Origin of the sequence: Ferrimicrobium sp., assembly GCF_027319265.1 — a bacterium.
GTDB lineage: Bacteria > Actinomycetota > Acidimicrobiia > Acidimicrobiales > Acidimicrobiaceae > Ferrimicrobium.
This window is the reverse complement of sequence record NZ_DAHVNP010000082.1, coordinates 1-50,650: the sequence shown is the minus strand read 5'-3', so window position 1 is coordinate 50,650 and position 50,650 is coordinate 1. Positions and strand designations below refer to the sequence as shown.

Annotated in this window: 42 protein-coding genes, 4 tRNA genes and 2 pseudogenes; 18 read left to right on the top strand and 30 right to left on the bottom strand. The window is 56.5% G+C overall.

The window, feature by feature from the left end; translation table 11 throughout:
• Window positions 1–300 precede the first annotated feature (300 nt).
• Window positions 301–374: transfer RNA gene (locus M7439_RS12890), tRNA-Gly, on the bottom strand.
• 75 nt (window positions 375–449) lie between these two features.
• On the opposite strand from M7439_RS12890, the gene dcd reads away from it, so the two are divergent.
• Together dcd and M7439_RS12880 are read left to right on the top strand one after the other, a co-directional pair.
• A complete protein-coding gene (gene dcd / locus M7439_RS12885; protein ID WP_298344013.1) occupies window positions 450–1,010 on the top strand; it encodes a dCTP deaminase in 561 nt (186 codons plus the stop codon).
• An 84-nt stretch (window positions 1,011–1,094) separates the two neighbouring features.
• Window positions 1,095–3,095 carry a (Fe-S)-binding protein gene (locus tag M7439_RS12880; RefSeq protein ID WP_298344016.1) on the top strand — a complete coding sequence of 667 codons (2,001 nt, stop codon included), beginning with the start codon at window positions 1,095–1,097 and terminating at the stop codon, window positions 3,093–3,095.
• Here the strand turns inward: M7439_RS12880 and M7439_RS12875 are convergent.
• Window positions 3,092–3,769: a hypothetical protein gene (locus M7439_RS12875; RefSeq protein ID WP_298344017.1), complete on the bottom strand. Its 678-nt coding sequence runs from the start codon at window positions 3,767–3,769 to the stop codon at window positions 3,092–3,094. The two genes, M7439_RS12880 and M7439_RS12875, sit on opposite strands and share 4 nt — an antisense overlap.
• Before the next feature lie 101 nt (window positions 3,770–3,870).
• Between M7439_RS12875 and M7439_RS12870 the strand changes: the two genes are divergently transcribed.
• Window positions 3,871–4,944: a cation:proton antiporter gene (locus tag M7439_RS12870; protein ID WP_298344020.1), complete on the top strand. Its 1,074-nt coding sequence runs from the start codon at window positions 3,871–3,873 to the stop codon at window positions 4,942–4,944.
• Here the strand turns inward: M7439_RS12870 and M7439_RS12865 are convergent.
• Window positions 4,933–5,640, bottom strand: a complete 708-nt coding sequence (locus tag M7439_RS12865) for a hypothetical protein (protein ID WP_298344022.1) — start codon at window positions 5,638–5,640, stop codon at window positions 4,933–4,935. The genes M7439_RS12870 and M7439_RS12865 overlap by 12 nt on opposite strands.
• Entirely contained in the window at window positions 5,637–6,047 is a 411-nt protein-coding gene (locus M7439_RS12860) for a hypothetical protein (RefSeq protein ID WP_308464518.1), read from the bottom strand. The genes M7439_RS12865 and M7439_RS12860 overlap by 4 nt, the downstream gene beginning before the upstream one ends.
• 234 nt (window positions 6,048–6,281) lie before the next feature.
• On the opposite strand from M7439_RS12860, the gene M7439_RS12855 reads away from it, so the two are divergent.
• Window positions 6,282–6,944, top strand: coding sequence for a hypothetical protein (locus tag M7439_RS12855; RefSeq protein ID WP_298344030.1), 663 nt, complete (start codon window positions 6,282–6,284; stop codon window positions 6,942–6,944).
• 56 nt (window positions 6,945–7,000) lie between these two features.
• Here the strand turns inward: M7439_RS12855 and dnaB are convergent, their stop codons facing one another.
• From dnaB to M7439_RS12825, 6 genes and pseudogenes are all read right to left on the bottom strand, one after another.
• Entirely contained in the window at window positions 7,001–8,764 is a 1,764-nt protein-coding gene (dnaB, locus tag M7439_RS12850) for a replicative DNA helicase (RefSeq protein WP_298344032.1), read from the bottom strand.
• A 12-nt stretch (window positions 8,765–8,776) separates the two neighbouring features.
• Window positions 8,777–9,226 carry a 50S ribosomal protein L9 gene (gene rplI, locus M7439_RS12845; protein WP_298344036.1) on the bottom strand — a complete coding sequence of 150 codons (450 nt, stop codon included), beginning with the start codon at window positions 9,224–9,226 and terminating at the stop codon, window positions 8,777–8,779.
• Between the two features lie 149 nt (window positions 9,227–9,375).
• A pseudogene (rpsR, locus tag M7439_RS12840) lies at window positions 9,376–9,639 on the bottom strand (30S ribosomal protein S18); the annotation flags it as partial.
• A gap of 2 nt (window positions 9,640–9,641) precedes the next feature.
• Window positions 9,642–10,106 carry a single-stranded DNA-binding protein gene (gene ssb, locus M7439_RS12835; RefSeq protein WP_298344039.1) on the bottom strand — a complete coding sequence of 155 codons (465 nt, stop codon included), beginning with the start codon at window positions 10,104–10,106 and terminating at the stop codon, window positions 9,642–9,644.
• A gap of 21 nt (window positions 10,107–10,127) precedes the next feature.
• A complete protein-coding gene (gene rpsF, locus M7439_RS12830) occupies window positions 10,128–10,463 on the bottom strand; it encodes a 30S ribosomal protein S6 (protein WP_298338899.1) in 336 nt (111 codons plus the stop codon).
• Between the two features lie 190 nt (window positions 10,464–10,653).
• The gene (locus tag M7439_RS12825; RefSeq protein WP_298344041.1) at window positions 10,654–11,046 is read right to left on the bottom strand and encodes a DUF5318 family protein; all 393 of its coding nucleotides are present in this window, start codon (window positions 11,044–11,046) and stop codon (window positions 10,654–10,656) included.
• Window positions 11,047–11,205: 159 nt separating this feature from the next.
• On the opposite strand from M7439_RS12825, the gene M7439_RS12820 reads away from it, so the two are divergent.
• Entirely contained in the window at window positions 11,206–12,459 is a 1,254-nt protein-coding gene (locus tag M7439_RS12820; protein WP_298344043.1) for a D-alanyl-D-alanine carboxypeptidase family protein, read from the top strand.
• Window positions 12,460–12,746: 287 nt separating this feature from the next.
• On the opposite strand, the gene M7439_RS12815 is transcribed toward M7439_RS12820, so the two are convergent.
• Window positions 12,747–13,463, bottom strand: coding sequence for a fatty acid desaturase (locus tag M7439_RS12815; protein WP_298344046.1), 717 nt, complete (start codon window positions 13,461–13,463; stop codon window positions 12,747–12,749).
• Between the two features lie 317 nt (window positions 13,464–13,780).
• On the opposite strand from M7439_RS12815, the gene M7439_RS12810 reads away from it, so the two are divergent.
• Window positions 13,781–15,037, top strand: coding sequence for an MFS transporter (locus tag M7439_RS12810; RefSeq protein ID WP_298344049.1), 1,257 nt, complete (start codon window positions 13,781–13,783; stop codon window positions 15,035–15,037).
• Between the two features lie 164 nt (window positions 15,038–15,201).
• Here the strand turns inward: M7439_RS12810 and M7439_RS12805 are convergent, their stop codons facing one another.
• On the bottom strand, window positions 15,202–19,251 hold the full coding sequence (locus M7439_RS12805; protein WP_298344052.1) for a DEAD/DEAH box helicase: 4,050 nt from the start codon (window positions 19,249–19,251) through the stop codon (window positions 15,202–15,204).
• A 249-nt stretch (window positions 19,252–19,500) separates the two neighbouring features.
• Here M7439_RS12805 and M7439_RS12800 point away from each other — a divergent pair, with 249 nt between their 5' ends.
• The gene (locus tag M7439_RS12800) at window positions 19,501–19,899 is read left to right on the top strand and encodes a GntR family transcriptional regulator (protein ID WP_298344055.1); all 399 of its coding nucleotides are present in this window, start codon (window positions 19,501–19,503) and stop codon (window positions 19,897–19,899) included.
• A gap of 101 nt (window positions 19,900–20,000) precedes the next feature.
• Here M7439_RS12800 and M7439_RS12795 read toward each other — a convergent pair whose 3' ends face one another.
• Entirely contained in the window at window positions 20,001–20,306 is a 306-nt protein-coding gene (locus M7439_RS12795; RefSeq protein WP_298344058.1) for a hypothetical protein, read from the bottom strand.
• Window positions 20,307–21,977: 1,671 nt separating this feature from the next.
• Here M7439_RS12795 and M7439_RS12790 point away from each other — a divergent pair.
• The 3 genes from M7439_RS12790 (at window position 21,978) to M7439_RS12780 (ending at window position 26,385) form a co-directional block, all read left to right on the top strand.
• Window positions 21,978–22,775 carry an SDR family NAD(P)-dependent oxidoreductase gene (locus tag M7439_RS12790; protein ID WP_298344061.1) on the top strand — a complete coding sequence of 266 codons (798 nt, stop codon included), beginning with the start codon at window positions 21,978–21,980 and terminating at the stop codon, window positions 22,773–22,775.
• Between the two features lie 1,246 nt (window positions 22,776–24,021).
• Window positions 24,022–25,089, top strand: a complete 1,068-nt coding sequence (locus tag M7439_RS12785) for a lysylphosphatidylglycerol synthase transmembrane domain-containing protein (RefSeq protein ID WP_298344067.1) — start codon at window positions 24,022–24,024, stop codon at window positions 25,087–25,089.
• Between the two features lie 273 nt (window positions 25,090–25,362).
• Window positions 25,363–26,385, top strand: a complete 1,023-nt coding sequence (locus tag M7439_RS12780; protein WP_298344070.1) for a kelch repeat-containing protein — start codon at window positions 25,363–25,365, stop codon at window positions 26,383–26,385.
• Between the two features lie 1,268 nt (window positions 26,386–27,653).
• Here M7439_RS12780 and M7439_RS12775 read toward each other — a convergent pair.
• The 5 genes from M7439_RS12775 to M7439_RS12760 all read right to left on the bottom strand — a co-directional run bounded on the left by M7439_RS12775 (window position 27,654) and on the right by M7439_RS12760 (window position 29,686).
• Window positions 27,654–27,881 (bottom strand): hypothetical protein, encoded by a 228-nt coding sequence (locus M7439_RS12775; RefSeq protein ID WP_298344072.1) that lies wholly within the window; start codon window positions 27,879–27,881, stop codon window positions 27,654–27,656.
• A gap of 314 nt (window positions 27,882–28,195) precedes the next feature.
• The gene (locus M7439_RS12770) at window positions 28,196–28,339 is read right to left on the bottom strand and encodes a hypothetical protein (protein WP_298344075.1); all 144 of its coding nucleotides are present in this window, start codon (window positions 28,337–28,339) and stop codon (window positions 28,196–28,198) included.
• A 268-nt stretch (window positions 28,340–28,607) separates the two neighbouring features.
• Window positions 28,608–28,772: a ribbon-helix-helix protein, CopG family gene (locus tag M7439_RS13190; RefSeq protein ID WP_366525201.1), complete on the bottom strand. Its 165-nt coding sequence runs from the start codon at window positions 28,770–28,772 to the stop codon at window positions 28,608–28,610.
• 240 nt (window positions 28,773–29,012) lie between these two features.
• Window positions 29,013–29,432 (bottom strand): type II toxin-antitoxin system VapC family toxin, encoded by a 420-nt coding sequence (locus M7439_RS12765; protein WP_298344077.1) that lies wholly within the window; start codon window positions 29,430–29,432, stop codon window positions 29,013–29,015.
• The gene (locus M7439_RS12760) at window positions 29,429–29,686 is read right to left on the bottom strand and encodes a type II toxin-antitoxin system Phd/YefM family antitoxin (RefSeq protein WP_298344080.1); all 258 of its coding nucleotides are present in this window, start codon (window positions 29,684–29,686) and stop codon (window positions 29,429–29,431) included. Before M7439_RS12760 ends, M7439_RS12765 begins: the two co-directional genes overlap by 4 nt.
• Before the next feature lie 701 nt (window positions 29,687–30,387).
• Between M7439_RS12760 and M7439_RS12755 the strand changes: the two genes are divergently transcribed.
• The gene (locus M7439_RS12755) at window positions 30,388–30,672 is read left to right on the top strand and encodes a DUF1778 domain-containing protein (protein ID WP_298344083.1); all 285 of its coding nucleotides are present in this window, start codon (window positions 30,388–30,390) and stop codon (window positions 30,670–30,672) included.
• On the top strand, window positions 30,669–31,169 hold the full coding sequence (locus M7439_RS12750) for a GNAT family N-acetyltransferase (RefSeq protein WP_298344086.1): 501 nt from the start codon (window positions 30,669–30,671) through the stop codon (window positions 31,167–31,169). Before M7439_RS12755 ends, M7439_RS12750 begins: the two co-directional genes overlap by 4 nt.
• Before the next feature lie 1,069 nt (window positions 31,170–32,238).
• On the opposite strand, the gene M7439_RS12745 is transcribed toward M7439_RS12750, so the two are convergent.
• The 8 genes and pseudogenes from M7439_RS12745 to gltB all read right to left on the bottom strand — a co-directional run bounded on the left by M7439_RS12745 (window position 32,239) and on the right by gltB (window position 44,278).
• Window positions 32,239–33,315 (bottom strand): hypothetical protein, encoded by a 1,077-nt coding sequence (locus M7439_RS12745; protein WP_298344089.1) that lies wholly within the window; start codon window positions 33,313–33,315, stop codon window positions 32,239–32,241.
• A gap of 140 nt (window positions 33,316–33,455) precedes the next feature.
• Window positions 33,456–33,905 (bottom strand): hypothetical protein, encoded by a 450-nt coding sequence (locus tag M7439_RS12740; RefSeq protein ID WP_298384132.1) that lies wholly within the window; start codon window positions 33,903–33,905, stop codon window positions 33,456–33,458.
• Between the two features lie 137 nt (window positions 33,906–34,042).
• Window positions 34,043–35,647 (bottom strand): hypothetical protein, encoded by a 1,605-nt coding sequence (locus M7439_RS12735; RefSeq protein ID WP_298344094.1) that lies wholly within the window; start codon window positions 35,645–35,647, stop codon window positions 34,043–34,045.
• A 138-nt stretch (window positions 35,648–35,785) separates the two neighbouring features.
• Window positions 35,786–36,535 (bottom strand): annotated as a pseudogene (locus M7439_RS12730) (ArdC family protein); the annotation flags it as partial.
• Window positions 36,536–37,003: 468 nt separating this feature from the next.
• Window positions 37,004–38,155, bottom strand: coding sequence for a site-specific integrase (locus tag M7439_RS12725; RefSeq protein ID WP_298344097.1), 1,152 nt, complete (start codon window positions 38,153–38,155; stop codon window positions 37,004–37,006).
• A 97-nt stretch (window positions 38,156–38,252) separates the two neighbouring features.
• Window positions 38,253–38,325, bottom strand: a tRNA-Arg gene (locus M7439_RS12720).
• Window positions 38,326–38,330: 5 nt separating this feature from the next.
• Window positions 38,331–39,794 (bottom strand): glutamate synthase subunit beta, encoded by a 1,464-nt coding sequence (locus M7439_RS12715; RefSeq protein WP_298344100.1) that lies wholly within the window; start codon window positions 39,792–39,794, stop codon window positions 38,331–38,333.
• Window positions 39,794–44,278: a glutamate synthase large subunit gene (gene gltB / locus M7439_RS12710; RefSeq protein WP_366525204.1), complete on the bottom strand. Its 4,485-nt coding sequence runs from the start codon at window positions 44,276–44,278 to the stop codon at window positions 39,794–39,796. The genes M7439_RS12715 and gltB overlap by 1 nt, the downstream gene beginning before the upstream one ends.
• Before the next feature lie 295 nt (window positions 44,279–44,573).
• On the opposite strand from gltB, the gene M7439_RS12705 reads away from it, so the two are divergent.
• Both M7439_RS12705 and M7439_RS12700 read left to right on the top strand, forming a co-directional pair.
• The gene (locus tag M7439_RS12705) at window positions 44,574–45,779 is read left to right on the top strand and encodes a MarP family serine protease (protein ID WP_298344106.1); all 1,206 of its coding nucleotides are present in this window, start codon (window positions 44,574–44,576) and stop codon (window positions 45,777–45,779) included.
• A 34-nt stretch (window positions 45,780–45,813) separates the two neighbouring features.
• The gene (locus tag M7439_RS12700; RefSeq protein ID WP_298344109.1) at window positions 45,814–46,782 is read left to right on the top strand and encodes an MBL fold metallo-hydrolase; all 969 of its coding nucleotides are present in this window, start codon (window positions 45,814–45,816) and stop codon (window positions 46,780–46,782) included.
• On the opposite strand, the gene M7439_RS12695 is transcribed toward M7439_RS12700, so the two are convergent.
• The 3 genes from M7439_RS12695 to cutA all read right to left on the bottom strand — a co-directional run bounded on the left by M7439_RS12695 (window position 46,761) and on the right by cutA (window position 47,749).
• Window positions 46,761–46,850: transfer RNA gene (locus M7439_RS12695), tRNA-Ser, on the bottom strand. The two genes, M7439_RS12700 and M7439_RS12695, sit on opposite strands and share 22 nt — an antisense overlap.
• Window positions 46,851–46,874: 24 nt before the next feature.
• Window positions 46,875–47,333: a tRNA adenosine(34) deaminase TadA gene (gene tadA, locus M7439_RS12690; RefSeq protein ID WP_298344112.1), complete on the bottom strand. Its 459-nt coding sequence runs from the start codon at window positions 47,331–47,333 to the stop codon at window positions 46,875–46,877.
• Window positions 47,330–47,749, bottom strand: a complete 420-nt coding sequence (gene cutA, locus M7439_RS12685; protein WP_298344115.1) for a divalent cation tolerance protein CutA — start codon at window positions 47,747–47,749, stop codon at window positions 47,330–47,332. The genes tadA and cutA overlap by 4 nt, the downstream gene beginning before the upstream one ends.
• Window positions 47,750–47,875: 126 nt before the next feature.
• On the opposite strand from cutA, the gene M7439_RS12680 reads away from it, so the two are divergent.
• Window positions 47,876–47,951 (top strand) — tRNA-Arg (locus M7439_RS12680).
• 62 nt (window positions 47,952–48,013) lie between these two features.
• Here M7439_RS12680 and M7439_RS12675 read toward each other — a convergent pair.
• The gene (locus M7439_RS12675; protein WP_298344118.1) at window positions 48,014–49,000 is read right to left on the bottom strand and encodes a heme A synthase; all 987 of its coding nucleotides are present in this window, start codon (window positions 48,998–49,000) and stop codon (window positions 48,014–48,016) included.
• A gap of 273 nt (window positions 49,001–49,273) precedes the next feature.
• Here M7439_RS12675 and M7439_RS12670 point away from each other — a divergent pair, with 273 nt between their 5' ends.
• Genes M7439_RS12670 through M7439_RS13185 form a run of 3 tightly spaced genes read left to right on the top strand, consistent with a single transcriptional unit; the run spans window position 49,274 to window position 50,593 of the window.
• Entirely contained in the window at window positions 49,274–49,453 is a 180-nt protein-coding gene (locus M7439_RS12670; RefSeq protein WP_308464517.1) for a hypothetical protein, read from the top strand.
• Entirely contained in the window at window positions 49,453–50,148 is a 696-nt protein-coding gene (locus M7439_RS12665) for an IS4 family transposase (RefSeq protein WP_308464516.1), read from the top strand. Before M7439_RS12670 ends, M7439_RS12665 begins: the two co-directional genes overlap by 1 nt.
• On the top strand, window positions 50,135–50,593 hold the full coding sequence (locus M7439_RS13185) for a transposase (RefSeq protein WP_366525203.1): 459 nt from the start codon (window positions 50,135–50,137) through the stop codon (window positions 50,591–50,593). The genes M7439_RS12665 and M7439_RS13185 overlap by 14 nt, the downstream gene beginning before the upstream one ends.
• Window positions 50,594–50,650: the final 57 nt, after the last annotated feature.

Genomic DNA, 50,650 nt, shown 5'->3' with positions numbered 1-50,650 from the left:
GTACTCGATCGTCTCTTGTGCAACGCGCACATCCTCTCGATGACCGTTAACATCCATGAGAGCCAAGAAGTCCAAGGTGGCTAAGTCCGCGGACGAGACTCCATGACACCATCAAAACTACCGAGAAGGAGGCGACACTTGACCGATTAGCGATACACTACAACCAGTCCCTCTCGCACCCTCCTAGGGGGTGGCAAGTTTCAGCGATAACAGGTGGCAAGTTTCAGCGAGAATGGGTGGCAAAGTTAGCGAGAATACACAGCTTGGCGTCTAAAACAACCACTGAACAGCTCTGGTGTCTGGAGCGGGCGACGGGAATCGAACCCGCGTTCTCAGCTTGGGAAGCTGATGTTCTGCCGCTGAACTACGCCCGCAATTTTGCGAATTCCCCAACTACCCCCAAATGGACGTCGGTAGGGTCAATCGCTAAGGGTTAGTGTAATTGGAGTATGATTTTGTCCGATCGATCCATCATCGCAGCTCTTGAGACCAAGCGGGTTCTTATTGACCCTCTGGCAGAGAACGCCATCCAACCTTCCTCCGTCGATCTACGAATTGGAAACAAATTCCGGGTCTTTCGAAACTATTCGAAAGGCCTCATCGATGTCCGTGAACCCCTCGACGATCTGACAGAGCTGCTCGAGGTCGAACAGGATGGAGCCTTGATGCTCCATCCAAATGAATTCGTCTTGGGCGCGACGGTTGAGCGAGTCTCCATTGGGCCCGACCTCGTCGGTCGTCTGGAGGGCAAGTCATCACTCGGACGACTTGGGCTCCTCATCCACTCGACCGCTGGTTTTATCGACCCCGGCTTCTCGGGCACCATCACGCTAGAGCTCTCGAATGTAGCCAACCTTCCTATCAAAATCTACCCAGGCATGAAGATCGGACAGATCTCGTTCCTCGAGATGACGACCCCGGCCGACAATCCTTATGGATCGGATGCTTTGGCGAGTAAATACCAAGGTCAGGATGGCCCCACGCCAAGCCGATATCAGCTCGACCTATAGTGCAGGTTTGTGATAGATGTTACCGATAGGTAATATAGTGATCAGCTTGGTAAAGGTGCCGTTACGGCAACCAGAGGAGGAAGAATGGACGACCGTCTTATCGTCGGCCTAGTGATCATCGTGGTCTCACTTGCGCTGGTCGCACGGCGTGGACTGTACCTCTTTGGAGTAGTCCGTGCCGGCAAAAAGGTCGAACGCGGGCGTACAACCGCCGAGCAAGGCGTCAAGGCCGAGGCCGTTGAGGTGCTCGGCCAGCGCAAGCTATTGACCAAGACCGTGCCCGGTATCGCTCACTTCTTCACCTTTTGGGGTTTTACCATTCTGCTCGCCACCATCATCGAAGCGATTGGGCTTCTCTTTAACCGCCGTTTTGCGATCCCCCTCATTGGACACGATAGCTGGTTGGGATTCCTTGAGGACTTCTTTGCGCTCGCTGTCTTAGTGGCGGTGTGTGTCTTTAGCGTCATTCGCATTCGTGAGGCCCCAGAACAGCGGCACCGCGACTCACGATTCTACGGTTCTCACACCAAGACCGCCTGGATCACCCTGGGCTGGATCGCCGCGGTCATCATCACGCTGCTGGCCTATCGGGCTTTCCAGGTCAACACCGGCGACTTTCCCTACTCGGACTTTGCCTTCATGTCGCACGTACTCTCGATTCCCTTCCGCCACATGGGCGCACACACCAACTACATCCTTGAGTCCATCTTCCTCGTGCTCAACATCGCCGTGATCTTCAGCTTCTTAATCTTCGTCGTTCACTCGAAGCATCTCCACATCTTCACTGCACCGTTAAACGTCGCTTTTGCACGACGGCCCATCGCCCTCGGTGCGCTGGCGACCACCCCTAACATGGATCCAGAGACGCTCTCGGAGGAGGATGTCTTCGGAGTTGGCACGATCGAGCAGACCACATGGAAGCAACGACTCGACCTGCTGGCCTGCACCGAGTGTGGCCGATGCCAAGAACAGTGTCCTGCCTGGGGAACCGGCAAACCCCTCTCTCCGAAACTACTCATCATGAGCCTGCGAGAAAAGATGCTCTCAGGTTCCTCCTTAGACGACAACCTCGTTCCAGACGTGATCGATCCTGATGTGCTTTGGTCCTGCACGACCTGTGGCGCCTGCGTGCAGGCATGTCCAGTCGATATCGAACACGTTGACACGATCGTCGACATCCGCCGATACCAGGTCCTGATGGAGTCAAGCTTCCCCTCAGAAGCGAACTCGATGCTCAGAAACATCGAGAACCAGGGCGATCCGTGGGGATTGGGAGCCAGCCATCGATCCGATTGGATGCAGGGTCTCGATTTCGAGGTCCCTGTCGTCACTGACACCATCGGTGCCGACACCGAGTATCTCTTCTGGGTTGGTTGTGCGGGCGCGCTGGACGAGCGGGCACAGCGTGTCACCCGCTCCATTGCCACCCTGCTCCACAACGCAGGCGTGAACTTCGCCGTCCTTGGCCCGCGCGAAAGCTGCACCGGGGATCCCGCCAGACGGATCGGCAACGAGTATCTCTATCAGACCCAAGCACAGACCAACATCGAGACGCTCAACAGTGTCGGCGTTCGCAAGGTCATCGTCTCCTGTCCGCATTGCTTCAACTCGATCGCCAATGAATACCCGGCACTTGGTGGGAACTACGAGGTCGTTCACCATTCCCAACTGTTGAGCCGCCTCATCGCCGACCAGCGAATCACGCCTACAAAGTCAGTCGACAAGAGCGTTACCTACCATGATCCCTGCTACCTTGGTCGTCACAACCACGTCTACGATGAGCCTCGCTCGGTGCTTGAGGCGATCCCTGGCGTTCAATCCAAGGAGATGCATCGTTGTCGCGAGAAGGGCTTCTGCTGCGGTGCAGGAGGCGCTCGTATGTGGCTCGAGGAGAATATCGGGAAGCGAATCAACCTCGAGCGCACCGATCAGGCCCTTGAGACCGGTGCAGATGTGGTCTCAACCGCCTGCCCATTTTGTATGATCATGCTCGACGATGCCATGAAGGCACGCCAAGCCGAGGGCACCGCTGACCCGGGCAAGCAGGTTTTAGATGTCGCGCAGATTCTTACGAAGTCACTCTAGCTCTTGGTCGCACTGGTTCGGGAAAGAGGTTTCGTGATCGGGAGTCCGTTAACACCCACGACGTACCAGATGCCTCCCTTTCCCTCAGCATTGATCTCGCCTGGTTTGGTATCGAGACGATATCGATAAAGAGGTCGTCCTCCATAGGAGACCTGTTCCCACGAGTTGTTCGCGGTCAAGACGCCGAGGTCAGCGGCCAAGATACCTGGGGCCGCCTGTGGAGCGCCGTTGGTGAGCTCCGGAGGGAAAGCGTCGAGGCAGATCTTAAAACATTTGCTCGCCCGAAACTCATCACCCAACCTGATGTAGAGGGTATATCCACTCTGCGTCGTGAGGATCTGACCGTAGGCTGAGTTCCTCACCCCGATCGTCGCGGGATACCTTGGATCGCCATTGACGTAGCCGTGATAGCTCACCGGCCCATAGTCCGGGATCGGGAATCCCGCTCCGTCATAGGTCGACGCCGTCTTCGGTACGCTAAGGCCACCACCGAGAAGCTTGGCCGTCGCGCTATTTCCCGAGCCTGAGGCACCAGCCGGTCCATTCGTCGGCGCCAGTGCCGCCCCGGCAGAGGCCGGCCCGTACTGTCCATTCGAAAAGTGACACGCCGAAAGAACGACCCCGAACACACCCACCACTGCGACACCGCGCAACAACTTTCCCACAACCAGCATGCCTATTAGGCTAAACCGGAGTAGTGGGGAATAAGCCCTCCGCAGTCACGACGGCGGAGTTCACCACTCAGTAGACACCAAGGGAAGGCGGTCCGGGGCGGGTGAGCGAGACGGTAATGATCGTGTTGGTGGGTCTCGCCATTGGCACGATCCCACAACGCTGGCTTCGCATCCCTGAGCCCATGGTGCTCCTCGCAGTCGGAGCACTCCTGCGCGTCACGCTTGGCGCCAACGCGAATACGACGAGCCTCAGCATTGTCGCCTACGTCGGTCTCTTCGCACTCCTCTTTGGTGTTGGAGTGGAGCTCTCCGACCTTGGCCACCGCCCACTCACCCCTCGTGGGCTGGGCTTGGCCTCGATTGGCGCAACCGTGCTGGGCATTCTTGGCTTCGGCTTATTGGCTTGGCAACGATCAGCTGGATTAACCGAACTTGCCCTCATCCTGAGCGCGATTCCCACGTCGGCAGGTATTGCGGCGCGGCTTCTGCGACCCCATGGAACCGGTGAGGGCAGTGGTTATCCGATCATCATCTCCGCCGCCGTCGCCGACGACTTCTTTGGCATCGCTCTCCTGGTACTTGCGCCACTGTTTGCAGCCGGGGCTACCTTTGGTCTGACCAGTAGCCCAACCATCGCCTTGGCGGCCTCGCTTGCGATTGTGGGTGCCATGCTCCTGATACGGCCAAAGACGACTGCCTTACTCTTCACGAAAGTGATGGTGCTCACGATCGGTGGGGTCATCTGTGGCGTCTCCGCTGCCCTGCTTGGCGTCTTCGATGGTCACGAAACCGCAGCTCGCCTGGGGGCACCCGCCAGACGTTGGTTACCCCTCCTTGAGCGACTACTGCCAACCATGTTCTTCATGGTCGCGGGCTACGACATCCGATTACCGCTGCTCGTTCATGCCAACGTTCTCCTATCCGCAGGTCTGATCCTGATCGCGCTGCTCATCTCTCGTCTTGCCATTAGCGTTGCCACCCCAGGAGACCTCCACGTGCGCATCGCCGTAGGGGCAGGCATGCTCGCCAGAGGAGAGGTCACCATCGCTATGGCCCTCGTCTTCTTGCAGTCGGCTGTCTTGTCCAACACCGACTACGCCATTCTCATGGCCGTCGTCCTCGGCTCGACACTGGTCTCAGGACTTGCGCTACGACTCAATCGTTTAGCTCGGTGAACCCTTTGAGATCTCGTTCGCAGGCGGCTTTTTGATCGCTACCTTCTCTCCAAAGTGGGAGAACTGAACGGTGGAGGTAACTGTTACCTTCGTGCTCGACGAGGTCACCAACTCCGTCTGGTTCACCTGAACAACCTGGCCCTTGGTGTTCACATACGCGGTGAAGGTGTCACTCTTGAGACCAGTCAATGAGGTCGCCATCGACGAAGTAAGCGCCTTCTTATGCGCCTTGAAGTCAGCGGCGGTAAAGACTCCCTGGTAACCGGTGGTCGACTGCCCCAGGACTTTGATGCCTGCAACCTTCTTCACACTCGGCGTAGCGCGCAGCAGCGAGGAGATCGAGCCCGGTGATGATGCTGGGAATGGCTCCTTCTGGGCGTACCACTTCTTCTTGAAATAGACCCACTCGGTCTTGCCGATGCGCTCCACCCCAACCTTCTCGCTCTGGCTCTGTCCAGAGAGACTGACCGAACTCGTCAAGTTTGCCGAGGCGAGGTGGGCGTCGTAGTTCTGGTCGCCACAACCCTGAAGCTGCGTACTATCAGCGCCACTCGTGGCCTGGGTGACGAAACAGAAGTGCACCTCCTGACTCGTCAACGTCGCCGCACCAGCACTCACCGGATTGCTCGTACTGGTCGAGCCGCAGGCAGCGAGCAAAAGTCCCCCTAAGGGGATCACTAGAAGCAACTTCTTCAAGATATCGATTTCCTTCCCTGGCGAAACGTCAACAACAACGCCGCCAACCCTATTAAGAACGCCAAGTAGACACCGTAGGATGGTCCATATGCCACCGGAACCTCGGTGGAGTGATAGGAGCCAGGCCCGATCGTCAAGTACAGCGCAGCCCCACCGAACATCAGCGCCGCCCCGATCACCCTCCATGAAGCAAGCGATATCCGAGGAGTGTGCCGAGCAACGAACTCGCCATCTGATGTGAGCACAAATGCGAGCAACAGCACACCGAGCGCCGTCAGCAATCCCCAACTATGAAAGCCATCGGTCGTGCCAGTCATGCTCAAAATCGCGTACGTATGCCACGGAAGAAAAAGGGTGATCGCGATAGCTACCACGCAGACCGAGAGGACTCGATCCTCAGTTCTCAACCTCTCCCAAATGACTCTCAAGTAGCATCCTCCGGAGGGTCAGTCTAGCGGGCGACGTCATGGGGCCAAGTTATAGCCTCATGACGGTTCTCAGGGTCTCCAAGGTGCCCCAGTCGACCCCGTTCACTACGCATAGATGACGCCAGCCGCTTGCTTATGGTATAATGGTTGTATATTACAATTAGATGCGAGGGCCGAGGACATGGGGCTGTAGACCCAAGGACAGGAGGTACGATGCGAGAACACGCGATCAAAGTTCTGATGGCCGCCTACCTCGCTCTCTTTGGTGCCCTTCTGGTCGACGGCATCATCTTGCCAACCTACGAAGTCAACGTCTACGGCATCAGTTACTACCTTGTTCATCTTGCAACCTTCTTCCCGTTGGCGGTCGGCTTCTTGATCTGCATTTGGTTGATCGTACACCTGGGCAACCTCTTGCCTCGCGGGGTACAGCCGTTGACTACCGTACGAGCAGCTTTTTTTGCGATCGGGATCCTGATGGCCGGCGTCATGCTCACCCCCTACACCTGGAATACCTTTTTCAATTGGGCCCACATGACTCTTGGGGCTGTCCTCTTCTTGGTCCAGCTCGGCCTTTCGATCTGGATCACGCTGCGTTTCGTCCACAGTGGGCTGAACTGGGCCATGATCATCATCCAGTTTGTCGGTGGCCTCTTGGCGATGTTCTCTCTGCCCGACAACGGCATCAACGTCTTGATGCCTGGAGAGGTGCTCTTTCAGTTTGGCTTCGCCATTCTGCTCATCTACTCACTCTCCGAGCTCTTGAGCACTATTCCCTACAGAGACGAGGCCCCGAGCACCACGCCGCACCCCGCCATGGAGCGTGCCACACATGATCACCAGCACCGTATCGGCCAGCATCAGGCCTGCAACTGATCAACCGACGCACGTCGCACACTACGGTATCGTAGTCCATGGCGATACTAGGTCGTCTACCCTTGGGCGATGTCGGCGAAGAGCGCCCAGTTCTCCATAAAGGCGAGATGTACCGTCCCCACAGGGCCGCTGCGGTGTTTTGCGATGATGATCTCAGCGACACCACGGTCAGGGCTGTCCGGTCGATACGCCTCGTCCCGATAGATGAACATGACGATATCTGCGTCCTGTTCCAGCGAGTTATGCACAAGGGCGCCGTTCGCGTAGAAACAGTGACTCTCGAGCACCTCGATGTCGAAGACCAACTCTGGCGGTAACGGTGCAAGAGCGATGATCACCTTCGTCACCGTGGCCGTTCTCTCGTCGAGAGCGATCACTCGATCACCGACTTTCAGCGCCATGACCCGTACAAATCCTTGCGGGGTCGCGAGCGGATGATTTGCGGTGGCATCGAGGTGGGTGCCGTCATCGAACTCAATCCGGATCAGCGGTTTAACCCCAGTGGCAACCACTCGCTTGGCAACCGAGCGCAACGGTGCAGCCCCTGGCGTCGCTGACAACAATCCAAACTGTTGGGTGCCTTTAGCCCACAACATCCCAATCGTCTCGGTGGTGCCATCGTCTAACTGGACTTGCGTATCCCACGCCAGACAACCTGACTCCCGCAGATCGGCCAACAACGGCCGCTTATCCGAGCGACTCTCCAAGTTGCGAGAGAGCTGAGAGAGCGCAATCACCGGCACATCAAGCTCACGAGCGAGGAGCTTAAGCCCTCGTGAGATCTCTGAGACCTCAACCTGACGCGACTCCACGTTCTTTCTGGACGACATGAGCTGGAGGTAGTCGATCATCACCAATGAGAGCCCCTCATTAGCCTTCAGCCGCCGCGATCGCGCTCGGATATCCAACACGGTGATATTGGGGTCATCATCGATAAAGATCTTGCGCTCCGCCAACCGCCCAGCGGCGTGCGAGATACGGTCCCACTCCCGCTCGACGAGACGCCCGCTACGAATCTTCATCGAGTCGACTCTCGCCTCGCCCGCCAGCAGACGTTGGCCGATCTCGATGCGACTCATCTCGAGCGAGAAGATCAACACCGGATCCTCCGAGTTCTCCGCCACCTTCGACGCCATCGACAGCGCAAAGGAGGTCTTCCCCATGCCAGGACGAGCACCTACGATGATCAGGTTGGACCGGTGGAGCCCGGAGAGCTTCTCATCGAGATCCCGAAACCCTGTTGATGCCGTCTTGGTCTGGTTCCCACCTTGGGCGTAGAGCTCCTCGAGCTCTTCGAGTGCCTCCCACAGGACATCACGGATGACAACCGCATTGTCGGTATTATTCCCTTTAGCAACATCAAAAATACGTGCCTCAGCGTAGTCCACGATCTCCTGGACATCGTTAGGCGATGCGTAGGCCTGTTCGGCGATCTCGGTGGCCGCAGCGATTAGCCGGCGGAGAAGTGAGTAGTCACGCACAATCTGGGCGTAGCGCGCCGCGCTCGCGATAGCCGGCGTCGACGCCTGCAGGAGTAACAGCTTCTCGGTCCCACCCACCTGGTCGAGCACCCCAGAACGCTTAAGCTGATCGGAGACAGAGACGACATCGGTTGGATCCCCAGCGGTGTACAACTGCCAGAGAGCGCCAAAAATATGCCGCAACGATGGCTGAAAGAAATCATCATCTTTGACCAGTTCAACCGCTTCACTAATCGCATCACGCGAGAGCAGCATCGCGCCAACGAGCGAGTCCTCAGCCTCTACGCTATGTGGCGGTACCCGAGTCTCACTGATCGCTCTCGACTCACGCGCCGCCATGGAATGCTTCGTCTATGATTCGGCGATGACTTCGACGTTGATCGCCACTTCGACCTCCGGATGCAGCCGGATCGGAACGGAGAAGGTCCCAGTCGTCTTGATTGGCTCCGACATATTGACCTGATGCCGATCGATGGTGACACCCGAAAGTTCTGTCACCTTTTCAGCGATCTCGCCGGTCGTGACGGACCCAAAAAGCTTACCATCTCGTGAGGATCGTTTCGCAACACTGATCTCGAGGGCCACCAACTGTGAAGCCAGCTCTGATGCAGCTTCAAGTTCGCGCTGATGCTTCTCGGCGGAGGCTTTGCGCATCGACTCTGCCTGCTGGGCTACCTTTGGCGTAGCCACCAAGGCCAACCCCTTAGGGAGCAGATAGTTGCGGGCGTACCCATCAGCAACCTTGACATGATCACCTCGTCGGCCAAGACCGGTGATTGGTTGACGGAGAATGAGCTCCATGCCTACTCCTCTTCCTCTTGTGACTCGTCCTCTTGGGTGTCATCATCAACATCGACGACGTCTTCGACATCCTCGTTACGGACACGACGGTCAGTATTGCGGCCGCGGCCACCGCCACCAGGACCGCGCTCCCGGTCGTTGGTCGGCCGGGCAAGATATGGCAGTAAGGCCAGTTCGCGCGCCACCTTGATGGCGTTTGCCACCTCGGCCTGGTGTTGTGTGCAGTTGCCAGTGACTCGGCGTGCGCGGATCTTGGCACGATCGCTGATGTAACGACGGAGCAACTCGACGTCTTTATAGTCGATCCACTCAGTCTTGCTCAGGCAAAAACTACATGGCTTTTTCTTAAATTTCTTGAGCGCATCAGCGGACTCCTTGCGGACCGGCCGCTTCTTCGTCGCGTTCTTACCCATTTTTAAAACGGCTCCTCATCGTAGTTAAAACTTCCAATCGACGGCTCAGGCACACTCGCTTGGGCCGCGTTACGGCCACCGCCATCGCCAGCGCCTCCGGTGCGCCGATCTGCCTTGGTCACCTGGGCGGTCGCCCACCGCAGCGAAGGACCAACCTCATCGGCTATAACCTGTATCTTGGATCGTTTATCACCATCGGGTGTCTCCCATGTCCGCTGTTCAAGGCGACCAGTGACCACAGCACGAGATCCCTTTTCGAGGCTCTCGGCCACATTCTCAGCGAGTTCACGCCAGCAAACTACCTCAAAAAAGGAGGTGGACTCCTCCCAATCCTGTGTCTGCTGATTCATCCGACGCCGGTTGACGGCGATAGAAAATGTGGTCTGGGCCAAACCTTGCGAGGTGAAACGGAGTTCTGGCTCCTTGGTGAGATTGCCAATCAAGGTAACGGTATTTCCGGCGGACATATTTTCTCCTGTCCTCGTGTCTTAGCGCGCTGCTCCCTTGAGGAGCGGCGCCTTTCCTGACTCTATCGCACGCTCGGGAAGGCGGACGATCTTGAAGCGGAGGACCTCATCAGCGATCGACAGAACTCGATCGAGTTCCGTAACCGTCGCCGGTTCAGCTTGAAACCGGTGGAATGAATAGAATCCCTCAAGATGGTGAGCGATGGGATAGATGAGGGTCCGACGTCCCCACGTCGCCTTCTCGCCAATCGACCCACCAGCGGTCGTGATAATCGACTCGACTCGTTCAGTCACACCATCACGAACCGCCTCCTCAAGCGAGGAGTCAGTAATCAGGGCTAGCTCATATGTTCTCAAAGGTACCTCCTATGGACCAGGCTCTTCACCAGGACTCCTCTGTCAGATGACAACACTGCCAAGTGACCACACCACCAAAGGATGGTGCAAGGAGCAGGAAAGCAATACAACGACCCCTACAACAGGAATCGATCGAAGACAGACTAGTGGTTCAGGTTCGGCTGCACTGCACCCTTGGCGCGCCGCTTCCCTATTTGGTTCGCTTGAACCTTCGTTCGATCAGGAAGTTCCACCGGCAGGCCATACAGACCTCTACGATGCATACATTGAGATCGCTCACCCCGAGCATCGACGAATCACTGAGCAGGCCGCCAACCACCTGGCCACTGGCCGGCAGCCCTTTACCAAAGCCGTACGCAACGTGACGCAGTGTCTCCTGATCACAGACCGGACACGCATCGCGTAAGACAACACCAAAGCTAGCGGCAGCGTCAAGGAGTTGCCTATCCGCATCACACACATCAACAAGGCCAAGGCTCCCTCGTCGCAGATCGCTCAGGACACGTGCGCGCAGGAGGCGCAGATCCAGTGACGGACCATCGAAGCTTGACCGATGAGACCTCTGTGGGTCGGCTTCTCCCATGGATCCACCATACCCCGATAGGGCCAACTCCAGTCATAAGAACGAGGACAAGCTTTAAGCTCTCTGCCCATCAGACGACAATCGCCTTAACACTGGCCCATTGACCCGGCCATCGCCGATACCAATCATGTCGTTGGGCATGCTAGCCTTGGCACCCAAATGCACTCGTCTTTCCTGCAACGACACCGGACGGTTCTGCTCACAACGCTCGCCTTGGGCGCTCTTGCCCTCACGATCGGCATCGTCTTCGAGTTTCGCTCACAGGCAACACTCCCGCCGATAAAGATCTCACTCAACCCACCAACCACGCTGGTTGCAACGGGTGCTCCGCCCAAGCTCCACTGGCCCACCCAAGGACAGGCCGCCGTGGCCATCCCTTCGCTAGCCGTGAATGCCCTCGCATCAACCCCCGACCAACGTCCGGTGCCCATTGCAAGCCTGGCGAAGCTGATGACCGCCTATCTCGTCCTGGAGCGTCATCCACTGGCCGTCGGATCGCAAGGACCGACTCTGACCATGACCTCCACCGATGAGCAACAGTACTACGACGACGTCGCCCAGGATCAATCTTCGGTTGAGGTCACCGCCGGGGAGCAGCTGACCGAATATCAGCTGCTTCAGGCGCTCCTGACACGTTCAGCTAACAACGTCGCCCAACTGCTCGCCTCCTGGGTCGCTGGCTCTCAGGACTCCTTTGTAGCGCAGATGAACCAAACCGCGACTCGCTTGGGCCTCACCAACACCCATTTTGCTGACGCTAGTGGCTTCAACCCGGCAACCAAAGCCACCGCGCAAGCCGTCGCTTCCATCGCAGCGATGGACATGCGCAACGCCGTCTTTGATCAGATCGTCGATGAGCATACGGTCACGCTGCCACTGATTGGCACCCTGCCCAATATTGTCGCCCGAATTGGAACGGCTAACGTGATTGGCATCAAATCGGGCTACACCATTTGGTCTGGCGGGTGTGCCGCTATCGCCACCGAGGAGCGGAGCCCATCCGGCTCCTTCCCGGCGGTTGCCGTCGTCCTCGACCAACAGGGGCCCGCCTCACTCCATCATGCAGCGAGCATTGCCGAGCAACTCGCAGATGAGGTTGGGTCTGGCGTTGTTCGCATTGACGGTGTCAGGGCGCACCAACGGATTGGTTCCCTTCGGATTCCTTGGCTCGGGCGCATGAGATCGCCGGTCGAACTGATGCTCACCCGGCCACTCAAGGTAGCCCTGTGGCCTGGGCAAGCGATCACCTATCAGGTCCGGCTCACCAGTGCACCTCACTTGATCGGCCGTCCTGCAGGGGCGGTCGCGGGCTACCTGGTGCTCAGCTGGCCGATGCATACCGAACGCATTGCCATCGTCACCACTGGTGCGATACCCCCACCGAGCCGTTGGTGGCGCGTCCTACATGCATAGGCCAGCATGGGTAGAGACGACGACTTCCCCAGTGCCCGAACGAGCTACTGACGATGCCCCTTCCTGAGGAGTACGTTACTCTAGGAGTACGCTTCGCCAGCGCTGAATTGAGGGCTACGCTTCGCCAGCGCTGAATTAGCGAGCACCTGCAGGGCCCGTGTCGCCTGGGGCACATGGAATGTCATGAGGGGCCTAGTCACGCATCCGTCCATCCACACGCTGTCACCGACCTGGTCGAGACAGCACCAACGCCGCCTCACGCTCCCAGTAGCGCGACGCCGTCAGGGTCAGACAAGACCGCGTTTGAGCGTCCTAACTTTTGCCAGATGAAGCCGCTCAAGCGATCTGATCACATACCAGCCAAGGTCTACCTGGGGTGCGTGAAAGGACAGTTTGGCCGCAGTGGGAAGCTCATGATGATTATTATGCAGCCCTTCGCCGAAGGTCAGGAACGCAAGCCACTGATTATTTGTGGCCAAATTCTGGAAAGGCCTCTTGCCAAATCGATGGCCTATTGCATTCACCGCAGCACTCAAGGTGAGGTAGAGCACCAGATGGACAACAGAAATAATGACGGCTAACTCAACCCCAAAAAGCGCGACCAAGATCCCAACCCCAAGACCGAGACCGAGGTACGAGTGCGAAAATACATACCGATCCCAGCGATCAGGTTGGAGATCCTTGGTAACCCGCTCGATGGCTTCCCTGTTTTTGGCGGCCCGTCGATAGTAGAAGAGGTTAAGGAGCTGGATCTTCCAGTAGCTCTCAACGATCGGTGAGTGTGGGTCTCCCGCGACGTCGGTGTGCGCGTGATGGATCCGATGGACTCCAACCCACTCGCGACGCTGAATCCCGGTCGTGAGCCACAGCAGCAGTCGGACTACGAACTCAGCCGCAGGAGCTAGCTTTAGCGCCTTGTGCGATAGTGTGCGGTGCAAATAGACCGTTGTCAAAAGAATCGAGAGCTGGGTGATAAAGAAGGCGAAAATGAGGGCAAATAGCACCCTGCTAAGCATACTTCTCTCGGCACGCTCATTCCGTCCTTAGAACGCGAATCCTTAGGAAATGCGTAGGTAGCGGTTGCTATTTCCTTGGTAACTGCAATCATTTTCCCACTCACTTTCTCCTTCCCACCGAACAGGCAATGCGCTTTTAGCGACCGGACGAAGGCATTGATCAACCTCGACCGCCACGCCAGCAGACACAACTGACAACGATCGTACGATCAAGACACCTCCTAGGTGCCTACACAACCTCCGGTGTCGTTGGCTAGGTTGTACTGGAAAGAAAGAGGGCACTCCCGGACAAGAAAGTACACAACATGACCAAGAACAACGAGGAGCCGACGCCAAGGGACCGAGCAGCCTGGTTTCTGCTGATCGCTCGGGCCCTGCGCGAAGTGGGCTTTGGTGTGATTGCCATCATCCTGCCGCTCTACTGGCACGAACAACATATCTCGGCTCTTGAGATTGGAGCTTTGTTCACCGTCGCGCTACTCGGGTCGTCACTGATCTCCCTCTTCATTGGTCGTTACGTCGACCACTTCGGCCGGCGTCGGCTGCTCATGCTCAGTTCGTTTCTCTGGTTCGTCGCCGCTCCCTTCCTCCTGGTGACCAAGGAGCCACTCCTCCTCGGCGTCATCATCATCCTGGGCAGCATCTCTCCAACCGGCAAGGAGGTCGGACTCTTCCTCGGTATCGAACAGGCGATGCTCTCGAAACTTGTCAAGGGACACGCACGCACGAAGACCTATGCCTGGTTCACCTTGGTCGGCTACACGGCCACCGCGGTTGGTGCATTGATCGCCGCCCTGCTCGGCTTCGGGCTAGGGCATGCCTCAGAGATCTCAACTGGCCTGTTTCGCGTCGTTGTCCTCGCCTATAGCGCAATCGCCCTGATCCAACTCATTCTCTATGCGGTGGTTCCGAACTCGGTGGAACAGATCATCAACGACCCTGAGGCCGTGCAGTCGCAACCCCGCCATCGCCCGACACCCCAGGTCCGCAAGGTGGTCCGCACGCTCACCGCTCTGTTCACCGTGGATGCCTTTGGAGGAGGTTTGATTGTGCAAGGGCTCCTCGTCTACTGGTTTCGTGTCAAGTTTGGCTTTGACCTCACCCAGATCGGGCTGCTCTTTTTTGGTACCAACCTTTTCTCCGCACTGTCATCCTTGGTAGCCGCCTCAATCTCCAAACGCTTTGGGCTCTTGAACACCATGGTTTTCACTCACTTACCCTCCAACATTCTCCTCGCACTTGTACCCTTTGCCCCCACAGGCCTCCTCGCTGCAGTGGTCCTACTTGCACGTCACATGCTGTCGCAGATGGACGTCCCCACCCGCCAGGCCTATACGATGGCGATCGTCGATGCCGAGGATCGCGGGTACCTCGCCGCGACAACCAATGGCGCACGGAGTCTCGGAACGGGAGCGTCACCACTCATCGCAGGAGTCTTTCTCTCGAGTACCTCGCTCTTTGCGTATCCCTTCGTCATAGCGGGCGGACTCAAAGCAGCCTACGATATCGTCATTTACAGTATCTTTCGTCGAGTTCCTACTCCCTATACCGAGACGCAATAGATCGCCGCATCTCACTCGTCTCGTGCGTCATCCAGAGGGGTTTCTGAGAGGCAAACTATGGGCAGGACCAGAGAGCCAAGATACGCGTCGACGACGCGAACCACACCTCTCATGGAGCATCCCTCCTGCGCGGCCAACCGAAGCCAACGCGAGGAGTACTGGACTTACCGTTCGTACATCAACTCGATGAGATCGCGGGCTGACGGAAGCGACCCCATCGATTCGTCCTCACCAAGGACTCCCTCGGCCAAGGCGAGCTTGGATGCATGCAGTTCGGTGATGGTCTCCTCGATCGTCCCCCGCGCAATCAGCCGATACGAGGTCACTGGTCGGCTCTGGCCAATACGATGCGCCCTACCCATCGCCTGCTCCTCGACCGCAGGGTTCCACCACGGATCAGCGATAATCACGTAATCAGCCGCTGTGAGATTCAGACCGACCCCGCCCGCCTTGATGCTGATGAGGAAGAAGTTCGCGTCTCCTGACTGGAAGCTTTCCACCTCACGCGCTCGTTGACTTGCCGGTGTCGACCCATCGAGGTATTGGTAACGAAGTCCCGCCGCATCAAAGGCCTGACGCAGGAGCGAGAGAAAGTCAACAAACTGTGAAAACACAAGTGCCTGATGTCCGTTGTCTTGGATTTCACTCGCGAGCTCCAAGAGCGCCTCCACCTTGGAACCTACGACACCAAAGGTGGGTTCAGCCAACCGGATATCGCAGGCGGCCCGACGGAGTCGCGTGAGCTCTGCGAGGATATGGAAGCTAGCTTGGGCCTCATTGTGTTCAAGAGCCACCTCGGCGGCCTCGATCGCGCGCAGGCGCATCGCCTCATAGAAGTGTGCCTCATCTTCTCGTGGCTCCACCGTCAGTGTGAGTTCGGTTCTTGGTGGCAAGTCGGTGAGCACATCGGTCTTCAAGCGTCGCAGCACAAAGGGGCCGACTATTTTTCGAAGACGCCGCCGCGCACTTTGATCCTTATCACGCTCCACTGGCGTCACGAATCGTCTCCCGAACTGTGTGGGGGTCCCTAACAGCCCTGGATTGAGGAAATTCACGATCGAATAGAGTTCGGTCAAGTGATTTTCGATCGGTGTACCCGATAGCGCCATCTTGAAGTCCGCATCGAGACCACTCAGCGCTTGCGTACGCTTTGCAGCGATGTTTTTGATCGCCTGGGCCTCATCGACGATGAGCGTCCTCCAGTGACGCGAGGAGAGTAGATCCTCGTCTTGGATCACAACGCTGTAGGAGACGACAAGGACATCGTGGCCGCTTGCATCGGCAACCACCCTCGATCGATCTGCCCGAGCGAAGTTGATCGGGTTGAGTGTGGGGGCAAAACGCAACGTCTCGTTGATCCAGTTGTCCACCACCGAGGTCGGACAGACTACCAGCGTCGGGTCACCGTCGCTTCGCACCCGTGCAAGCGCCACCGCCAGCGCCTGGAGTGTCTTGCCCAATCCCATGTCATCGGCGAGACACGCACCAAACCCTGCCTCAGCCAGACGAATCGCCCAGGCAAAACCCTCACGTTGGTAGGGTCGTAGCTCCGCTTCGAGGGTTGAAGGGACAAGAGGAACCAACTTCTGGGCCTGGTGCAACCGCTCGATGAGCTGCGCCGCGCTCGTATCAAACGTCGCAGTGGCCCCATCGGTAAGCTCCTCAAGGGCCCCGACCGCCAACTTGGAGGCTTTGATCTCCTTACCAGAGTTATCGGTAATTGCCGCGAGTTCAAGGACCCTCTCCTTCAACGATCCGGTTAAAGCGAGGTACTGACCCTCCTTGAGCGTCACAAACTTCGCACCACTGGTGGCAGCAGTCATCAGCTCTTTGAGCGCGAACACCTTCTCGTCGTCGAGCGCTATCCCGCCTCTGACCGCCAACCAGTCCTTCTGACTCGACACCGAGACCCGTAGTGCACCTAAACCGGGCGAGAGCACCTGAATCGCCTTGCCCTTGGGCCAGTCAAGATCTAGTTCATCAAGAAAGGCGTTGAGCGTCTCGAGTGCATCTAGTGCCTCGTCTGCCGTGGGGAAGTCGATCTCATTCGCGATATCGCCGTGAGCGACCCCCAGTGCCTCAATGACTCTGTTGGCGAGCTCTGCCTCCCAATCGAGATCACGAGTCGTCGCCACCGTCTCTGCGTCGATCCTTGCCACCACTTTGGCACGCCCGACACCAGGAACCAATCGTGGACCCTGCGGTCCGAGTGGGGCTGCCACAATGCGCATGGTGATCCCCTCTCCCTGCGGTTTGAGTTCACAGCGGAGTTTCGAGACTGCGTCGACCAATCGCCCCGTGACGACTTCGTCAGACTGGATCTCGAAGTGAGCGCTCAGAGCCGCTAACGTTGAGTCCATATCTCGAACAGCCTCACGAGGGACTTGGAAGCGCTTGCCCATCAGCTGAATCGCCTGCCGTTGGGCCTTCGAGAGCCGGATCACCACGAGCCGAGAGGGGGGCTCCACCATCACGCGTAAGATCTCTGCATCTGGAGCCCGACCCCAACTTGTCGCGTTGGCTTGATCGACGAGATCGGCAAGCGACGGCGGTTCGACCCTCACCTCGAGTCCATCATCGGTACGTGCCACCACTATTTCAGGACGACCCTCCACGACCTCGATAAACCGATCCGGGTCGGTATTCAAGACAACCCGAGGGTGTCCAATCAGGCTCATCATGGCCGCACCGAGATCCAGTTCATAACGACCACCGCCACCGCCGGAGAGTTTGCGGATTGAGCGCAGCACCCGGGCATCTTCGCCAGGAAGCTCACTGTCAGATACCAAACGTGCCAAGCTCACAGTCTTGGGCTTACCCCATCCACGGACTCCCTTGGTCTGAAGACACGGTTCGACGGAACGGAGATGTCCATTGCCTGTTTGGTTGATCATCCACACATAGCGACTTATACGCTCGGGTGCCTCCTCTCCAAGAGCACGGAGGGAGTCGAGCACCAGTTGCCAGTGGGGTTGGGGCGCACCGACAAAGAAGGGAGCAGCATCCTCTCCCCCGGTGGCATGCACAAAGGCCGTTGTAGTCAATTCGACTAATCGAACAAAGCCACAGGGCGCGAAGACCGCCTGCGCTCGATCGTGCGCACGCTGGAGATGTTCACCCGTTTTGGATCGTACCGACTCCAGTTCAGGTGCTAACCAGTTGATCAACAAGAGATCGGACAGTGCATCGAGACCACGGGCGTACGGCTGGACAAAGACGTCGGGGTCAAGTCCCTCTCGTCCGAGCCGCACTCGGATCGCATGTGCCCACTTACCAAAGAGAGAGAACCGAGGAGGGTTCTTCGAGTGGGAACTGGCGATACAGTACTTCAGCGCTCGTTCCAGATCGGCAGCAGTGCCGGAGGCTAGCAACGCCATTGGATACCAGAATTCCGTCACGGGATATAGGGGCGCAGAGCGGGTGCGGGTCACCTTGGTGTAGCCAGCCATGGCGCTGGCGTAGGTCTGGGCCCCCAACGCGTACTCCCCAGACCGGATCAGCTCCAAGGCATCAAAGAATGGCGCATACAATCCCAGTTCATCGCCGATGTAGGATTGCACCTGATCAATCTGTCCTCGAAGGAAGAGAACTTGGGCCAGCGCCAAATGGAGCTGAGGGTCGACAAACTCTTGATCTAATAGGACTTGAACCATATCCATCACGGAGGCATCGAAGTCCCAGAGGTGGCTTGCCAACGCCTGAGCGGCGACGAGTTCGCTCCACTCTGGTGCCAGGTTCTCAAAGAGGCGAGGATCGAAACGATCAAAGAATGCCTCTCGCAGCTCGTCGGCCTCTAGGCCATGCATTGCGTATCGCGCGTGCTCATTGGCTGATCCGGGCCGTCGCATTGCGTTCAGACGGAGTCGACCGATGTCGAGATACCGATCCATGGCATAGGCACGATAACCGGCACTCCGCAGCACCCCAACGAGCTCCGAGTGATGAACCGTCTCGATCAGCTCAAAGTACAGATCATTGCCGAGTTCGCCCGCAATTTTTGCATAGCCCGCCACGCGATCCGATAGCAGATAGCCAGCCACATCGAGCTCTATCCATGCGGCATCCGATTTGGTCTTGGTGATCGGGCCATCCACGATGCCAGCGCGGACCATCGAGTCCAGCACCTCGTAGCTCAGTTTTTTCGTCGTCAAACCCCACTGGAGTGCCATGGCCTTGGCCAGACAGGTTGCGGTATGCGATAACAGTCGAGACACCTCCTCGTTGGTGCGGCAGCTAGCCAGTTGGCCTTGTCTCCATGCTACCAAGCGCTATCGCGATAGCACCGTGGATGCCAGCGCGCCATCGCCGATACTCAAGGTTCAGACCCGCAACCACGTCCATGCGCGAGAACCCTCGATCAATCCGTGACCCGTCAGAGCGTCGTCTATGGGCCTTCGCTCGGCTCGGGCTCGATGAGTAGCCCGCACCCAGACTGCTACAATGAAGCTAACATAGTTAGCGTTATGACTTCCACTCCTGACGTTGACCAGACACATGCAGTCCCTGGAGCGGCCCTCAGCCTTCCTCCCGTCTCACGGGCAAAGCCAACTGCACTCCACGAACAGGTTGCCGCAGAGATACGACGCGCCATCGCAGAGGGCGAGGCCAAACCTGGCCAGCGCATTCCACAGGCACGAGACTTAGCGGCCGAACTTGGCGTCAATCCGAATACCGTTCTGCGAGCGCTGAGAATGCTACGCGATGAAGGACTCATTGAGATGGGTCGCGGACGTTCCATTAAAGTCGCAGGCACCCAAGAACGCTCCCTCGTGCTTACCCGCACAGCCGAACTCCTGGCGTTTGCCCGCAAACAGGGTTACGAGCGTGACGAGCTGATCGCGATGCTGAGCTCACTTGCCTAGTCACTGTGGTGCCAATCGGTACTCCATCATGGAACGCCACGCAGGTTTACACGCGGGCGACACCCAAAGGGCCGACAGCCAAGGCTCCTCCGGCCTGCGTTTTACCTCCGGAAAGCTGGGTCACCGTTCCAACTCATCGAGAACTTCGATAGCTTCCCATCAGCACGATAGCGGACCACCAACTCCGAAAACAAAACCCCGTGTTGCGTCTTCATCGGACGCGACAGCACTACCGTGCCTTGCGGGAACAACGACATCTTCGAGGCGAAGCAGCTCGGGTTGCAGAGATTGATTGCAAAGTCCGTCGTCCCCATGGCATCACCTCGATTCCACCGAATCCATCGGGTTTTGGTGAGCATGGTATTGCCGTCGGCACAGGAGATCACGAAGTTCTTCGGTTCCACCACCGCGACATCCTTGCAGTTCAAAACTGCAACGGACCGATCTGCGACTGGAGTCGCTACCAGGTGCTTTGCTGTCGGGTTGCGATGAAGGGCTTGTTCTTGTCCATAGACCCCATAGCCGACCATCGCCAACACGAGGACGAAGAAGCCCGCCCAGCAGATCAGGCGCCTGCGCCGTTAGCGCCGTCGGGCTTCACGAAACAGGAGCTCCTCACGACTGCGATCGTCCACTGCCACATCATGACTGCCTGGTGTTGAATCCGTCGAGACTGTCATGAAGCTAGTATAGCTGTCTTCACTATCGCCAGCTGACGACCGTCGCCGTCACGCAACGCTGATCATTTGCACGAGCGATCTGAACCAGCCACGCGGTACGAGGGCGGACGTTGTCCTTAGCCAGCAACCACCCCGAGGGATTGGCCGTGGAGGAATACCACAATGTCTGCCACGATCGAACGCGTGCTGCCTCCCCGGCCCTCAAGAATGCTTTCCTACCCAGAGGACTTTGGGATCATGCAAATCACGCCAGGGCCTCTTGTGTGTGGAGTGACCCAACAAGACCCGCGAGGCAAAGCATCGGTCACCTGGACCCAACCGAGAGCTGCGGCCCCATCACTCCACGCAAGGAGGCCCCTGAACGGTAAAACCCCTGTTTGCACCTCGTACTGGCTTGGAGAAAGCACCGAGCCACCACCAACGCGAGACAGGTCCTGACTCATGCCGCCTTCGAATCGCGCGATGATGTAGTGTTGTCCTATCATCAAAGGAGGATTCAGATGGGATTTTTATCACGAGCTTTGGTCCCAAGGAGCGTGCGGCGTGCAGCGCACCCAGTGCGCACCAGCAAGAATGCGCTCACCCCGCGAGCAATCAAGCGTGCCCGCCGAACACTGCATCCGATCGACAACGCTACCTACGCCGTTACTCGCTCCCTCAACACAAAGAAGCGCCGTGTTCCAGCGACGATCTACCACCACGGCAATTGCAGCATCAACCATCGTTCCCGCGAAGCGGCGCAGAGGTGCCACCGGAGTTATTGACCGCCAGTAGCATAGCTTTCGCCACCTTCGGGTGGCTTCGGTCGGACAGAGATGTGCGCACCATTCGCCTCTCCATCATGAACGGCCCTGGCGTGCAAGATCTGTGTCTCCGGCTGGGACTCCTTCCAATAAGCACTGCGCCCTAGGGATGACCATGCCCTCGAGATGACAGAGCAAGCAGCAGGAGTTGTTGGTCTACGCCAATCCCTAATTGAGATCTGTTCACCTTCATGCAAACTCCAGAGGGCAGTGATCTAAGTGGCAGGAACCACTGGCGCGCTTGTATCACAACTTCTGATCTGTTCGTGCACCTCGAAACCCCTTGCCCATCCGAATAGCGCACACCCCCCAATTGGCAAACAGTGTGCTATCGCATCACGCACGGCAAGAGCCTTGGTGAACTGGCTCTGGTAATTCAAGCTTTGCTCCTAACGACTTTGCGCCCCGGGCAAAACCTCTGAACAGCAAGTGGTTCGTTGTCGTCAATGAAGAGGCGTGATCGGGCCATCATTGCCAGAGGCGATAGCGTCGTGCTGTGCCGACCTGATGGACGATTTGGAGCGTCATGCCGGGCCTCACCGGTCAACTACGGTCATGATAAGACCGAAAAATCTGATTCGATAGGAGAGGTGCAATGGAGACACAACAAACTATGAATGGACGAGTGGCACTAGTGACTGGTGGCGGCCGGGGAATTGGCGAGGCGATCGCTCATTCACTCGCGGCCCTCGGAGTTGGAGTAGCGATCTGTGATATCCATGACGGTGCCGAACGGGTTGCCGCTGCGATCGGTGCACAGGGCCATCGGGCGACCCCGTATCATTACGACATCTCTCGCCCTGAACAGACCGCCAAGTTGGTCAGCATGGTCATGAACGACTACGGACGGCTGGACATTCTCGTCAACAACGCGGGTATCGGTGGCGCACACGGTCTGCTGCATGAGATTAGTGTTGAGGATTGGGATACGACCATCGGCGTGAACCTGCGCGGCACCTTCCTTGCGAGCAAGTACGCAATACCGCACCTGTTGGGACAGACGCACTCCTCGATTATCAACATTGCCTCCACCTATGGCATCATTGGCGCACCACTTGCACCCGCCTATTGCGCTACAAAGGGTGCCATCGTCAACCTAACGAGACAGCTTGCCGTCGACTACGGACCGCTTGGCATTCGGGTCAACGCCGTACTGCCGGGCTATATCGACACCGATCTCGGTGGACGACGCGCCAGTTTGCCCAGTGACCAAGCGGACGAGATGTTGCGGAGACGCGAGGCGAGCGCCGCGCTACAGCCGTTAGGGCGACAGGCCACCACCACCGAGGTGGCAAGGGTTGTCGCATTCTTAGCCTCCGATGACGCATCCTTTATGACAGGGTCAATCGTAGCCGTCGACGGCGGGTGCACATCGACCTTCTATCATGGCTGATCACCTCTTCGTCACATCAATTGACCGGCGAGTACAGCCTGTGGCTGACAGGGGTCACCCTTCCCAAGCAACTCCCAACCCAACCTCGGCTCCTCTGTCCCAAAAGATGGATAGGGCCCTCTATTGCTCGTTGAGCCAACAGCCAATTCCGCGATGTGCAACGGTGGTTCAACGGCACCTGGGTGCGCTGCGCAAACAGCAACATCGAACGCCATCACAGCCTGTCATGGCAGGGGATACCTCACGAGTCGGTCCATCCATTCAACGACCAACAAGCCCTTTGGCGTGGTTAACCACTGCGAGGGAAGTCTTTTGAACCCTACCTCTCGGCGTATCGATCTGACCCAACATCGCGAATTTGCTGATGCGATGTCTGACCATCTTCCGTGCTAGCCGGGCAAGAGAATCTCCCACGATCTTTTTCGGCGCTGGCAACCGCCACCCGACACAGGCTTCCTACAGATCGACAGACTAGTACTAGAGGAGTGGGTATTGTCGATCGAGCGAGTCTCTCGCGCTCCAGACGGTTCTGGGCCAGAGCAGACCGGCCCCCAGTGCGGATTGGACAAGGTGGGCCAACAGGATCGATGACCGTGTGCACTCCGAGCGGAGATAGTGGCTTACCGCCGACAACGATCGCGTTCACCGACGCTATGAACCTCTACAGTAAGCTTCTTATCTCTCACGTCTACCCCAAGCAGACTTCCATCGGACCGCACATCCGTCGCGCTCCACCCCAATATGGCAATGCCCTATCGTCCCTGGCCGTGCGTAGACAACGTAGACAATCCGGCTCTTGTGACAAAGGCTGTTTTCCTGCGCAAATGTCCGCTTGCGACCCCCTCCAGCGCAGAAAGCTACCTCTCCCGATACCCATAGGAGTGAGACAAACGCACCTGGCGGCAACGTCAGGCGAACGGCTTTTCAGTCAATCTCGGTTGCCTTTGGCTGACATGGACCTCCACGGAACAACCGTGTTCGACAAGATTGACCCAGCAGGGGCGTTGCTCCTCAACCATCGACCCTCCGTCCCGCCAACCGGGTTCGCGCGTACCGGTGCAATCGCTGATGTCATCTCCACCTTGTCCACCAAAGGATCGGGCCAGAACCATCAGCTACGCTCGGTAACGGGCCATGCGCGATTGCTGCATCGACCCACCCTCCGACCAATACTGCAACCCCACAACACTCACCAGCGGCGCCACTGCTTCACCGCGGTCAAAACACACGTGTTGCCCATCGAGCCATGAAACATACCTCTCCAAAACGTATCCGTCGAATATTTGGGGTTCTCGGCCTCGTTGGCCTTGCCCTCGTCCTCTGGGAGAATCGTAGCTCGCTCAGCAACTTTATACCTTTACTCACAACGCTTCGCTGGTATGTGCTTGTTTCCGTCGTCATCATCCAACTGGGGAGCTACTGGCTGAACGGTCTCTACTATCGCTCTATATTACGGATTTTTGCGTACGACCTGAAGACATCGCGTCTCTTCGAAGGGGCCTTGGCTACCAACTTTGTCAACTATCTCCTGCCTTCCGCCGGTCTCGCGGGTGCCGGTTACCTCTCCCAGGTACTCGCACCCGAAGTGCCAAGAGGCGTCAGCGTACTCGTGCAGCTGATGCGTTATGCCTTCAGTGCTCTTGCGGTGCTCCTCATGATGCCCGTTGGCTTCCTGCTCATCTACGCCGAGAGCAACAGGAGTGGACGATCGCTACTCGACGTCACCGTGATCTCCGCCCTTGGGATCACCGCGCTGGCGGTGGTGCTGGTCGTCCTGGTCCAGCATGAAGTCCTGTTGCGAAGAGCTCTACATGCCACCATGCATTTCTTACAGCGATTCTTCAAATCCCTCAAAGAAGATAAGGTAACCAACTTCGTCGATCAGTTCTACGTCGGTTATCGTGCGATGACCAACAACAAGCGTCGGATGCTACAGCCATTCGGATGGTCAATTCTCTATATTGTCGTTGAAATATTGACCTTTTACATGGCATTCCTCGCCTTTGGGAAAACCGTGAACCCTGGCACCGCAGTCATGGCCTATCTTTTCGCTAATATTGTCAGCATCTTTGGCGGTGTCATCATCAGCACTGGCGTTTTCGAGCTAGGTATGGCAGGCACCTTGATTGCCTTAGGGGTCCCCTTTGCGCTCGCGGTAGCGGTGACCACGGTCTATCGGATTATGAACCTCCTCATCGGCTTACCACCTGGCTATATTTTCTATCGAAAGTTTCTCCCGATTACGAAAGAGATGTCTGCTGCGCCCAGTCAAACCAAGACGGAGCATCCCACTCGTAGACCACCACAGCAATAGCAACACACTATCGTAGAACAGACAACGTGGCAGGTATGGGCTCAAGCTCACATCACTCGGTCCACCCAAACGGACATCGATCTCGGGAATCAATTACCATCAAGGCAATTATTGAGATCAAACAAAGTACAGATAAAGAGTCTCTTGCTCTCCCTATGCTTTGGGAGCATAGATCTACAACACAACGTCGGATCGCTTTATCGCGACAATTACTTTGGTTCAAGTCGCATAGGATGACTGCTCAACAAAGGGAGCGATCAAGGAGATACTATCATGAGAGCAAGCTGGATCAACATCAATACTGCCACGGCTCCACCGCCACGTTCTGGGGCTTCGTTCGCCTATGACCACAACAGTCAGAGCGTCATCCTCTTCGGCGGTCTCGCTGGTGGGCATGGGCTCAATGACACCTGGAGCTTTGACGGAACGAACTGGAGAGAACTCAATCCGAGGAGGCGACCCTCTCCTCGTCACTCGTCTCCCATGGCCTGTTCGCCTCGGGGATCTCACTTGGTGTTGTTGAACGGTATTCGATCACAACCTACAGGTGGTGATGCTCCCCATAAGGGCATCAGCATGAGCAATCTCCACGACACCTGGGTCTTTGATGGGAAGGAATGGGAGGAGGTGCGACCCTCACAGTATCCCAGTTACGCTCAGCAAGCGTTAACGACCGACCCTGGGTCTGATTTGGTGGTGGCCTTTGGCGGATTGAGGGCTGGGCCAAAGACGCTGATCGGAGTAATTTGGCCCAAGGAACCGGGGTTAAAACCCCTCGTCGATGAGACCTGGGTTTTTGATGGCAGCGTGTGGGAAAAGCGGGTTCCACAGTTGCGACCACCTGCTCGCAACTTTGCAACGATGGCACCACATCCCAGGAGTAGCGGGGTCGTGCTCTTTGGTGGACAAGGTGATCAGCAGCTAGGCGTAGATGATCGCCGCCTCAACGACACCTGGGTCTTTGATGGGAAGGAATGGGAGGAGGTGCGGACTCCGACAGCCCCTTCACCACGGACGCAGCCGACCTTGGCCTATGATTCAATCGTTGGGCACTGCGTACTCTTCGGTGGAACTGGCCGTCACGACAATGGCAGTTTGGTGAGTTTGAACGACACCTGGGTCTTTGATGGAAAAGCTTGGGTGAGGGTACAGACTGCGTCCGCCCCCTCGCCAAGATGTGCAGCAGCGATGACCTTTGACGAGATGAATGGCCAGGTTGTACTTTTTGGTGGCAGCGAACACCGCTGGTCATCGACTCCCCTCAATGATACCTGGATCCTTGAGATCGAGGAGTAATCCAACCCAACGCCGCAACCTCACCGACTGCCTTAGCCATGACTCCTCTCCAAGTACCCAGGGCAACCTACCCACTACTAGCTCTAGATCGAATCAAAGATCGCCATGGGTAGGAAACGCGACTGTCGCACTACCAGGTATCCGCTTCTCACGCGCTGTCCGGAATCATCAAGGTTCGTCATACTGCCGCCGCACCAACTGCGACATGGATCTCGCTGGTGTAAGCCACAAGTCGTGGTGCTTACCGAGCCTCTAGCTGAAGACCTAACCTCGATTTAGCGGGCACCCGATAGCTGGCCGATCTTTAGACACACTGTCTAGCCACCAGCTGATAGCGACCTTCCGACATGCCAGTTCATCGAGAGGTACCCCTCCGAACCGGATCCGAAAGACCGTACTACCCAATGCTCTTCACTCGTCGCCAAACATTAGCAGTGATCTACCACATGACGAGAACGGATCACCCAATACGGCCGCTTGCATCCATCGCCCCTCCCAACGTCGATTACCCATTTAGGGTACCTGGTTGGCACCCACAATTGACAGCAGCAACGACTACCTCGGTATCGCCACGAGCGGTGCTACAAGTAGCCCGGTTCACTCATCGCCGAGGGTGATCGGGTGTGGACCGAAGCCGAGACCCCGCAAAACCGAGCGACACTAGTGCAGCAAGGATGAGCACTGCCACCGCTACATCGCTTGCCGCTGTGCCCATTTGTGCCAGTGAAACAACTAGCAAACCGCACGCCACTGCAATGAACGCAAACACCACCGAATGCGGCATAGATAATTCCGATCGCCTCTTCATCTCGACAACAGCTCCCCCTTCTGCCTATGGCGTAGCCGCTTCCTGTCAGTTGTTCGAAGATTTCACCACCAACAGGAAGGAACGGAAACAATACTACCACCCTCCGACAAAACATCATAACCTCCAACGCGAACGACCATCGCAGTACAGAGACAGGGCATCACTGGACCAACACCGACCAGAACTTCAAAATAAGTCGCCCCTCTCTACAGCGAAGCAAACTCTTCCACGCTAGGGGCACGGTCGTCGCCTCCCGAGGAGCGTTCACTTTCACCCCCAAATCACTCGTTCCTAACTCGGAAAGGCCGCCAATGCTAACTCCTGAAACTGGTTTGGGCCATCTCTTGAAACCCAGCCCTTCTCGCTCCTGAGACTCTTTAGGGATCGGTGCTTCTCCGCGGTCATTTTTCCTCCCCTTGGTTCACTTCAAGCTTTCGCATCGATGCACCAGTGAGCTCAATCACTCGAGGACCATGACCGATCCGGTCCATGATGGCATCGACTCAAGGCCGCGTCCTCCATGAACACCTAGAGCTTGGCCATCGGGAATTGCAAGAAAGATCGTCGAGCACGGGCCTGCTCTGGCATCGATGATCTCTACGCGTTCCCGAGAGGAAGACTGTCCATGCTTTTGCACGACCGCGATTCCTGTAGTAAATCCGTTTGGTATCGCTCTATGTACTGCCATGACAATTCTTGTGCTCAACTGCCTAGGCGTAGGTGGACGCCACGAAGTCCCGCTGCTCGCTACGCCGCTGAGAAACCTCCAAGGTTGGCAACAAGGAAATTGGGCGTGAGGTAGGCAATCTGGTCGGCCTGCTCTTCGAGGGCAAAATGACGACTGTCAAGCAGATAGTACGCATCGGCGCAGCCACCTCCTTGGTAGCCGGCTTCCTATTCCTTGCGATCAACCACCCCACACCTCGCTGCATCGTATCTTTGGACCAGTGCACGACTTACTACCGGACCCACTTCGATAATCTGTTCATCGTCGGTCACGAGTCAGAGACCCCGGTCCTCAGCCAGCGCCACGTAGGCCGCGTCGTAAGCGGTCAATCCCAAGGACACCCAGCGAGCCACCGATTGTACCGTTGGCTCGGCCACCTCGAAGGCAAGGTCACCGAGAGCCTCGGCGAGCTGGAACACCGCCTCATTGCCAGCGTCTTCCGGCGACGTTCAGCACCCCCAAGAAAAATAGCGAAGCAACAACCACCGAAAATTGGCCCGCATGAAAGTCGTTATGCTGTTCACGAGCCTTCCAATCCGGGCTGCTCGTAGGCGAACCACCTGATCACAACTGAAGTATCAAGGACGAGATCTCTCAATGCGTGTCGCGGTCACTTCGAATCGTCGCGATGGTGCTCTCCCTACAAGACTGAGTGTTGAACAGCTCCTGAAGCTCAGCGATTGCACGTTAGACATGCCGGTTGACCTCAGGACCGAACACATCACCCAGATCACGTTCGGCCAAGCGAGACAGATGGGCGCTTCTAGTTAGACCAGCAGACCTTGCGGCATTGTCGATTCTCGCGAGTAACTCTTCGTCAACAGATACAAGACTTTTGCTTATAAAAGACATACATCGGGATATCCATTGTGTCGCCGCACGCCTGATCTTGGCCTAGGCAAGCTCAGGCTTTCACAGCTCGATTCCAGCGCGACAGCGTCACTGGCGCCGCGCTTTCGCACGCCCACGCGCTAAAACCGCTCGTCACCATAGTTTCGATCAGATCACTAGACGTCCTCATGCTGCCACCAGATGCATGTTCGACCGCAAACCATAATCCCTCAGACAGGGTTGCTTGCGTCAGGAAACACTCTACGTGCGGGCTACGGCTAATCCCATGCTCTTGGCTGCCTCGTACAGTGGCCCATCACCAGCCACGAACACAACGTCTTGTCCTATGAACGTCTCCCCAGCAGCTAAGTGGACAGCATCGTAACCCCGTAAGGAATGGATCTCGGACAAGGTTCCGGCACGCCGGACTAAATCGTCGGAGACTTCCACGATGTCAATCTGCTGATAGAGCACTTCAAGATCAATCACCGCCGTGCGTAAGGCCCTCGTGCTCAACCGTCCAAGCCGGGTAGCCATGGCCAGCGCTGCACGGCATTCGGCGTAAAGAAGCCGAACCCCGGCGACATGATCAGCTTGGTCCCATAAGAGACTGGCCCGTTCAGAGCCTGATTCTTCAACGAAGAGTGGCACAAGGGAAGAAGTATCGAAATAGGCAATCAATTGCGCTGATCCGTGATAAGTGGGCTCACCGCATGCCTCGGACGTACCCGTTTGGTAGGGGCATTCTGCTTTACGGCCGTGGCCGGTGTCACGATCCCTTCTCTGATCAGGTAATCCAGTGTCCTCTCTCTTCCGATTGGGGTAATCTTGGCTATTGCCCGACCGCGATCGGTGACAATGAGCTCATCACCGCTGCCAACCTTCGCAAGATAGCGGCTGAGATTGTTCTTCAGTTCCCGAACGCCAACTTCCATGTTCTACCTCCCAGTAGCTACTTACAAAGGCTTATTGTAGCTACCAACAGAGAGTCTCCAGGCTTATAATAGGTTCTTGCTCCAAGCGGAGTGCTCTCTAGGCCCCGGTATCAGCGTGCGCGCGGCTTGAAGAATCAATCGCTGAGGGCCAGAAGGCTAAGACGATAGCACGGCTGCCTGCGATGAAACGGTAGCAATAATGCTAGCCACGAGGTCACGATCCCACCCAAAGTGCTAGCTGCGCTCATTTCGGAAATCTATGCCGACCCTCGACTATTCACTATTCATCCATGGTCATCTGTGAGCATCATTGCGCCCCCACAGGGTATGTTCATCATACGTTGTCATGAATGAGTAGGCTCAGGCAAAATCTCGTGACACACAGTGTGCCAGGGGCCGAGCTTCCCGGCGATCCCCATGAGTCCTAAGAATCAGGGAGGCTGCACCTCGATATCTCATCATTGGCCACCTAGGTTCTCACTTCCTCGTCATGGGGCTCTGGACCATTCAGAGCTTCTAGAGCACTGAGTGATGGTGAACCTGGTTTCGGAGGTGCTGCGGTCAAGATTCGCACGCCGAAGATCGCCCCCGGTATGCCTTCTCCTGACTCATCGTCCCCCGCCTTTGGGTGGCTGTGGTAAATCTCACTTCGAGGTATCTGAGGTGGCAAGGAGTATGTACTCCATCAGTACACTGTAGGCATGAGCGCAGTGGAGGACAGGCACAAAGGCAGGATCAATCTCAGAGTCGATTCCGATCAAGAGGCTCGCCTGCGGGCCGCTGCTGAGGCGAACGGGGAGAGTCTGACTGGCTTTCTTCTCGCTGCTGGAGCAGAGCGTGCGGACGTGGTGCTTGAGAGAAAACGGCGTATTGCTATCGACGCAGATGCCTTCGAGAAGTTTCTTGGCGCTCTTGATGCCGAGCCCGAGCCGATGCGCACCCTCGTACGGTATGCCTCAGAACCAGGTCCGATCCCCTCGCAGTGACGGCTGACTCCCTGCAGCCAATTGAGCTACTCTCGACCTCCCACAACGTGGATGGTTTTGACTCTGGAATGCCCGACCTCGACCGCTGGCTTCGCAGGTCGGCCGAGGTGGCATTCGCCGCAGGTACGGCAGCAACCTACGTGTTGTGTAGGGGTAATGTCGTCGTTGGCTATTACGCCTTGGCGATGAGTTCGGTGCTTCACTCTACAGCCCCTTCTCGCCTTCACCGAGGAATGCCCGACCCAGTACCCGTTGTTCTCTTGGCTCGTCTCGCGATTGATCGGGGCGAGCAGGGTCACCACCTTGGGGGGTATCTACTCGTCGATGCCCTCCGGCGCTGCGTGAGGGGTGGAAAAGAGTTCGGCGCAAGGGCCGTGGTGGTCGATGCCATCAACGAGAAAGCCATAGATTTCTACCGACACTTTGACTTCCACCCCTTAGATGACCGTCGGCTATGGCGGCGGCTCAGTGATATCGCAGTCAGCCTCGGTGAGTGATGCCGAAGCCAGGGAACATCCTGAGAAGTGGCTAATCTGCCTGGAAGATTGGTCGCCGGATGCACTCATTATCGGCTGAGACGTGGTTACATACGTTCGGAGCTCGACTGAACCTCATCAACGGGTTGACGCAGTGCGATCACCGTATCACTGGCAACCGTGGATGGCACCACACACTTGTCGGATTCTCCCGGTCACTGCATCGGGGCCTACTTTGAAACGAAGACACCGACCTTCAGGTTTGATCCAGGTAATGGAGCCTCTGGTCATGGCCCATCGCGACAAAAGTGCAAATCGTCCCTTGAGATCCTGAGGTAAACTCACTTCTGAGCTCGATGTTTGTGGCGCGCTCGGAGAGATTCGAACTCCCAACCGCCTGATCCGAAGTTATGTGCATGCTTTTTCACCTGTCGCCAATCTGTCTCTGTTGCATTCATTATGGCAGCTCAGATCTGGTAAATTTAGAAAGCCAGGCCCGAGCGCGATCCGGCATGCCCAAAAATGATTGGGAAAGTTGGGTTGCAGTTGGGTTGAGAACAGAGCTGAAGACAAGTGCAGACTATTCATTAGATCTCGATCCAATGCAGCGCTCAGGGTTACGCTAGCCCATTCCCAAAGCTGTCGTCCTCTGAGGCCACGCATATTTACCCGGCGCTCTTTGAGGTGATCTATAATCACCACATCTGTTGGTTCTCTGATGGAGGGCACAGTCATTGCCAAATTGGCACAACGTTTTGTCTGTCAAGTTGAAGCAATACGCCAGTGAAAGGCGGGCCATCGTCAGCGAAACCTAATTTTGTCCGTGCCACCTTAGTTAGAGGACCTCAAGAGCTTAAAGTGTCCCATCAGGGACCCAGATGATACCGGAAGGACCTCCATATTGCACGGTCTTTGACCTTAAAAACACTCAGCACACAATCTTTCTGTCAAGGTCGGAGTTCCCCCTGAAGCCCTCTTCTGATGCAGTCTACTGGACCTGTGAAGAGAGTGCCCAGCTGTAGCAGGCACGTAAAAAAGCTGGTCACCTGGGGTAATGCACTTTTGGACAGGGCGCCTCGGTCTAGGCTCGTTACGAACTCGATGCCTCTGACGCCGAGATTGTTGGTACAGGCGCAGGCAGTGACGGCGGAGAACCACAGTTTCCGACCTGGTAGGCGGTATCGACGTACCCGTAGGCAATCGAGACATAAGCATTTGCTTTAGCTATGTAGCCGTTTGTCGTAGACACTGCGCTGTTGATACCGGTGTTGGCTGCGGAAATAGCAGATTGAACTTGGCTGCTCGTCGGCGTGCCACTTGGTACATAGTCTGGTAGTGCCGATTCTGCCGATTGAAGGAAACTGAAATCGCTCTGTAACTGCTGGATCTCAGACTGTACAGATGCGATGCCAGGAAGGACGTCTTGCGTGGCATCGTATCCGACATCTTGTGTCGCATCGTAAGCCACGTCCTCATTAGCCTCGTATCCAACGTCTTCTTCTGCCTCGTAGCAGACCCCATTGCCGCTTCCGGTGCCGTATTGATTGACCATTGATTGGGTTGTCGCTAAATAAGCTTTCGTCTGAGAGAGCGCGGTGTTTTCAGAACCGAGTCCCTGTTGAGTATCAGCCACGTCAGTAGATAACTGCGATTCGTCGCCCTGTAAACCCGACAGATCACTGTTTACCGTACTCGCGCCGTTCTGAATAGCCTTCTTCTCTTTGCTGTTCTGAGCAGCGGCTGCTTGCTCCTGTTGCTGTGCCTCTGCGGCGGCTGCTTGCTCCTGTTGCTGTGCCTCTGCAGCGGCCTGGGCGCTCCGCTCGTTGGTATTGGCCTCATTGTTGATCGATGCTACTTCACTATTGTAGGTCGACATAGTTCCAGGGATTAGTCTAAGGTTGCTTATCTGCCCATCGGACTGTGGAAATGCAATGGATAGTTGCGTCGAGGTGACTGTGCCTGCGATATTAGTACCTCCGAAGCTAAGGTTGACAGACTTGCCAGAAACCGTGCCGCTAAAGGAGACAGAGTTGTGATGGGCAAAATCGCCTGAAGACGACAGGTAAGTGAGAGTAAGTGATCCAACCGCATTGCTGCCGGTGATCGTCCAGGTGAGAATGGCGGCTCCGTTAGATGCGTTCTTGGTAACCCAGGAACTCGCCAACATTGTATTGCTCCCAGCGTTCGTAACATTGTTTGACGATCCGCACGACGCAAGAAGTAGTGCGCATGCACCGAGCGCTAAAACCACCTTTGATCTATATTGCATATCACTACCTCTTATACGGAACCGCAAGAACGTCTGCGCTAGAGTGCTAACAGCGAATCGTCGAGTTTTTTGCTCACCGAGATCTCCCAACCACCCTTACACAAACACCTCTTCGGATCCTGGTTCGAACCCAGGATAGCCGATAGCGCCAAGAGTTTAGTATCAGGAGGATTGATCATTACCGATCGACCACCTGTTGCCACTGGAGAGCCCCCTTCTCCCCGATCCACTTCGTTAACGAAGCGAGCAGTGAGGGGTTGTCGCGATGATGCCGCCAAGAACGAATCGATCGCTGGCTTGGCGATGGTCGTGCCTGCAGCAACGAACTTACATTGGGTCACACACACCCCACCATCGCGTTCGATTCCCACCAGATCGATCCCGGTGTCTCGCTCTCCAGCCAGGCGCTCGGGCCAGTCCATCCAGGTGAACATCTTCTCGAACCGATCGGCAAAGAGTGAGTCCGTCATAAGATAGGCGCGCATCATGTGCTCATAGGCCGTTCCTTGTTGCGAAGTACTGGTGGCAAGGCGCTCAAGCTTGGCAAGTAGATCGGCTAGGTCATGGAACTACTGTAATCGATACTCAGGAGATGTTTTGGAAGAACATTAAATCTCGCCCACCCCTAGGGCCCCTTGATTGCGTCACTGTAATCGCTGGGCCCGGAGGGAAGTTGAAGAATAAAAGGAACCAGCGTGAGATCATACCAATTGGCACCGTTTAAGCTTTCGTTCTTTCGTCGTTGTACGGCCAATGGGATGACCGGAAAAGTTTTCCCTCCGCCATAGAACACGGATAGGGTTTTGACGCCTTGGGAAACCGACAATTCTTGCAAAGCCTTCATTAATTTGGTGAGTTGGCGAGCATCCGTTCCGTTGCCGCTCCCAACTTTGATCATCAAGACTTCATCCTCAACAGTGATTTCGTCGCATTTAAGGGAAGGTTTCACCACTTCGATTGGTAAGCCTATACATTCTACATTACCGGTGATAGAGTAGTTGACTGCATCGTCTGGCCCAACCCATTCTCGTTCCAGGAATTCGGAGGTGATGGATGGTAGATCCTTGGCAAACTGCAGTAGATTGCTGGTGCCCTCTTTAGCAAGCTGGTGAAAGTAGCTCTGGGTAAAGCGCTTGACCGGGCTGCCTCCTGCAGTGGTCATAATCTCGCTGTTCGTTGGTGGTTCATCCCCAGTAGCGATCCTGCGATCGTGGCGATTCTGGATTAGGTTGACCAGTCGCTCTTTGACGGGATCAGCGCAACAATCAACAATGTGGATCTCGACCCCAGACTGGCGCAAGCCTTCAAGCAATAGTCCCATCGCGGCCTGATCTTCGGTGGGCATCGAGTAACCCAGGATGAACACGCGATCGGCCTGTTGTAATTTTTCGAGCGCGTCGGACCAGAGTTGACGAATCACTGGGTTGGAGAGGTAGCGCGACTTCGTGGAAGACGGAGGGGCAATAAAGACCTCTCGCCCAGGAAGGTCTCTTCTGATCCTCGGGAGTTGATTCCCTGGTGGTGCTCCAAAGCTACCGACATCCGGCCAACGCTGCAAGGTGGTTCCAGTCGCATCGTTAGGGACCCAATACCAAGAGATTGAGCCATGGAGTTTGATCAGGCGAAAAGTGTTCTCCCACGGTTCTGGTTGGTCCAAATAGTCCCCTGCCATTGATCTGACCCCACCATGAACCGTCGTCGAAATTCTTGAATCGTCCGATTGCCTAGATGGTGGTAGGTGAGGAATGCGACGCAGGACATCACCGACACTGATGGGGTAACGGTCGAACATCGGCAAATACTGTGTGTTGACTCCACACTCCACCAGGTTGTCGTAATTGAAGCTGATCACCGTAGCTTGACGAATGTGCCAAGCAAAGAGGAGTTTGGCGAACCACTCTGGGAGTTGATCCTTGAGTACGCCTTGCTCGCGACGGGTCAGTACTTCTGCGATTGCACGACTAACCTTCATGAAGGCAGCTGACCGCTCAAGGTTCACATCGGCGCTTAAGTACGGCTGGGGTTCAGCCAAACGGGAAAGCCACTGCTCGAATCCCTCGTTCCCTCTTGGCCCCTCGAAGTACTCGTTCTGCAACTCGTTGAGAATCGGTTCAAGAAGCTCACTGGCGACAGGCATCACGTCATTGATCGCCTTAGAGAATCCAGCACCCAGGATGAACACGTCGTTTCGGACCAATGACGGCAGCCTGTTCTCAATTTCGCTTGCCATCTGCACCTCCCGATCAAGAGCCTAGGGAGTTGGTCAGACGTTGGTTCTATCATCATTCGCTATTTGAGTGTCAAGTAGTCGTGAACATTGGTGGCAGGGTCATTCACCCCGCCACCCGATCATCCACCCGGCTGTTCATCATTTGACAAACTCCATCAACGATGACTTTGGCACCACGCTGCATGCACCCTGCTGTTGAGTGGATGGCACGGATTGCCTCCTCAGATCCACCAGCCCAGGAGCTGACATAACCAAAGGAGTACTCACCAGTGTCAACGCCGAGGGCTCCACAGACGACAAAGGCGACCGACTCAGCTTCAAGTTCTGCGAGGGGTCGATTGCTCTCCCCCTCGTGCAAGATCGCATGGGCGAGTTCATGGGCCTTCCAAGGGTCTTGACCTGATGTAGTGGAGAGTTCGCCGGTGAGATGAGAATCTCTCGCGTGTCATGACGGCACAGACCGTTGATCTCTGCCGGGAGCTCTTGCCGACTGACCAGAAAGCCTTGGGCACTCGCGACTGCTTCGAGTCGTTCAGAGAGCTGAGCGGAATCTGTACCGATTAGCTTGTGGGCCGCCACTGGGAGATCATCACCTTCGGTCTGAGAAAGGTCAAAGACTGGTACCCAGCGAAACCCTCGGATCTCGGGATCTGCGTCTTCATTCTTATCTCGGTAGATCAACAGGGCCACGATATAGATCGCTTTCTCGCCGCGCTTGACACCGCGGCCGAGTTGGCCCCAGTTGTTAAACCCTGCGACTCGGGTAGCGTCGGGGCGTTGTAAGGCGATGAGCATGACGTTCTTCGGACTATAGGTATGAAAGCGAGCTTGAGATGAAAGATAGTTCTGCCAGGCCCATGATGTTCCAAGCTCTGCGACACCGTGGGCGAGTTGGGCAAGTAGGGATCAGTGATCGGTAGCCATCTTGTTTCTCTTTCGTTTGGTTCAGGTGATGCACCCGATGCAACCGGAGAGACGAGCTGGCGTAATAGCCCGGAGTGCAACGAGTACATTTCAGGGCTTGGAGCCAGCACGGATCGACGGTAGGGTGCAAAGCACCTGGGCCAAGCGAAGGAGTCAAGGAGCTAGCAATCGGATGCGTTCTTTAAGGCCGTCCAGATGCGAGAAGCGAGAGCATCGATTCACGGACGATCGACTCTCGATGCTCCCCGGACGCAAGGCCCTCCAGGGTCGAGGAAATGCGGTCGCCTAGCACGGCTACACGTGGAGATAAACCGAGGGCCGGGGCCCCAAAGCGCGAGCGTCAAGCTCGCGCGAAGGGGACCTGGGCCCTTGATAGTTGTATAGAGAATTTCAACACGCTCATCAACGGCGACCTCGCCTAGATCGGTCTTCTCACCGCAGAATCTCCCCGATCCTCTCGGCAGCACGCTGGTCCTCTTCGCCGACTGCATCGGTGTAATGGCGAGCCATATGGGTGGTAGACCACCCCATCCGAGCCTGTTTCTGGCGCTCACTCACGACGGAATCTAAGACCGTGGCGGCAAAGTGACGGAATGAGTGCAGATGGATGTCCGGAGCGATTCCGTGACGAGCTCTAAAGCTTGCGAAGTTCTTCGTGAACACATCGGGATACGGTGGGGTCGTACCTCCTGGAACAAACGAGAACAAGAACGCATCCTCGCCTAGTTCACATTCTGCTCGTGTGGCAAGGTCGAGCTGTTCGTCTCTCAGTTGTGCCAAGAGTCCAAGGGTCTTGGCATCGACCGAGAGTTTTCTCACCGATACTTTGGTCTTTGGAGCCTTCACCGAGATCCCACCGGCCCCAATGACGACTCCCTCATCGACTCGGAGCTCCCCAGTCACAAAGTTGATGTCATTGAGTCTGAGTGCCCCAATCTCACCCCGTCGCATCCCGGTCGCAATCGCTAGGCGGACAAAGACATAGAGCCGAAGGTCATCCCCTTTGGCAAGGGTTGCAAGAATTGCTCGCACCTCTTCGACACTCGGGGCACGAACTGGTTCACGACGATGGCCCTTGGGACGTTCAGCTCCAGAGACGGGGTTGGGGATCATGCCATTGGACCACTTGCCAGCGAGCTTGCAGGCTCGATGCAGGATGGCCCTGACCTGTCTGATCCCAGACTCACCGAGCCCATGATCTGAGAGTTCACGAAAGTACTGCTCGACTTCGTAGATCCCCGTTTGGGCAATGGGTCTTTCGCCGATGCGATCGCGGATATGGCTATCCCAGAGTTGTTGATAGCTCAGTTGTGTTTTGGGTGAGAGATCTTCCCAACCGTTTGCCTTCCAGGCTGCGATCGCATCGTTAAAGGTTGTTCGCTTTCCCCACTTCGATCCCTCAGAGACGGGTTCTGGAATCTCATCTAAGAGGAGCAACTGGCGAGCGAGTTCACGTTCGGCATCTCGCTTTGGGCCAACGAAGGTGAAGTAGCGGTGCCTGATCTTACCTGAGGGATCCCTGCCAACAAAGATCCTTAGCTCCCACACGTTGGGTGGTCTTCTCAAACGAATCGACCCTGCCATGGACACCTCCCGTGACAAATGTTGGGTTTTGTGTTGGGTTGAGAGGGATCTTAGCTTGGGTTCAGAGAAGTTACCACCTCTGAACTGGGAGAACTTGCGCGCTCGGAGAGATTCGAACTCCCAACCGCCTGATCCGAAGTCAGGTGCTCTATCCGTTGAGCTACGAGCGCATCTCCTACATGATAGTCAATGCCGCGGTATCCGGCGCGATCGGACAACCGAGGTCACTGTTACCCATCAGGTAGGCATCGACGTGGTACGCCACCGATCGCCCCTCAGCAATGGCCCAGACAATCAGTGATTGTCCACGACGAGCATCTCCAGCAGCGAAGACTCCTTCCAGCGAGGTAACAAAGCAGTCATCGACTTGGATGGTTCCCCGTTCCGAAAGAGCTGGCCGTTGTGCGAGATCAAACATCGATAGATCTGGTCCAAGAAAGCCCATCGCCAACAGTACGAGGTCCGCCTCAATACGACGCTCGGTACTAGGTACTCGCTGAAGTTTGCCGTCTTCGCTCATTGCCACTTCGGCAGTGATGAGAGCAGTCACCTGACCCGATGCATTGAGCTCGAATTGAACTGTCTCTCGAGCAAAGACGCGGTCTCCCCCCTCTTCGTGGGCCGAGGAGATCCGGAAGAGCGGCGGATACATTGGCCAAGGCGCGGTCTCTGGACGGCTATCTGACGGTCGCGGCATGATCTCCAGCTGGATAACTTCTTTCGCTCCCTGTCGCAGTGCAGTGCCCAAGCAGTCGGCCCCAGTATCACCTCCACCGAGAATTACCACCCGCTTGTCTGTCGCCACGATTGGAGGTTCATAGGAACGATCATGCACAGCACGATTCGCATGGGGTAGGTACTCCATGGCAGGGAGAATACCGGCCCCTTCACTACCTGGTACCGCAATGAGACGTGGACGAGTAGCACCCAGCGCGAGAACGACGGCATCAAAATCGGCTCGTAACTGTGCAAACGAGAGATCGCGACCGACCGTAGTGTTCGGGAAGAATACGATACCTTCTGCCGTCAACTGCGCTAGCCGGCGATCAAGGATCGCCTTCTCCATTTTGAACTCCGGTATCCCATAACGCAAAAGTCCGCCGATCCGATCAGCACGTTCAAAGACCGTCACCGCGTGTCCTGCACGAACGAGCTGCTGCGCTGCGGCCAATCCAGCGGGTCCTGATCCAACGATCGCTACCTTGTAACCCGTAGGGTGTGCCACCCGAATCGGTTCGACCCAACCGTGAGCAAAGGCCATCTCGCTAATCGATTTCTCGATATATTCAATGGTGACCGCGTCTCGATTCAAGGCAAGAACGCAGGCCGTCTCGCAGGGAGCCGGACAGAGACGTCCAGTGAACTCTGGGAAGTTATTTGTCGCATGTAAACGTTCAGCAGCACTCGCCCATCGGTCTTTGCCAACCAGTTCATTCCATTCAGGAATCAAGTTCCCTAAGGGGCATCCTCGGTGGCAGAATGGGATACCACAGTCCATACACCGCTGTGCTTGCACGATCTGTTCAGCGACATCATCCTCGGCGTAGACCTCATTCCAATCCCTCAGGCGAAGCGCTACCGGACGGCGTACTGGATTGCGACGGGTGAATTTGAGAAAGCCTCTTGGGTCAGCCGCCATCAGTACCCCCGATCGAGTGTCGTGATCGCGTAGCGGGCGCCTTGGCGACGGTGAGCTCGATCCTGGAGAACGACGCGTTTAAGATCCTTTGGGTAGACACAGACGAAACTGCGCAACCAACCACCTTGTGCCGCCAAGATTGAGGACGCCTTCGCAGACCCCGTCAAGCGAGCATGTCGTTCGAGTAGATCTTTCAACAGCGACTGTTGTTCCTCGTCAATTGGATCGAGGTCAACCATCTCCTGATTCACTCTGGTGGCAGCCTTTCCCGTAGGATCCCAGATGAAGGCCAGACCACCCGACATCCCAGCCGCGAAATTGCGTCCAATACTGCCGAGAATCACCACAACACCCCCTGTCATGTACTCACATCCATGGTCGCCGACACCCTCAACAACCGCACTCGCACCTGAGTTACGGACTGCAAAACGTTCTCCCGCCCGACCGTGGACAAAGAGTTCTCCTTTGGTCGCCCCATACAGGGCAACATTGCCGATGACGACCGCCTTCTCTGCCACCACGCCAACGGACATCGGAGGAGCAATGACGAGACGCCCCCCTGAGAGACCCTTACCCACATAATCATTCGCGTCACCACGAAGCTCCATGGTGATGCCAGGGGGGACAAAGGCCCCAAAGCTCTGTCCGGCTGAGCCATCAAAGACCAACGAGACGGTATCAGGTGGCAGATAGTCGGTACCATACCGTCGCGTGATGAGATCGCCCAGGGTCGCGCCGACGGCACGGTCAGTGTTGTGGATCTCATACTGTAATCGAATTGATCCTGACCTGTCGAGCCGTGGCTCGACCGCCTCAACAATTTGTGCATTCATGCTGTTTTTCAGGATGTTTTCCTGAGATCCAGGACGAAATCGGCGCGGCGCTCCTTCCTTGCGATAGGTCAGCCGGTCGAGTCCTAACAGTTGAGCCGCCGAGGCGTCACGTGGTTGCAGGAGGTCCGCACGGCCAATCGCCTCATCGAGCGTGCGAAGCCCAAGTTGAGCGAGATAGGCACGCACCTCCTCGGCAATATACTCAAAAAATGTCTCGACAAACTCGGGCTTTCCGGTGAACTTGCTCCGCAACTCGGGGTTCTGCGTAGCGATGCCCACGGGACAGGTGTCGAGATGGCAGGCGCGCATCATAATGCAACCGGACACCACGAGCGGAGCCGTTGCAAACCCATACTCCTCAGCACCAAGGAGAGCGGCGACGATGACATCGCGACCGGTCTTGAGTTGCCCATCAACTTGTACGACTACTCGATCGCGAAGTCCATTAACGACAAGCGTCTGCACCGTCTCAGCTAGCCCCAGCTCCCACGGCCCTCCCGCATGTTTGAGGGAGTTCAGCGGTGCGGCACCGGTGCCACCATCTCCGCCTGAGATGAGGACAACGTCGGCGTGGGCTTTGACCACCCCAGCAGCAACCGTTCCCACTCCGACCTCTGAGACGAGCTTGACATGCACTCGCGCCCTAGGATTGGCTGACTTCAGGTCATAGATGAGTTGCGCGAGATCTTCGATCGAGTAGATGTCATGGTGAGGAGGTGGAGAGATCAGGCCAACTCCCGGGGTGGAGTTTCTCGTCTTGGCGATCCAAGGATAGACCTTCTCGCCCGGGAGTTGCCCACCCTCTCCTGGCTTTGCCCCTTGGGCCATCTTGATCTGGATATCATCGGCCGCACTCAGGTACTCAATCGAGACCCCGAAGCGACCCGAAGCGATTTGACGAATCCTGGAACGCCGATCGGTGCCGTCCGGCGCTGGTTTTGATCGCTCGGGATCCTCTCCACCCTCGCCGGTGTTGGAGCGTCCCCCAAGGTGATTCATGGCGATCGCCAGCGTCTCATGAGCCTCCTGTGAGATCGACCCATAGGACATAGCCCCCGTAGAGAATCGACTGATAATGGACTTGACCGACTCAACCTCCTCAATTGGAATCGGTTGAACACCATCTGACCGAAGCTCCAAAAGCCCTCGAAGAGTATTCGCACGTCGACCAAGGTCATCTACCAGTGAGGTATACCGCCGGAACACATCTTGTCGCCTTTTGCGCGTCGAGTGTTGGAGCAGAAAGACTGTTTCCGGGTTGAAGAGGTGGTACTCACCATCACGACGCCACTGATATTGGCCCCCCGTTGCCAGATTCTGATGGGCGAACTCCTCAGGGTGTTGGGTGTAGGCCCGATGGTGATGGGCCGCCACCACATCGGCGATCTCCACGAGAGTAGCTCCCCCCATGGGTGAGCGAGCCCCAGGAAAGTATTCGTCGACGACCTCTTGACTGAGGCCGTAGATCTCAAAGATCTGCGCACCGGTGTACGAACCGATCGTCGAGATTCCCATCTTCGACATAATCTTGATAATCCCCTTGGTGGCCGCCTTCACGTAGTTACGGACCGCCACCCGCGGAGCGATATCGGGCAACACACCCTCACGGATGAGGTCAACGATGGAGTCGAACGCGAGATAGGGATTGACCGCCGCAGCACCAAAACTAATAAGGGCTGCAAAGTGGTGAACTTCTCGCGCATCGCCACACTCGATCACCAACCCAGCCTGAGTGCGTAGTTTGGCGCGCACAAGATGGTGATGAATCGCGGATACCGCCAAGAGCGACGGGATCGGAGCGTGTTCCCAGTCGGCATGGCGATCCGAAAGAATCACCACCGCGAACCCATCCCGAATCGCCTCCTCAGCGGCTACCCGGATAGTGGCAAGTGCTTTTTGGAGTCCCTTTGCACCCTCCCCGACGGGATAGAGGATATCGATAACTTTTGCATTCAAATCCGGGTACTCACCATCGTCATTGATATAGATGAGTTTGGCGAGTTCATCGTTATCGATCACTGGGTGCGGAAGATGTATCTGGCGCACTGACGCCGGCCCAGGCTCAAGCAGATTCTTCTCGGGCCCGATCACCCCTTCATACGAGGTAACCAACTCCTCCCGAATCGCATCAAGTGGGGGGTTGGTTACCTGGGCAAAACGTTGATAGAAGAAGTCAAAGAAGGGCCGGGGGAGCCGCGAGCGAGCTGCCAGGGGTGTGTCTGAGCCCATCGAACCGATGGGCTCCTGACCCTGAGTAGCCATCGGCAAGACGATGAGGCGCAGCTCCTCCTCGGTATAGCCAAACAACTGCTGGCGTTGCACAACCGATCCGTGCTGGGGAACCAACATATACCGCGGCGGCAGCGAACTCAACGAGACTTGATGCTCGCGCAGCCAGTCACCCCATGGTCGCATCGTGGCGAGTGACTCCTTGACCTCAGCGTCGTCAAGTATGGTCCCTTTGCTGGTGTCCACTAGGAAGATTCTGCCTGGTTCCAACCTTCCACGCGCGACCACCGACGAGGATGGGATGTCGATCACGCCGACCTCGGAGGCGAGCACGACAATTCCTTCGTCAGTGATCCAGTAGCGCGCAGGACGAAGGCCGTTGCGATCGAGCACCCCACCCACCATCTCTCCGTCGGTGAAGACCACTGCTGCTGGCCCATCCCAAGGCTCCATCAGTGAGGCATGGAATCGGTAGAAGTCGCGAACCCTGGCATCCATCGAGGTATTGGCCTCCCATGCCTCAGGGATCATCATCATGATGGCGTGCGGGAGGGAGCGACCGTGGAGGGCAAGCATCTCGAAGACGCCATCCAACGAAGCCGAATCGGACTCGGACACATCGACAAGTGGGAAGGCATCAGCGATATCGCCTTCAACTAACTCTGAGGATAACTGCGATTCTCGAGCTCGCATCCAGTTGCGATTGCCGTCGATGGTGTTGATCTCGCCGTTGTGCGCGATCATGCGGAAGGGTTGTGCAAGTCTCCACGACGGGAACGTGTTGGTCGAGAAGCGAGAGTGAACCAACACAATACCCGTTGAAAGCTGATCATTCTGAAGATCAAGAAAATACTGCTGTACCTGAGGGGCAGAAAGCATTCCCTTGTAGATAAAGGTACGACCCGACAGCGACGGAAAGTACAGCTCTGGTATCGATTGCTCAATCTTGCGACGCAAGAGCCAAGCCTTGCGTTCGAGTTGTATTCCCGTCGTTCCTTGACGATCCTCCAAAAACAACTGCACCATGTCGGGTTCGCAGGCTTGCGAGCCAGCACCGAGGATCTGAGGGTTGCGGGGTACTTCACGACGATCGATAATCCGCCAACTTGATTGATCGAGGAGTTGTTGCAGCTGCGCAAGTAGTTCCGCTCTGTCGCCATCAAGGAACAGAAGACCAGTAACATAGGCACCCGCTGTCGGCAGCTCCCGATCACGTCTCCAAAACACGTCAGGGTTCTGAATGAGGATACCTGCGCCATCCCCGGTATCAGGGTCAGAACCCTTCGCGCCACGATGTTCGAGATTGACGAGCGCGTCAAGTCCCATCTGGATGAGCTTGTGCGAACCCTTCCCATGGAGATCGGCAAGAAATGCAATCCCACAGGCGTCGTGCTCTAGACCTCGGGGGTACAGCGGTGGCATTGGGGTCGGTAACACCTGGCGGACCTCTCTCGTGTTGTACGGCAGAAGGGACCCCATTGACCCGTAGGCAATTCATCATAGGGCACGATAGCCGTCGAGCCACCCTCAAGATCTTTCTCCGTTGAAAGATCGCTGAACCCCCTCGATCATGGGCGCATCCTCGCCACCCAGAGACGGGTTCGCATGCAACAGACCCGGTACCGAGGCCGAACGTCGAAGATCTTTTCAGTTGTTTTGGGGAGTTGAGAACCTACACTGATACCTTGTGCAGTTCTGTGTCGAGGTAAAGCGGTAAGTGTCAACCCCGTTCTTAGGTGCCATCTTCGGCTTCAACCTCGTGGATCTGGTCATCCTCGCTCTCGTCGCGTTCTCCGCTGCTCGAGGGCTGAAGGTAGGCGCAACCATCCAACTCGGCTCCTACATCGGGTTTTGGGTTGGACTTCTCGCCGGTGCGGTGATCGCGCCCTACGCGGCCGCACCACTTCCAGTCGGCATCGTACGCACGTTCATCTCGCTCGTGATTCTCTTTGGGCTCGCATCGATCACCTCGGCGCTGGGCAGGAGTCTCGGCAGCAGGATCAGCAGGAAACTCGACCGTTTCCATCTTGGAAAGATCGACGGCGGTGCAGGCGTCATCGTCTCCATCGCGGCGACCTTGTTGATCGTATGGATCGTCGCCGCACTGGCCCTCAATGCGCCCTTCCAAGCACTCTCCTCCGAGGTCTCGGGCTCAAGAATTGTTCAGGCTCTCGATGAAATTCTCCCTCCCGCTCCAAGCGTCTTCGCTCAGGTTGACGCACTCTTTTCCACGGCTGGTTTTCCTCCCGTCTTTGCTTCGATCCCACCGGCGTTGGCTGGTCCAGTGCCGCTACCAACATCTACTGAGGTCAAAGCGATCGAGGCAAAGGTCTCGGCCTCGGTGCTCAAGGTCGAGGGCCTCGCCTGTTCGGAGATCCAGGAGGGTTCAGCCTTTGTGGTTGCACCTGGCTATGTAGCGACCAACGCACACGTCGTGGCGGGCGAACCAAGTACCTATGTGATCCAGAATGGTTCACAACTCGCAGCAACGGTTATCTGGTACAACCCGCATCTCGATTTAGCGGTGTTGAAGGTCCCCGGGCTACAGGCTCCGGTCTTGCACTTTGATACCCAAGTTCAGCCACGTGGCACCCAGGCGGTTGTGCTGGGCTATCCCGAGGGTGGTCCACTGACGTATGGGTCTGCCGGAATCATGGCAGGCTTTGACGCCACTGGGCGCGACATCTACAACAAGGGCCTGACGACACGCCTGGTCTATGAGATCGACGCGATCGTCCGACCCGGTAACTCCGGTGGACCGTTAGTCAATTCTGCCGGCCAAGTGCTCGGCGTGGTGTTTTCCCGGTCCACTACCAATAACTATGTTGGTTTCGCGCTCGCCGCACCAGCAGTAGCCAAGGAGGTCCATGAGGCCCTCACCGAGCCGCAACATCGGGTCTCCACAGAGGGGTGTGTGCCGTAAACAGGCTTTCTCGATGGAGCTAGGCTGCTCTGGTATGGCTGAACTTATCGCGGACAATATCGTTGAGATCGATACCCAACTCGGCGGCTGGGAACACATCACTGCTGGCTATCTCGTTACCGGTGAAAGTCCTGTCTTGATCGAGACGGGCTCACAGAGCAGTGCTCCCCTACTCATCGCGGAACTCAACAACCTTGGCATTAGCCCCTCGGACCTTGCTGCTGTCGTGCTCACCCACATCCATCTCGACCACGCAGGAGGTGTCGGCGACATCGCCCGAGCATTCCCAAATGCGAAGGTCTACGTTCACCCAAACGGAGCCCGGCACCTCGCCGACCCGACACGCTTGATCGACTCAGCATCGAGGGTCTATGGGCCTCTCCTCGATTCGCTCTACGGGCGCCTGGATCCGACTCCCGCCGACCGAATCATCGCCGTGGAGGAGGGTGACACCATTCAGATCACCAAGGGATTGCATCTTGAGGCGCTCTTGACACCTGGCCATGCCAAACACCATCTATCCCTTTGGCATGAACCCACGGGGACAATGTTCTGTGGGGATGCGGTTGGAGTGAAGTTACCAGAGGTGGGAATCCTCTGGCCCGCGACCCCACCTCCTGACTTTGATCTTGAGCTAGCAACTCGGAGTTTGGACGCAATGAAGTCTCGCACTCCATCGCACCTCGCCTTTGCCCACTACGGTCGATTTGCCAATGCGGTCGACATCCTCGACGAAGGCAAGGACCTTCTTCGTGACTGGTGTCGGGTGGCAGAACAAGCGATGCATGACGGACGCGAGATCGAAACAGCGCTTGAGGAGGCGTTCGTTCCAGATCTGAAAGATCTTGATCCTCTGGCCCGCGACCGCCTCTTGACCTTAAGTGGCGTCCACGCCAACGCGATGGGGATCAACCGTTGGCTCACCAAGCGTAGTGGGCAGGGCCAGCACACGCCTCATGAACATCCAACTCGGCAAGAGGGTGGCGGAGGGAGTGGGATTTGAACCCACGGTACCCTTGCGGGTACAGCGGTTTTCGAGACCGCCCGATTCGGCCACTCTCGCATCCCTCCGAGCCGAAACCAGTTTACGGGAAATCAGCTCGATCTACGCCGTTGAAAGAAGCTTTGCAGCACGGCGCCAGCATCTTCAGCGAGAATGTCTGACACTACCTCGATCTCATGGTTGAGACGCGGATCTACACAGAGGTTGTAGAGTGACCCACACGCACCCGCCTTGGGATCGCGGGCGGCGAAAATGAGGCGGCGAACTCGCGCGAGCACAAGAGCCCCCGCACACATGGCGCACGGCTCTAACGTTACGTACACCTCAGCGTCTGACAGATAACGATCTCCCACCTCTAGCTGGGCTCTTTGGAGGGCAAGAAGCTCGGCGTGCGCCAAGGAACTCTGTTGAGCGACCGTCTCGTTATGGGCCTCTGCGACGACCTCGCCTCCAATGACAACGATCGCACCTACCGGGACCTCATCACGTTGATCAGCGCTCCTGGCGAGCGCTAAACACCGACGCATCCTCTCTTCGTCGCGGAGGCTCACGACCGACCCGCCTGCAGCTCAAGAAGAACATCCTGGACCCAGTCTGCATACTCCTTCGATAACACCACAATAGGGCGGGCAATGACCTCGGGGTTGACATAGTTATGTGCTGACTTAATAATCGATACAAGATGTCCTAGATGAGTCTCAAGTGTAAGAGCGGTGATCACGTACTCATCGGCGTTCTGCCAGCTCCCGTTCCAGTAGTACTTGGATTGGCACCCGGCCTGAATCTTGACACATGGAGTCAAATTCGAGGCGACAAGCTGATCACGGAGAGCAAGGCTCACCGTGGCCTCGTCCGTCGTCGTCTGAACTTCGAAGACTGGCAGGGAGATCTCTTCTGACACGTATCCATGGTACGTGCTGACCGCCCGGTCACCTCGCACCACACGAAAGAACAGGGGTTCATCCATTGACTGGCTTTCGCCGCGATATGGGCCAACTTGCCCAACTATGCGGGATCATACTCCAGATCGATTCGGTTGCCAGTGAAACACCGGCCCGCCCTGGTGACCGGTAAACTAGTATGTTTCCTGCTAGCGCTCGTAGCTCAACGGATAGAGCATCTGACTACGGATCAGAAGGTTGGGAGTTCGAATCTCTCCGAGCGCGCCAAAGGCATCCAGTTCATAGGTAGTTCTGCCGTATCTGACTCAGATAAACCCGTTGAACTGGACCTAGGGGCTGGACCTAGGGGCTGGGACATCCACATGGATGTCAGGAGAGCCATTTATTCCATTATGGTCCGGTTTATGCACCCATCCGAAGGTAGCAAGTGCTACCATGCCCATCCAGAAAATCGCACCAATGGCTAAATGAAGATCTTGTACACCTGGAGGTGCCTTGAGAACCGCCGAAAACGCACCGGCAACTACCTGGACCAAAAACATGGTTGCGTCGAATACGATCAACGGACCGGCACCAAGTGAACGCCAGTTCCTCCAGGCTCGAAGCAGAACGACGGCGATGGCCAAGCCACCGATAGCTACCATCCCTCGATGTAGAAACTGGGCAACAATCAAGCGGGCAGGTGCGGCATTGAAGGAACACACCGGCCAACCGGGACAGGCTTTTGCCGCCCCTGAGTCGACCACGAAAGCTCCAGTTATGATTATGGCCAAGGTAGCGAGAACACCCGTGATCGCCAAACGGAGCATATAGCTGTCAGTCGTATGAGTTGGTCCACCGGTTGCACGTGTAGGCGCGATGAAGGCAGCGGTAGCGACCACGGTAACGATGCCAAGTTCGATGAGGCCGGTGACGAGATGCATGCCGACCGTTATCGGGGCGTTGTGAGTCAGGACGGTAATGGCTCCAAGCACGACCTGCACGAGAATGATCCCGCAGGAAATGAGAGCCGGCACGAAGACGCTCCGCAAATGTCGCGCATGACGCCAGGCGAGATAACCAGTGTAAAACACCAGAACGCTCACTATTGCCGCGATGTAGCGGTGGAACTGCTCCATCGCGGAGTGAAAGTTATCTATTGGTGCTAGATGTCCATTACATAGTGGCCAGCTCCGGCAGCCCATCCCCGAGTGTGTCACACGAACGGTACTTCCTAGGACAACCAGCAAGTAGGTTGCAATCAAAGCAATCAACGAAACCCTGCGCACAATAGTAGGGCAGACCAAGAATGATCGATCAGACGCTGCAGTGTCCATATAGCCCCCTAGCCAAGCAGTGCCACAACAGATAACACACCCGGCTTACTTGTTGCATCGCCGGACTTATTTGCCACCACCAATCGCATCATTCTATTCCTGACAACAAAAAGGTGCAAATGTGTTGATGAATCTGCGTGTAATGCGTACTTCACTCCCGCATTCAAAGCGCACGAGACTAGCGTATCGTTGGCGCGAGTGATATTATGGTTAGAGATCAATACCGTTAACTTAGTACCACATCTATGCTCTACTGGGTTTCGGGAGATGCTGATGCCAAGACCCGGGTGGAGAAAACAACCAGAGGATTCACGACTGACCGATCATCTCTCGATCGGAGTTCTCACCTGTACCTTCTCGAGAGAGCTCATCGATTCGATACTCAGCTCAACGGGTAAAGTCCAACAACGGGTAAAGTCCAACAGCGCATCCGACTCCTCCCATCACGGGTGATGATCTATTACATCCTGGCTCTCTCGCTCTATCCCCAGGACTCCTATGAGGAGGTCATGCGTCACTTAAGCGAGGGACTTCGTTGGGCAGATCAGTTCAGGTCCACTTGGAGTGTTCCCTCGAAGGTGGCGATCTTTAAGGCTCGCCTACGCTTGGGAGCCGAACCCATGAAGCGGCTCTACGAGGCAGTTGCAAAGCCTCTGGCAGTACCTGGTGATGCGGGTGCCTTCTATCGGGGGTTACGTCTTGTTGCGATCGACGGAACGAGCCTGAGCGTCGCTGATTCTGCCGAGAACCTTGCTCACTTTGCAAAGCCAACCACCCCTCTCGGGGAAGCCGCCTATGCCAAAGCAAGAATCGTCGGTCTCCTAGAGTGTGGCACCCATACGATCTTTGCGGCCAACGTCGGTCCCTATAGCACTGCTGAGCAGGTATTGGCCCAAGGTGTGATCGATCAACTCAAACCAGGGATGCTCTGTCTTGGTGATCGTGGGTTCTTCTCCTATGATCTCTCACAGCAAGTAGCTAGCACGGGTGCCCAACTCTTATGGCGAGCAAAGGTTAACTATCGTATTGAAACAGTCGCCGAACTCGAGGATGGTTCCTACCTTGGCAATGTCTATCACCACAAGGACAGGGGAAAGAGACATTCAATGATGGTACGAGTCATTCCAGTATCACATCACCGAAGGTGAGGACCCTGATCTGTTCTACCGGCTCTTTTGCTCGATCACTGATCCTGAGATCGCACCAGCTCACGAGCTGGCCGCACTCTATGCAAAGCGTTGGGAGATCGAATCGGCCTTTGATGAACTAAAGACCCACCAGTTCGAGGCACGAAGGGTGCTCCGGTCACAATCCCCAGAGCTTGTCTACCAGGAGATCTGGGGGATGTTAGCCCTGCACGTTGGTATCAGAGAGCTCATGGATGATGTCTCTGCATCCTCTAGAGGGGACCCGCTATCGCTCTCGTTTCTTGGATCTCTCCGGATGCGCTCGCACCAGCGCGCTCATGAGTCCGGGTTTTTCCCCCAGAGGTCCTCGCTGAAGCCTTCAGCCGTGCCACCTGTCAAATACTTGACCAGGTACTACCAAAGCGACGCTTGCGCTCCAATCCCCGTGTCGTGCGAAAGCGGATGAGTCCCTATCCCACCAAGTATCCCAACCACTCCAATTGGCCTCAACCCTCTAGGGAGA

What these genes read in the sequence shown, in the direction of transcription:
- dcd (WP_298344013.1), top strand. Translation starts at nt 450, where the DNA reads ATGATTTTGTCCGATCGATCCATCATCGCAGCTCTTGAGACCAAGCGG.
- M7439_RS12880 (WP_298344016.1), top strand. Translation starts at nt 1,095, where the DNA reads ATGGACGACCGTCTTATCGTCGGCCTAGTGATCATCGTGGTCTCACTT.
- M7439_RS12875 (WP_298344017.1), bottom strand. Translation starts at nt 3,769, where the DNA reads ATGCTGGTTGTGGGAAAGTTGTTGCGCGGTGTCGCAGTGGTGGGTGTG.
- M7439_RS12855 (WP_298344030.1), top strand. Translation starts at nt 6,282, where the DNA reads ATGCGAGAACACGCGATCAAAGTTCTGATGGCCGCCTACCTCGCTCTC.
- dnaB (WP_298344032.1), bottom strand. Translation starts at nt 8,764, where the DNA reads ATGGCGGCGCGTGAGTCGAGAGCGATCAGTGAGACTCGGGTACCGCCA.
- rplI (WP_298344036.1), bottom strand. Translation starts at nt 9,226, where the DNA reads ATGGAGCTCATTCTCCGTCAACCAATCACCGGTCTTGGCCGACGAGGT.
- ssb (WP_298344039.1), bottom strand. Translation starts at nt 10,106, where the DNA reads ATGTCCGCCGGAAATACCGTTACCTTGATTGGCAATCTCACCAAGGAG.
- M7439_RS12825 (WP_298344041.1), bottom strand. Translation starts at nt 11,046, where the DNA reads ATGGGAGAAGCCGACCCACAGAGGTCTCATCGGTCAAGCTTCGATGGT.
- M7439_RS12820 (WP_298344043.1), top strand. Translation starts at nt 11,206, where the DNA reads ATGCACTCGTCTTTCCTGCAACGACACCGGACGGTTCTGCTCACAACG.
- M7439_RS12810 (WP_298344049.1), top strand. Translation starts at nt 13,781, where the DNA reads ATGACCAAGAACAACGAGGAGCCGACGCCAAGGGACCGAGCAGCCTGG.
- M7439_RS12800 (WP_298344055.1), top strand. Translation starts at nt 19,501, where the DNA reads ATGACTTCCACTCCTGACGTTGACCAGACACATGCAGTCCCTGGAGCG.
- M7439_RS12790 (WP_298344061.1), top strand. Translation starts at nt 21,978, where the DNA reads ATGGAGACACAACAAACTATGAATGGACGAGTGGCACTAGTGACTGGT.
- M7439_RS12785 (WP_298344067.1), top strand. Translation starts at nt 24,022, where the DNA reads ATGAAACATACCTCTCCAAAACGTATCCGTCGAATATTTGGGGTTCTC.
- M7439_RS12780 (WP_298344070.1), top strand. Translation starts at nt 25,363, where the DNA reads ATGAGAGCAAGCTGGATCAACATCAATACTGCCACGGCTCCACCGCCA.
- M7439_RS12775 (WP_298344072.1), bottom strand. Translation starts at nt 27,881, where the DNA reads ATGGCAGTACATAGAGCGATACCAAACGGATTTACTACAGGAATCGCG.
- M7439_RS13190 (WP_366525201.1), bottom strand. Translation starts at nt 28,772, where the DNA reads ATGTCTTTTATAAGCAAAAGTCTTGTATCTGTTGACGAAGAGTTACTC.
- M7439_RS12760 (WP_298344080.1), bottom strand. Translation starts at nt 29,686, where the DNA reads ATGGAAGTTGGCGTTCGGGAACTGAAGAACAATCTCAGCCGCTATCTT.
- M7439_RS12755 (WP_298344083.1), top strand. Translation starts at nt 30,388, where the DNA reads ATGAGCGCAGTGGAGGACAGGCACAAAGGCAGGATCAATCTCAGAGTC.
- M7439_RS12745 (WP_298344089.1), bottom strand. Translation starts at nt 33,315, where the DNA reads ATGTTGGCGAGTTCCTGGGTTACCAAGAACGCATCTAACGGAGCCGCC.
- M7439_RS12740 (WP_298384132.1), bottom strand. Translation starts at nt 33,905, where the DNA reads ATGATGCGCGCCTATCTTATGACGGACTCACTCTTTGCCGATCGGTTC.
- M7439_RS12735 (WP_298344094.1), bottom strand. Translation starts at nt 35,647, where the DNA reads ATGGCAAGCGAAATTGAGAACAGGCTGCCGTCATTGGTCCGAAACGAC.
- M7439_RS12725 (WP_298344097.1), bottom strand. Translation starts at nt 38,155, where the DNA reads ATGGCAGGGTCGATTCGTTTGAGAAGACCACCCAACGTGTGGGAGCTA.
- M7439_RS12715 (WP_298344100.1), bottom strand. Translation starts at nt 39,794, where the DNA reads ATGGCGGCTGACCCAAGAGGCTTTCTCAAATTCACCCGTCGCAATCCA.
- gltB (WP_366525204.1), bottom strand. Translation starts at nt 44,278, where the DNA reads ATGCCACCGCTGTACCCCCGAGGTCTAGAGCACGACGCCTGTGGGATT.
- M7439_RS12700 (WP_298344109.1), top strand. Translation starts at nt 45,814, where the DNA reads ATGGCTGAACTTATCGCGGACAATATCGTTGAGATCGATACCCAACTC.
- cutA (WP_298344115.1), bottom strand. Translation starts at nt 47,749, where the DNA reads ATGGATGAACCCCTGTTCTTTCGTGTGGTGCGAGGTGACCGGGCGGTC.
- M7439_RS12675 (WP_298344118.1), bottom strand. Translation starts at nt 49,000, where the DNA reads ATGGACACTGCAGCGTCTGATCGATCATTCTTGGTCTGCCCTACTATT.
- M7439_RS12670 (WP_308464517.1), top strand. Translation starts at nt 49,274, where the DNA reads ATGCCAAGACCCGGGTGGAGAAAACAACCAGAGGATTCACGACTGACC.
- M7439_RS12665 (WP_308464516.1), top strand. Translation starts at nt 49,453, where the DNA reads ATGATCTATTACATCCTGGCTCTCTCGCTCTATCCCCAGGACTCCTAT.